Below are 56,255 nucleotides of genomic sequence, written 5' to 3'. Positions count from 1 at the left end.
GTCGGTCAGCCACACTTCCTCGGCCTCGGTGATGAGATAGCCGATGGTGAGCACAAGCCCATTGTCGCGGATCACCACGCCGCTGCCCTCGCGGCGCGTGCCAAGCGCATTGGCGGTGAAAGCGTCGTCCGGCACCGTGGCGCGCACGGCAACGACGGAGCGCGAAATTTTCTCGATGGTCATCGATCCATCCTGCATTGCGGGTCTTTGCTTATAAGTATGGCCGAAGGAGCGCCGTGCAAGGGCGGATTTCCCCCTCGCCCAGGCTGGCACAAGCGCTAGTTCAACGAAGATTGAACTTTTTTCTTTGACGCGCGCGGAACCGCACCTAAGTCTAGCGGCATCGGTGGCTGGACTTCCCGCCGCTCACGCAACACAGGGCCCCAACATGGACCAATACACCCCGCCGAAAGTCTGGACCTGGAACAAGCCGAATGGCGGCGAGTTCGCTTCGATCAACCGGCCGATCGCGGGCCCGACGCATGAGAAGGAACTGCCGGTCGGCAAACACCCGCTTCAGCTCTACTCGCTGGCAACGCCCAATGGCCAGAAGGTGACGATCATGCTGGAGGAGCTTCTGGCGCTCGGCCACAAGGGCGCCGAATACGATGCCTGGCTGATCAAGATTGGCGACGGCGAGCAGTTCGGCAGCGGATTCGTCAAGGTCAATCCAAATTCGAAAATCCCGGCGCTGATGGACCATAGCGAGCCGAAGCCGGTGCGCGTGTTCGAATCCGGCTCGATCCTCACCTATCTTGCCGAGAAATTCGGCGAATTCCTGCCGACCGAGCGCGCGGCGCGCGCAGAGACCTTCTCGTGGCTGTTCTGGCAGATGGGCTCCGCGCCCTATCTCGGCGGCGGCTTCGGCCATTTCTACGCCTATGCGCCGCACCAGATCGAATATGCGATCGACCGCTTCGCCATGGAGACCAAGCGGCAGATGGACGTGCTCGACCGCAGGCTGGCCGAGAGCGAATATCTCGCCGGCCCCGACTACACCATCGCCGACATTGCGGTTTGGCCCTGGTATGGCGGGCTCGCCAAGGGCCGCAGCTATACCAACTCGGCGGAGTTCCTCTCGGTGCATGAATACAAGAACGTGCAGCGCTGGGCCGACGCGATCGACGCGCGGCCGGCGGTAAGCCGCGGGCGCATGGTCAACCGTATGTCCGGCGATCCCGTCTTCCAGCTGCGCGAGCGCCACGACGCCAGCGACTTCGAGACCAAGACGCAGGATAAGCTGCAGGCGGCGGAGTGAGGTAATCTCCCCCCCTCGCGCGGGAGATTGGCTGTCGCCAGCGCCCCGCTATCTCCCATATGTATACGTCACGGTCGCCTGGCCGAGCGCAGAGCTTTTGGCGGCGACCGAGATCATCTCCGGCAAGGGGTTGGCCGGTATGCGCAATGTCTTTTCACCCAGCGCATAGAGCGTGAAGACATAATGATGGTCGCCGCTGCCGGGCGGCGGGCACGGGCCGAAATAGCCTGCGCGGCCGACGCCGCCTTTGCCCTGCACCGAGCCCTTGGGCATGCGACTGCCACTTTGCGCGCCGGCGCCCTCCCGCAGTGCCTTGGCGCTCGCCGGGATGTTCCAGGCCAGCCAGTGCCAGAAACCCTTGCCGCCATTGGCATCGGTGTCGAACATGGTCAGCGCGTAGCTTTTCGTTCCGGCCGGCGGATCCTTCCAGGCAAGCGCGATCGAGACGCTCTGTCCGCCACAGCCGGGCTTGTCGCCGAGATATTTCGCATCCCATTTGCCGTTCGACACGGAGGGGCTGGAGATCTCGAAGGCGGACGCCTGGGTGGCGAAGGCGACAAGGGCGAGCATGGTGAAGCCGAGGCGCAAGGTCATTTGATCCTCCCTGAACAACACAGCGTAGCCGAAAAGCGGCCCGAAAAAGGGCAAGCTAGCGCGGCCGCCTGCCTGGACAATGAAAAAGCCCCGCCGGTGGAGGCCGTCGGGGCTCTTTCGTTCGGACCATGGGGGTGGGACCCCACGACCGGGTCGATCCAGGGGGTGTTGGATCGGCCGCGACACTAGCCGAGGGATCGGCCGCGCGGACAATCACGCCTGCGCACTCCCAATCACGCCTGCGCGAGTGGACGGTGATGGCCGGCTGCTGATCTCCTTTTAAGGAAGATCAGCCCCGCAGCAGCTTTGCCAGTCTCGGCACGCCTTCGTTCACCGCGCGGTCGTCGGCAAGCGTGAACGACATGCGCAGCGTGTTGCGGCCTGTGCCGTCGGCGTAGAAGGCATTGCCCGGCACGAAGGCGACGCGCGCCTCCTTAACCGAACGCGCCAGGAGCTCGGTGGCGTCAGTGCCTTCCGGCAGCGTCAGCCAGACGAACATGCCGCCGTCCGGGCGGCTCCAGGAAATGCCGTCGGGCATGTCGGCTTCGAGCGCGGAAAGCAGCGCATCGCGGCGCTTGCGGTAGGCATCGATCAGCTTGTCCACCTGGGCGTCGAAGATGGTTTCGGCGACGCGGTGCATGACCATCTGGTTGATCGAGGGGCTGTGCAGGTCGGAGGCCTGCTTCATCAGCACCAGCTTTTCCACCACATGGCGCGGCGCGCAAACCCAGCCGACGCGCATGCCGGGCGACAGTATCTTCGAGAAGGAGCCGCAATAGAGCGTGCGCGCATGATCGATGCCGCCGGCGCGGGCGCAGTCGAGCGCCAGGATCGGCGGCTCGCCCTCCCCGTCGTAACGCAGCGCGCGATAGGCGGCATCCTCGATGACGGCGATGTCGAGCTCGCCGGCGAGGTCGAGCACCGTCTCGCGCTGCTTGGTATCCAGCGTATTGCCGGTCGGGTTGGCGAAATCCGGCACCAGATAGGCGAACTTCACCTTGCCGCCATTTGCCGCCGCTGCCGCGCGATAGGCTTCCGGCGTCATGTTGCCGCCGGCGGTGTTCAGCCGGTCGTAGCGCGGCTCATAGGCGTTGAAGGCCTGCAGCGCACCGAGATAGGTCGGCCATGTCACAAGCGCGGTATCGCCGGGGGACAAAAAGAGCTTGCCGAGATAGTCGAGCGCCTGCTGCGAGCCGGAGGAGATGAAGATGTTGCCTTCGTCGCATTGAACGCCGAGCTTGCCCATATAGGCGGCCAGCCATTTGCGCAGCGGCAGGAAACCCTCGCTGACCTGGTATTGCAGCGCGGCGCCCGCCTCGGCGCCGCCGAGCACGGCCTGGTAGGCATCGCCGATCGCTTCGGCGGGAAACAGCGACGGATCGGGAATGCCCCCGGCGAAGGAGATGATGTCCGGCTGGTCGAGCAGTTTCAGGAGCTCGCGGATTTCCGAAGCCTTCATGCGCGAGGAGCGCGAGGCCAGAAGGTTCAACAGGGTCAAGGCGCACCTCCCGCAGTGCTTCTATTTAGGTCAGCTTGGTTGACCTATTATCAGGCCTGGCCTTTCGCGTGAATACACAAAACGGTCATGGCGCATCGTCCAGGCAACATTTGGCCCACAGATTTTCGCAAAAGCTAATGAAAAGCCATTGCACGCTCGGCGAGGCCAGCGCACGATTATGACCAGAAACTGGAAGTTGATAGAAAATCAATCCGGACCAAATGGGGGAACGCGTATGACGCTCGAGGTCATCGGGGCCGGCTTTGGCCGCACCGGCACGTGGTCGACTTTCGCCGCGCTGAACAGGCTCGGCTTTCCGAGCTACCACATGCAGGAAGTCATCATCAACAAGGCCAATAAGGGCCATCTCGCCTTCTGGCGCAAAGTGGCGAACAGCGAGCCAGGCACCCAGCATGACTGGAACCGGGTCTTCGCCAATTATCGGGCGACCGTCGACAATCCGGGCTGCTGCGTGTGGCGCGAGTTGATGGTCGCCTATCCGGACGCCAAGGTGCTTTTGACGCTGCACCCGCGCGGCGCCGAAGCCTGGTATGACAGCACCATCGACACGATCTACTTCACCGAGAATGTCTGGCAGTTCAGGGTGCTGGAATGGCTGACGCCATTCGGCCGCAAGTTCGGCGACATGTCGCGCAAGCTGGTCTGGGGCCGGACGCTGAAGGGCGTGATGAACGACCGCGACAAGGCGGTGGCGCGCTACAATTCCTATATCGAAGAGGTGAAGGCGGCAGTGCCGCCGGAAAAGCTCTTGGTGTTCAAGGTCAGCGACGGCTGGGCGCCGCTCTGCGATTTCCTCGGCGTCGATTTGCCCAACGAGCCCTTCCCCAATCTCAACGACCGCGCCAGCATCAAGAAGATCATCAACGGGATGATCATGGGGTCCTATCTGATGCTTGCCGGCGTCGCGGTGCTGATCGCGCTTGCGGCTGGCGGCTTTTGGTGGTGGCTTGGGTAGCGGACGGTACCCATCAACCCACCACGACCGCCGATGCCGCGTCTTCGGCGCCGCGCGATTAGAACGGCAGGCGGATTTCGTCGGGCTCGGCCCGCTCGGGCCAGCCGATGTCCTTCTGGATCTCCGCCGGCAGTTCGTAGAGCTCGCGCGTCGTCCTCCGGCGCTTGCTGGCCTGCGCGAAGGCGGCACGGATCCTGTTAAGACTTTTGATCATGAGAGCCTCCATACATCGATCAGCGGCGGAAAACCGGCGCCGCCTCTTCCCGGCGTCGCTTTTGCGATGCGTCTGTAACCAGTCGATAGCGCGCGAACGGTGAAATGCTTCACGAAGCCGGAGCGGCTTGAAACATATGCATGCAAATTAGTTTGTGGGATCGGCCACGCAGCCTGAGTGAAAATTGGGAGCTTGCGTGGCCTGCAATGTCAGACGCTTGGGCTTGTCGCCTGATGGGTTGATTCAATGGCCGGAGAGGGAGGCGATAGGTCGAGTTGTAGCTCGGCAATAAATTAACGGCTTCTAATTCACCTGGCTTTCGCACTCACTTTTCCGCTCCGGGCCACTTCCCTGCCCGCGCGATAGACTATGCGGTCCTTCGGCACCGCTACCACCGCTTCGGGAACATGCTCAGCCTTCAGCGCAACGAAATCCGCCTTGGCGCCGGCAGCGATGCCATAGCCTTCGAGCCCTAGCGCCTTGGCGCCGGCATGGCTCACCACGTCGCAAGCGGCCTCCAGCTCCCAATCCTCGTAGAAGCCGGAGCGGTAGCCGATCATGTTGGCGCGGTTAAGCATGTCGCCATCGCCATAGGGCCACCATGAATCGCGGATGTTGTCGGAGCCGGCAAAGACTGTGACGCCAGCCTTGCGCAACGCCGCCAGGGGCGGGAAAGGATGGTCGCCGGGCGCGTTGGTCATGATAGCGATGCCGGCGGCGGCGATCCTCTCGGCGGCCCTGGCCAACGCATCGGGAGAGATGTCGCCCAGCGCATAGGCGTGGCTGATGACGACTTTTCCTTGCATGCTCGATGCCGTGGTCCGGGCGACGATCTCCTCGATCTCGAACAGGCCGAGCGTGCCGCGGTCATGCAGGTGGACGTCGACGCCGGCGCCGCGTTTTTCGGCGAGACCGAAGACGACATCGAGATGGCCCTTCACATCGCGGTCGAAGCTCGCCGGATCGAGCCCGCCGATCAGGTCGCAGCCGAGCCTGAGCGCCTCGTCCAGCAGCTCCGCAGTGCCTGGCGAGGACAGGATGCCGCTTTGCGGGAAGGCGACGAGCTGGATGTCGATCAGGTCGCGGTACTTCTCGCGCACCCCAAGGATCGTCTCCACATGCTTCAGCCCGACCACGGCATCGACCATGACATGGCTGCGCATGGCGAGGCTGCCATTGCCGACGCAGAGCTCGAGCTGGTTTCCCGCCCGCTCCTCCATGGCTGCTGCCTGCTCGAGGTTGCGCATCTGAAAGGCGACCCGCTCGCGCACGTCGAAGCCGTTGGTGCAGGGAATGTGAGGGCGCCAGGCGTCGCCATAAAAGGAGGTATCGAGATGGGTATGGCCCTCGACGAAAGCCGGCAGCACAAGCTGCCCGGCGAGGTCGACGGCACCGGACCTGGCTGCATTGCCGGCCGGAGCGATGGCGCTGAAGCGGCCGTCGGCGACGATGAGGTCACGGAGCGAGCCATCGGCAAGCCTGGCGTTGAGAAAATGAGTCTGATCCACGATGCAATCCGTTGAAAAGGCAAGCGTCAGTCGTCGCCGGTCGAACGGACGAGGTCAATGCGGCAAGGGATAGAAAGTGTTTCGCCTTGCCTTCTCGTTGTGGGGGGCGGCAAGCTCAACCCTCCGCATATACCGTCTTCGCGGAAGTTTCAGCGGGCGGCAGATATGCGATGGTGAAGTCTGCGGTATGAGGCCGCCGTGGTCGACGCGGACGCCCAAGCACATCCCCAACAATGCGCCCCCAACGGCCGCGTCGACCATGAACGGAAATGGCAATGGCGACCTTGTCCAGGTCGCCGTTTCGACCGGCCCGCCTAAGTCAGCCTTGGATGCCGGCGTATTCGGCGACCAGCGGCTCATATTCCTCGAAGGACGGCAACGCTTCGTAGCTATGCACGGCCGACGTCGCCGCCCAAGGCAATTTCTCAGATGTCCAGGTCTCGATGAACGGGGCAAACCAGGCATGGTCGTCGAGCATTGTCGGGCGCAGGTTGACGAACCAGTCGATCCCCTCCGGCCGCGTGAACATCCAGGTCATGCAGTAGCCGCAGAAATAATGTTTTGAAGCGCCGTGCAGACCGCCGACCACCGGCTCGCCCTTCGTCACCTCGAAAGCTTCCGAGGGGATCGCCGCGCTCAGCGAATAGGCGCTGGACGACATCGACTGGCAACCGGTGCAATGACAGGCCATTGTAAGCAAGGGTTTTACGGAGATCTTCAGCCGCACGCGGCCGCAGCGGCAGCCTCCTTCAGCGGGTAGAGAAAGCGGCGGCAAGACGGGCTCCTTGGGTTGGATCGAGACTTTACCGACAAATATCGGCGGTGACAAAGGGGCGCGAAGGAACGCGGCCTTTCAGTTATTGCCCTCCAACCAGCTCCGCCGTGGTCGTCATCCGCGCGCCCTGCCCCGCGAAGGCCTCGTTGTGGCGGGCGATGATGTCGGGCGCCTTCTCCTCCAGTGAATCCAGCGTCGAATGTGCGTCGGAAACGACGGTGACGCCCAGACCTTCGGCGAAGGCTCCCTTTACAGTGGCGGCGACGCAGAAGTCGGTCTGGGCGCCGATGAGCACGACGTCCTTCGCGCCATGCCCCGCCACCCATTCGATGAGTTCGGAATTAGAGAAGGCGTTGCCGACATTCTTGCCGAAGGTCGGCTCGTCGTCGGCCTGACCGAGCAGCGGCCAGACCGGCCAGCCGGAGGCGCCCGGCGCCAGCGGATCGCCGGGCGGTCCGTTATGGCGGATGAAGGCCACCTTGCGGCCCGTGCGCCGCGCCCAAGCAATCAGCCTGCGGGCGCGTTCTGCGATGGTGTCGGCGTCGTGGATGGGCGGATCGAAACGGCCATCGAACATGCCCATCTGCAGGTCGATGACAATCAGCGGCGCGGCGGCGGAGGGGGCGGTGTCTGGCATGGCGCAAAGATAGCGTGGGTGGGGGACGGGTCAAGAAGGAGGCAGGAGCCAGCAAGCAACAACTCGCGCGAACCATCTACAATTTTCGGTTGTATTCAGGATTAATCACAACTAAGGTGGTTGAGAGATCGGGGGATGACAATGGATGAACAATACACCGTGTTCCTGATCGGAGGAGGCACGGGAGGTGACGAGCAGGCGGTTTTCACGCCGCACGATGTGGGGACCCGATGCAGGCTCACCTGCAGCTATCGCAATAAAGTGATCGTTGCTGAAGAAGACGACTACTTCGAAGCCCTATGCCAAATCCGCAATCAGCTCGAAGTGGAAGGACTACTACCCTTTTGTTATGGCGCGAGCGCCAATATTTTCCCTGAAGGCACCGTGACAGAGATGAGTCGAGGATTGGTGGTCTGCAAAGTAAAAGCGGGCGAGCCTCCCAAGAAGAGCGACTTAGTCAATATATTTGACGATGGCTATGATGTGATGCCCGTGTTCGTCTCGATGCAGCAGAAGTTTTGGGATTCGTGGCTCGCCTCCCTGCCCCGATCGCAAGACCCGGAGATAGTGAATTCGATGGACGGTGCGGCCCACTCCCTCTGGCAATCTCTAACACTTGGTTTTGCCAAGATATTGAAATCGCTTTTTCCACGGTCAGAGGGAAGATAAGGCGCCTGGCTTTTACGACATCAGCGGCATCGGACCCTTCAGCGCTTCCGCCAACCTGCTGCAGCCCAAGGCGCGCGGGCGCATCAATGGGTTGTTCGTCGGCATCTTCTGCATCGGCGGCGCGATCGACTCGCTGCTGGCCGGCATTGCCTGTGCCTGGGGCGGCTGGAACGCGGTGTGTACGGTCGGAGCGCTGTTCGGGGTGGTGGCGCTAGCGGTGGATTGGACCGAGTAGCACGATCTTCCCTTCTCCGCTTGTGGGGGAAGCTACCCAATCCCTCCTGTCACCGTATAGGCCCCGCCGACGCGCCCATCCGGCGACCTCACAATGGCCGTGACGATCGAACCATAGGAACCGCGCCAGACGCTATGGAAGCCTTGATGGGTCGTGGCCGGTACGATCACGCGACCGGTGAATCGGTTACCGTTGCCTTGCATGGAAACCGGCTCGCCGTTGACGTGGACTTTCACTACCGCCGCGTCGCCGACCTCCAGTGCAATCGCGATCTCATCGGTGGCGCCGGAGCGCGCCGTCTCAGCCGTGAGCGCCAGCGTGAGCGGGGCATCGCCGACACGACTTGCCGCGCCCCTGCCGTCGAACACATCATCGGCCAGCGGCGGCGTGCGCGGCGGAATGGTGCGGCGCTTCGTGGCGCGCTCGTAGTCGCCGGCGATCCTCAACAACACTACGTCATCATAAGCCTTGCCGGCGAAGGTGAGGCCGACGGGCATGCCGATATCGGCCATGGCGCCCATCGGCACCGTCACCGTCGGGATGCCGAGATGCCGCCAGACCAGATTGCCGTTGGCGACCCAGGTGCCGTTGCGCCAGGCAAGCCGGGCGGAAGCCTCGTTGATGTCGGCATCGGCCGGGCCGACATCGGCGACCGCCGGCAGCACCACGGCGTCGAGGCGGTTGGCATCGAGCCAGTCCTCGAAGTCGATGCGGCGCGTTGCTTCCAGGCCCTTCAGGCCTTTCTCGATGGTTGGGATGTCTTCCAATCGCGCCACCCCGCGCTTCGCTCGCTCGACATACTGCGCCAGATCGAAATCGGCATCGCCGTAGCGATCGCGCAACGTGCCCGGCGGTTGCGGGAAGATTTTTGCGCCGTCGACCGAAGCGAGATCGGGGATGGCCGAATCGGCGTTGGCGCGCAGGAAATCGTCCCAGGACCAGATGGACAGGTCCCAGATCTCGCGTTCGGCGAATTCCGGCGGCACAAGGCCGCGGTCGACCATCGACAGCGCGCCCCGACGGTCGCGTTCGTAGTTGGAGACGACAGGGAAATCGACCTCGACCACCTCGGCGCCGAGTGCTTCAAGGTCGCGCGCCGCCTGCCGCCACAACTCCAACACCGAGGCGCGCGTCTCGATCGGGCGCTCCGCGCCTTCGTCCTTGCCGATATACATTTTCGGCACGCCGAGCCGCTTGCCCTTGAGCGCGCCTTGCAGCGGAAGCGCGGCATATCTCGCCGGCCGCAGCGCCGAGGCTTTCGGGATTTGCACCCAGGGCTGCACGCGCCAGAAGTCGCCGCGCGTCTCGTTATCGTCAGCGACGATCACATCGAGCAGCTCCAGCATGTCGGGAATGGTCCGCGTATGCGGCACGACCACATCCATGGTCGGCACCAAAGGCCAGTTGCCGCGCACCGAGATGACGCCGCGCGAAGGCGTGTAGGCAACCAACGCGTTGTTGGATGCGGGCGCGCGGCCGGACGACCAGGTTTCCTCGCCCAGACCGAAAGCCGCGAAGCTGGCTGCGGTCGCCGTGCCGGAGCCGTTGGACGAGCCGGAGGCGAAAGCGGCGGTAAGGAAATCCTTGTTGTACGGGCTTTCGGCGCGGCCATAGACGCCGCGCTGCATGCCGCCATTGGCCATGGGCGGCATGTTGGTGAGGCCGATCAGCACCGCGCCGGCCGCGCGCAGCCGGGCGATGGTGAAAGCGTCCTCGTTCGCCATGAGATGCTCGAAGGTCGGCGAGCCGGCCGCCACCGTCAGCCCCTCGGCCTTGTAGCTGTCCTTGGCGGTGTAGGGGATGCCGTCGAGCGGTCCTAGCGTCTTGCCCTCGCGGCGGCGCCGGTCGGACGCTTCCGCCTCTTCGAACATCTTCGGGTTGAGGACCGGCACGGCGTTGAGCGCGATGCCGTGGCGATCGTAATGGGCGATGCGCCGCAGATACGCAGCGACCAGCTCGACGCTGGTGACGGTGCCGTCTTCCAGCGCGCGGCGCAGGTCAGCGATCGAGGCTTCGACGAGGTGGAGCATGATGGCGAGCGAATTCCCTTGTAGAAGTTGCGTTCCGTCACACCCCCCTCTGCCCTGCCGGGCATCTCCCCCGCAAGGGAGGAGATTGGCTGGCGCGACGGCTTTCGCCAATCGCTGACGCTGCAGAGAGGGCGCCGTCGCAGGAACTGCCGATCGCCCCCCTTGCGTGGGAGATGGCCGGCAGGGCAGAGGGGGTGCTATCCCGCCGGCCCGTCAGGTAATCCAAAGGCTCTATTCATTTTCCCGACGAATGCCCGCCTCCCGCCGTCGTGCTCTACGCTCAACCCACCAATCATTCTGCCAATTCTCATAGCCGAGAAGTGAGCCCTCCATCCGTTCGAGGGCTTCGTTCCAGCCGGTCTTGGCGGAGACTTTCGATGCCAGCAGATATGCGTCTATTCGCCATTCCTCGCCGGGGAGTGCGAAGAAGGCGCGCCGCCATCTTTCGAACTTCGGGAAGCGAGCGCGCTCGGCCTCGGTGAAGGGCGTGTCGATTATGCGGCGCACCAACCGACCCGAGCGGACGAACGGGTCGAAGCGGACCAGCATTTCCGCCAACCACTCCACCGGATAGGTGTCTTGGAACACCGCCAGAGGCTTGCGACCTTCAAGCATCAGCGGCAGCTCGAAATTCGTGTGAACGAGATACGGTGTCTGGCGGATTGGATGCCAGGACTGGACGCGATTGAACCTCGGGTCAAGCTCGCGAGGTGGGATGCATATCGCGCTCAGCCTTTGAATATCTCCCGGGCCCAATTCCCATGAGCCTGATAGCCGTGTGCTGCTGCAATCCAGAACCGCGCCCAGCTCTTTCAGGTCCAAGACGCAGATTCGAGCCTCAGCGACAGCCGAACCTGTCGCAGGATCGATCTGCTGCAGGACAAAATAAGTGGATTCGGCAGTGTTGCTCATGCGGCGACGATGGCTGCTCGGACAATCCTTGTACAGGTCTTCTTCGGATAGTCTGGCGGGACAGCATCCCTCTGCCCTGCCGTCCTTCGCAGCAGCTGCGCTGCAGCTTCGGCGGGTGAATCGGGCATCTCCCGCACAAGGGAGGAGATTGGCTGTCACGCGGCCCCGCCTCAGCTATTCCGGCGCCCCGATAAACAGCACCGTGCTATCCCCGCCGGCCGCAGGCCAGTCGCGGATGGTGCGGTCGATGCCGCCGGTCAATAGCGTGCCGTCGGCGGCGAAGGCGACCGAATACATGGGACCAGTGCCGGGGTCGAATTCGGCGATCTCGGCGCCGGTGTCCATGTTCCATATCCTGGCTGTGCCACCAGCGACACGGAGCCGAGACGCTTGCCATCGGCCGACAAGGCGAGCGCGTAGACCGTGCCGGAATGGCCGTCGAAGCGGCGGACCTCCTTGAAGGTGTCGAGATCCCAGAGCTTGATTGTGTAGTCGCCGCTGCCGGTCACCGCGTGATGGCCATCGGCCAGGAAGACCGCGCCATAGGCGCCGCGGTCGTGGCCGTGCCAGCTGCGCAGCTGCTTGCCCGAAACGATATCCCAGAGCTTCAGCTCGCCGTCGATACTGCCGGTGAGCGCCCTGGTGCCGTCGGGCGAGATGGCGACGGAGCTCACCGACCAGTCGTGGCCCGGCAGCACGTGCAGCACCGTCCCCTTCCCCAGGTCCCAAACCACGACGGAGCCGGTGTCGTGACCGCTGACGGCGCGCTTGCCGTCCGGGCTGATCTTCAGTTGCCTGACGCCGCCGTTCGCCCCTGAGGAGAAGACGCGCAGCACGGTGCCGTCGGATAGCTGGCGCAGCACGATTTCGCCGTCGTCGCCGGCGGTGAGCGCGTCCTGCCGTCGGGCATGAAAAGCGCGGTGCGCGCCATATCTTTGTGCTGGCCAAGATCGCGGATCAGCCGCTTGCCGTCGATGTCCCAGAGCTTGATCATGCGGTCGGTACTGGCGCTCAAGATCTGGTGGCCGTCGGCCGACACCGCCAGCCAGACGACGGCGTCGCGGTGGCCTTCCAGCGCGGTCGGCCGGGCCGGAGGCGCCGGCGGAGGCGGCGCCTCCGTCTGCGGCGGCGTTGCGGGCGCGAGTGCCGTCTGCTCGGTTGGCTGGACGGGCTCTGCCGGTTGGGCAGGCCGCGGCGGCGCGGACTCGGCCGGTGGAGCGGCTGTCTGCGCCGGCTGAACGGGAGCCGCAACCGGCTCGGGCAACGGGGGCTTTGCGGCCTCTTCCTGTGCGGATGCAGGCGCGGCTGGCTCGACGCTCGCCTCAGGCGTGTTTGGCTTTGTGCTCGCCTCCGGCGTGGTTGGCTGTGCGCTCGCCTCCGGTTCGGGCGGTCGAGGCGCCGGATCTGCCGGTGCGGTGGCGACTCCCTTAGCCTCTTCGCCGCCCAGTTCCTGAGTCCGCCACGGACCGAACTGGTCGGCGACGATCACGATCAGGGCCAGAAGCGGCAAGGCGAGTGCTGCGCGGCGCAACCGCGGATGGCCGGCCGGCGCGACCTCGGCGTCGCGACCGAACAAAGGGGCGGCCGGATCGTGCCTGGCGGCGCCCGGCAGCAGGCCGGCGAGGAAAAGCAGCCCGGCAAGGATCGACAGCAAGCCGGCCGCGCCGAGGACTTCCAGGCGCGTCGTCGCCTCCAGCCCACCGCCCAGCGCCGGATAGAGCTTGGCGAAAGAGGCAATGCCGACGATCAGCATCGCCAGCGCCAGCAGCCTGTCGGTCGATCTCTTCATCAGTTTCCCCCGCGCCTCGCGGCCCCAAGTCCTTACAATCCGATGGCGACAGGCGGCCCGGCATCTTAGCGGAGCCCGCGGCCAGCCTAAGTGCAGGACTTCACACTTCGCCAGCCGATATCTCGGCATCCAGCTCCAACCGGCGCGGCGCCCACTATTGGGCGATGTTGTATCAGTAGAACGCTATCCCCAGGAATAGAAAAGCTCGCTCCACGCCGGTCATTGACAGAAATTGCTTATGTGAGATTATCCGCCGGGATTTTCAGGGGAGAGCATCTTATGAAGAAGACTTACGAGAAGCCTGTTTTGGTCCGCAAGGGCAAGCTTTCGGCGGTGGTGGCCGGTCCGTCGGTCATCGTCAACGGCAGCACCACCTAATGATGTAATTTCAGCGCCGTAGCAGGAACGCTAACGGTGAAGAGCTTGCCCGGGCGTTTGCTTGACGGCAGACGTGCGTATGAGATCGTGCGGCGAAACTTCGGGAGAGCTTGGATGAAGAGAACCTATGTGAAGCCGACCCTGGTCAAGAAGGACAGGCTTTCGGCAATCACCGGGAACGGCGCAGCTTCCGTCGTATTCTGAGCCAAAAGGCGCATTGCAGACCTTCAGGCGGCGCGCGTTAGCCTTGCTTGAGATATCGCAGGAATTGCCGCGCGTTGGCCGGCATATGTCAAAGCGCCACGATCAGATCGTCGAGCACAGCCTGCCAGTGGTGTCTGGTGGAGATACGCACACGCGTCACCGCCTCCAGCATGGGCGCGTATTGAACGGGCGCCAGCGCCGACAGCACGATTTCGTCGCGCGCGACCGCCTCCTCCCCCAACCAGCTTTCCACCAGCGCGGTCTCTCCTTCCGAGGCCAGCCAGGCCGCCGTGAGCATCACCGAGTGGAAGCCGAAGGGCGTGGCGCGACCGAACTCGGCCGGATGGCCGCTGCTGGTATAGGCGATGTAGGCGCCGGACACGTTGCCGTTGGCATAGCCCTCGCTGTTGGCGGTGTGGTCGCGCGCCATGGCGTTCAGATTGCGCCAGTCTAGCCCGGCGTGGCCGGAGGGCACTTTGCACAGGCCGCGCGGGGTTATGTCGTCGAAGCCGATGGCCTTGAGCGCCGCGTCGGGCGCGAGCGCGCCGCGCGCCAACAGGCCGAGATCGACCGGATAGGCCGACAGCTTGAGCCTTCGGTCGAGCCCCGAGCCCGCAATGACGATTTCATCGGCATCGACGCCGAGCGGGAAGCGGAAGGCGGCGTCGGCAGGCAGCGCCCGGTTCTCGAGCAACTGACCTTTGCCCATGACCGACAGCGTGACGCCCGTCGCGACCGGCGTCCTGCCATTCAACGTCCGCCCCGGCGCTAGGCCGACCGGCTTCGGCAACGCCTCGCCGATGAGGCCGACCATGGCGCCCGGCGCATCCCGCAGGCACACCGTCTGGTCCCGGTTGGCACTGCTGGCGCGCCAGCCCGGCGGCACCGAGACCGAGAAACGATAGACACCTGGCCGCTGGATCGCCGCGCTGCGGCGCTTCGACGACATCGGGAAATTCGCGAAACCGGCAGCGTTGCTGCGCGCCGAAGCAAGGAAAGTGCCGCGTTCGTTGTAGAGCCGCACGACGATGCCCGCCATCGGCCGGTCGGCTTGACCATAGGTGCCGTCGCCGTCGACATCCATGTAGACGAAGGACGAGAAGTTGAGCTTGCCGGATGTCGCCGCCCACGCGGCGCGCGGCGCATAGTCGCCCGCCGGATTGGGGTTGCCGCGCGCTCTGCGGCGCTTGCGGCGCCAGCGCAGCGCGATCGCGATGAGGGCGATCGCACCGGCAAAGACGAGGGCGGAGATGAGGGCGACGAGGGCGGTGTCAGCCATGGCGGCCAGGCGACGGCTGCAGACCGGTGTTCAAGACCATCAGGTCACCCCCCCTCTGATTCTTGGCAGACTAGAGCACGATGCCGAAAAGTGTGAAGCGGTTTTCCGACGACATCATGCTCTATCTCTTTGATATGGAGACGGATTCAGACTTCAGGTCGATTCGACCTGAAGTTATCCGGCTCTAGCGTTGGGCGCTGATGCTGCAAGGTATGTCCGCAGGAAATTCGTCTTGAATAGTAATCCCGGCGGGACGGCGCGGGCCTTCCTTTCTTGCCGGAGAAGGTCAGGTCGCCAATTCCACCCAGACCGGCGCGTGATCGCTGGGGTTTTCTCCTCCCCGCACCTCACGGTCGATGCCCGCCGCTTTCAGTTTTCGAGCGAGCTTCTTCGACAACAGGATGTGGTCGAGCCGCAAGCCGGCGTCGCGCGGCCAGCGGTTCCGGCGATAGTCCCAGAAAGTGTAGAGCCGCTGCTCCTTGGGAAAAACCCTGCGCAACGCGTCCGTCCAGCCCTGGTCGATCAGCGCGGCGAAGACGGCGCGGCTTTCAGGCTGCACCAGCGCGTTATTGTCATAGGACCGGGTCTCATAGATGTCGCGCGGCTCGGGCACGATGTTGAAATCGCCGGCGAGCGCTACCGGCAGGCCGGTGTCGAGGAGCTCACCCGCATGCGCCGCGAAGCGCTCGTGCCAGGCGAGCTTGTAGGCGAATTTCGGGCCGGGCTGCGGATTGCCGTTTGGCGCATAGAGGCAAGCGATGACGACGCCGTCGACCGCCGCCTCGATGTAGCGGGCCTGGCGGTCGGCATCATCGCCGGGCAGCGCATCGCGCGTCAGCACAGGCTCGGCGCCGCGTGCGAGGATCGCGACGCCATTCCAGGTCGGCTCCCCCTTCCACACCGCGCCATAGCCGGCCTTGGCGAGCCGGGTCAGCGGGAATTGCGTGTCGCGGGATTTCAGCTCCTGCAGGCAGACGACATCGGGCTTTGCCTTGGCGAGCCAGGCGAGCAGGTTTTCCAGCCGGCTGTTGATGTTGTTGATGTTGAAGGTGGCGAGTTTCATCAGCTCATCAGAACAAGAAGCCCAGATGTGTCGCAAGAGGGCAGCACGATCTGCTTCGGCACCCATCCCTTCAGCGTCGGCGCCGAGAGTTATGACTGAGCCATCCGTGCCTTCACAGTCTCCGCCACCGTCTTTAGATGATCGCCCGTCGAAAAGCCCGAGATCGCCTTGCGTGGCTTCAGATCGTGGTCGCCGTCCTCGAGCCAGATCACCTCGATGGCAGGAGAAAGGCCGTAGGTCGCGACTTCCTCCTTCGTGCCGAACTCGTCGCGCGTGCCCTGGAAGATCAGCGTCGGCGTCTTCAGGTCGGCGAGATGCTTTGTGCGCAACTGCTCCGGCTTACCCGGCGGATGGAAGGGATAGCCGAGACAGACCAGCCCGCCGATTTCGCCCTTGGCGAACATCTCGTCGGCGACCATGGAGGCGACGCGGCCGCCCATCGACTTGCCGCCGATGATCAGTCTGCCGGTCACGGCCTTGGCGCGCAGATCCGCGATCGCCTTGACGTATTCCGGGTTCACCGTCTCGGCGCGCGGCGGCGGCTTGCGATGGCCGTAGCGGCGCGCCGCCATGTAGTGGAACTCGAAGCGTGCGACGCGGAAGCCGGCCGCTGCGAGCGCCTTGGCGGTGGCGGCCATCGACGCGGAATCCATCGGTGCGCCGGCGCCGTGCGCGAGCAGGATGGTGACGGGGGCGGAGTCCGGGCCGTCGAAGAGGAAACTGGTCATGGGGAGGTCTCGCTTGCGAGGCCGAGTTCCGTCACACCCCTCGCTGGCCTGCCGGGCATCTCCCCTCAAGGAGGGAGATCAGCCGTTGCGTCGGATTTCGCCAACCGCCAGCGTGGGACGATAAGTACGGCGCCTGAACTGCCAATCTCACCCCTTGCGGGGGAGATGGCCGGCAGGCCAGAGGGGGGTGCTCAAGCGCGAACATCTCGCTCACCTGCCATATGCAGATCCACGAACTGTATCCCCTTCTGCGCAGTCCGCGCCCATTCGGATACCGCATCCAGCTCCAGATAGCGCACCCACAGCCGGCGAGCTTCGGCGAGATTGCCGCCGTCGAACTCCAGCCGCGCGAGGTTGAACACCGGATCGGCGTAAGTCTTGTCGAGCACGATCGCCTTCTGCAGATGCCGGCGCGCCGAAGCGACCTTGCCTTCGTCGCTCATCAGGCCGGCGAGATTGAACCAGGCCTCGACGAAGCCGGGGTCGAGCTTTATCGCGCGGGCATAATCATGCGCGGCTTCGGCAACCCGGCTGGCGCCGCGCAGGCAGTTGGCGCGGTTGAAGGCGGCAATCGCATCCTTGGGATCGATCGCCAGACAGCGCTGGTAGAGCGCAGCCGCGTCGTCGTGACGCCCTTCCTCTTCCGCGGCTTCCGCCTCGGCGAACAATTCCTCCAGCGTGTCGTCTTCCGGTGAGCCGAGATCGAACAGCAGCTGACCATCGAGCTCGCTCCTGCCTTCGTCGAGATAGATCGCATCCGGGCGGCCATGCTGCGAGCCTAGATTGAGCGACTTGGCGGTGAGCGATGCGACCGGGCCGGAGCGATGCACCGAGCGCGCGATCGCGCCCCAGGTGGCGCCGCTGGCAATCAGCCCGGCATACTTCCTCGCCAAGATCAGATCGCGGAAGGAATATGGTTCGCCGTCATGCTCGAAGGCATCGAACAGCGACAGCATGTCGAGATCATCACCCGCCAGCCGCGATTGGTCGATTAGCGACTGCCTGGAGAGCGACGAAGCGTCGGGCGCCTTCATCAACCCAAGCAGGCGCAGGAAACCGCTCTCGCTGATCAGCGCGCGGCCTAATTCGCGCTCGGCCTTCGCGCGGCGCTCGATTTCGGCATCGCCGGATTTCGCCGCCTTGGAGAGAAGCGTGCGACCGAACAGGACGTGAGTGGTGCGGCGGGTGACGCCGCGCCGCAACTCCGCATGGCGGCGCTCGACCTCGCGGGCAGCGAGGCGCAGCGGAAAGGCGGCCAGCGCGCCGATGACGCCGAAGACGGCGCCGGGAACGATCACTGGCCCTGCATTTCCCGTCACTTCTTGCTCTTGCCGACAGCCTTCAACAGGTTCGCCTTCAGCGGATTTTCAGCCGCGCGGCCGGCAGCCGCCTTCTTGGCTGGCTTGGCTGGCGCTTCCTCGGCCTTGCTCTTCGACTTGGCTGGCGGCTTCGTCTGCTGCGACAGACTCGCCTTCAGCGCATCCATCAGGTTGATGACGTTGCCACGCTCCGGCGCGGCCGCGATGATCGGCTTGTGGCCCTTCAGCTTCTCGCGGATCATCGCCATCAGCGCCACTTCATAGCGGTCCTCGTAGTTCTTCGGATCGAAGTGCGTTTCCTTCTGCTTGATCAACGCCAGCGCAAGCTCCAGCATTTCCGGATCCGGCTTGCCGGCCGGAATGTTGCCGAAATATTCAGCCGTGCCGCGCACTTCGTTGGGATTCCTCAAGGTGCAGACGAACATGCCGTTCTCGCGCGGGCCGATCGTCACCACGCGCTCGCGGCTGGAGAGTACCAGGCGGGCGATCGCCAGCTTGCCGGACTTGCGCATGGCTTCGCGCAGCACCGCGAAGGTTTCCTCCGCCATGGCGCCGTCGGGCGCGAGATAATAGGGCGAATCCTGGTAGATGACGTCGACCTCGCTCTCGTCGACGAAGGCCTCGATGTTCATCGTGTGGTTGGATTCGATCCTGACCGCGTCGAGGTCGGCGTCATCGATGATGATGTACTGCTTGTCCTCATATTCGTAGCCGCGCACCAGGTCCGAGCGCTCGACAAGGCCAAGCTCGGGGTCGACCGGCTTCATGTTGATGCGGTTGTGGGTCTTCTTGTGCAGCTGATTGAACGAAATGCGCTCGCTCGCGCTGGTGGCCGGGTAAAGCCGGACCGGACAGCTGACGAGGCTGAGTTTGAGGTAACCTTTCCAACTTGCCCTGGGCGCCATGATGAACTCCTACGCGGCCATGCACTGACACTATGTTGGAGCATGGTCTTGTCCAAAAACCGGTTCCCACTTTTGGGGACCATGCTCTTTGCAGCGCTTCGTCCTGAGGACGATCAGCGCCGTGGAAATCCTACACCGCCCCCTGATGATAGTGCCGAATTCCTAGCGAAATGTTTTTCGGGGCGGTTGGCGCGGAGAATAATTCAAATTGTAAGAAGCGTCGATGGAGACGGAACCGAAACGCTGGCAGGACAGAGGGGGTGTGACGGAATGGCAAACGCCTGCGGTTTACCTCCCCTCAACCACCGGCAAATCCCTTGCCGCCTCATCGATCTCCGCCCAGGGATCGCCTGACGTCTCCAGCAGCCCCGGCAGCGAGGCGTAATTCAGGTCCTCCGGCGCGTCGATTGTCTCCAGGTCGGTCCAGCTCACCGGCGTCGAGGCCGGCAGATTGGTGCGGGCGCGCAGCGAATAGGGCGCGGCTGAAGTGTGGCCGCGCGCGTTGCGGTGGAAGTCGATGAAGATGCGCTTCTTGCGGTTTTCCTTGCCCATCGTCGTGGTGAAGGTGTCGGGCGCGCTTGCCGCCAGCAAAGTCGAAATCGCGCTCGATGCCTGATGCAGTTTCTTCCAGTTCTGCTTTCGGGTCACCGGCACGGTGATGTGGATGCCTTTGCCACCCGAGGTTTTGGCGAATGGCACCAGGCCCAGGCTCTCCAGCCCGCCCTTGATGTTGACGGCGGCCTCAACCACCTCGCGCCAGGAAATCCCCTCGCCCGGGTCGAGGTCGAAGACGATCTGGTCGGGCTTGTCGAGTTTTGTGCGGTGCGTGCCCCAGGTGTGGAACTCGACGACGCCGAATTGCGCCAGCGCCAGATAGCCCTTGGCGTCCTCGACCGAGAGATAGGTTTTCGTCTCGCCCTCGGAATTGGTGCTCTCGAACACCGCCACGGAAGGCGGCATGCCGGTGAAGGCGTGGCGCTGGAAGAAGCAGTCCTGCGGCTTGCCGGTCGGGCAGCGCACCAGCGACACCGGCCGGCCGATGATATGCGGCAGCATGAAATCGCCGACCAGCGCGTAATAGACGGCGATGTCGAGTTTTGTTGGCCCGGTCTTGCCGAACAGCCGCCGCTCCGGATTGGTGACCCAAATGGTGGCGAGATCGGCTTCGGCGATCAGCCGCTTGCGCTTGACCGCCACCGGCGTGGTCAGCCCGCCGACATCGCGCAACCCGCGAAAGACGCCGTGGCGGATCGCATTGTCGCCGGTGCGGTTCGAATAATGGATGCGGGCCGACAGCAGCGGCTTCACCCAGTGCATTTCGCGCATGACCTCGCGCGGCACGCCTTCAGGCGGGCTGGCACCGGCGGTCAGCCGCTCCAGCCGGGCCAGCAGGTCCGTCGCCATATCGCGATCGAAGCCGGTGCCGACCTTGCCGCGATAGTGCAGTTCGCCGTTCTCGAACTCGGCCATGCCGAGCGCCGCCAGCCCCTCCGCCCGGTCGGAGACGGTGTAGCCGGCGATGACGAAATCATCCGTCTTTTGCGCCTTCACCTTGGTCCAGCTCTTGGTTCGACCGCTTTGGTAGATGGCGTCGGCGCGTTTGGAAACGACGCCTTCGAGTCCCAGTTCCGTCGCCTGTTCATAGAGCCCGCGCCCGTCACCCTCGACATGGTCGCTATACTGGATGGCGGCGTTGGCGGCCTGGCCGGCGAGCAGTTCGGCAAGCAGCGCTTTGCGCCTTTGCAGCGGCGCCTTGCGCAGGTCCCAGCCGTCGAGATGCAGCAGGTCGAAGGCGTAGAAATGCAGTTTTGAGCCGGCACCTTCGGCCAGCGCATCCTGCAGCAGCCCGAAGCGCGAGATGCCCTTGTCGTCAAGCACCACGATCTCGCCGTCGAAGAACGCTTGGGCAACCGGCAGTCGCAAAAAAGCCTGCGGAAGATCGCCATAACGCTTGGTCCAATCGATGCCGCCGCGGGTGATCAGCCGCACCTCGCCATCCACCACACGCGCCATGGTGCGGTAGCCGTCGAACTTGATCTCGTGCAGCCAGAGTTGGCCGGTGCGCTCCGCGGGATCATCGCTGCCTGGCGGCTTCGACACCTGCGTGGCGAGCTGCGGCTCGATACGGCTCGGCGGGTTAGCCTTGACGGCGCCGGGCAGCGCGCCGGGCTTCAGCGAACCCCGCTTTGGCGGCAGGCGTTCCGTCTTCTTCGGCGCCGCCGCCAGTTCTTCGATGCGGCGGCCGGACTTCACGCTCTCCGGCCGTGCCTCGAGGATGTCGAGCCTGGTGTCGGAAGCGAGGTCGCGCTCCTTGAACAAGAGCCAGTTCTTCTTGTTCTCATCCTCGCCGGGCTTCGGCTTCAGCCGGGTCAGCATCCAGCCGCCATTGAGTTTTTGCCCGGCCAGCCGGAACTTGAAGGCGCCGGTCCTGAGGCTTTTCTCGACATCCTCCATCGGCGCCCAGGTGCCGGTGTCCCACACGATCATCGGCCCGCCGCCATATTCGCCCTCGGGGATGACGCCCTCGAAATCGATATATTCGATCGGATGGTCCTCGGTCTCGACGGCGAGACGCTTGTCGGCGGGGTTGAGCGAGGGCCCGCGCGGGACGGCCCAGCTCTTCAGGACGCCGCCGACTTCGAGGCGCAGATCATAGTGGTCGGCGGTGGCGTGGTGCTTGTGCACGACGAAGCGGTTGGAACCGTCGGCGGAAAGGCTGCCGGCCGGTTCGGGGGTGCGGGAGAATTCGCGCTTGGCGCGGTAGGATTTGAGGTTGGCAGGCATGGACTAAGTGCCGAGGCGCAGACGGGACAATGGCAAACGCCTCGTTCCTTCGCGCCCCCCTCTGTCCTGCCGGACATCTCCCCCTCTAGGGGGGAGATTAGCAGACCGCGCGCCCGCGCTCCCCTTACAGCGTCGGCGATTGGCGAAAGCCGGCGTGACAGCCAATCTCCTCCCTTGAGGGGGAGATGTCCGGCAGGACAGAGGGGGGTGCTGTCCCGCCAGCATTTCAGATTTTCCTAAGGCGCAGCGATGCGGAAGAACGAAAATTACCCTCAATCGTCAACCGCCGGCGTCAGTTCCAACTCCGCCGGCGTGAGTCCTTGCCTGAGCTGGCTCAGCCGGAACTCGTCGACCCAGTAGGCCTCGCCGTCGACGAGCACGCGGGCGCTGTAGGAGCCGCCGGAAAAGCGCTGCGCGGTGACATAGACTTTGTGGCGCTCGAGCGCGGTCTTCACCGCGGCGCGGCGGGACTTTTCTCTGGCGACGGGACTGGCCATGGCCTCACTCGAACACGCTGCCGCTAAAGATGCGGCTGCCCGTAAGCATGGCGGAGAGCGGAATGTGAGTCAATTTGCCAGGCCCGCTTTGCCCCTTCACCGCGCCCGTAGCCGCCGCCAGCGCTGCATGAATTCCTGCGCGACCTTGAACAGACGCGGGTTGTCGCGCACGAAGGCGACGCCCCGGCCGCGGTATTTGATGGCCTCGCTCGCCGCCACGCCTTTCAGCGTGATGCCGTAGCAAAGTTCGGACAGCACCGACTTCACCGCGCCCATATGTTCCTTGTAGCTCTGGTTGCCGACCGACAGGTCGAAATAGTCGAAGCCCTGCCCTCGGCCCCATTTGATCAGCTCGCCCATGATGCAAAGTCCCGGCGAGACATTGGGCACGGCGCCTTGGTCGATCGCAACCAGCAGCGCGTGTAGGGTGCCCAGATGGACCGCCAGATATTGGACCGCGACTATCATATCGCCGGCGCGCAGCCCGAAGATCCGCACCGAACCGTCCGTCAGGCCGCGATGCGCGGCCTTGCGGTAGAAATCGATGACAGGCGGCTGCGCCAGCAGATCGAAGCGGCCGAGCTCGCGAAAGCGGCTGAGCCGCATGTCGACCAGCTTGCCGAAGATGGAGTCGACAAGGGCCGGCGTGTCGGCTTCCACCAGCGTCAGGCCGCCATTGCGTTCGAGCCGGCGCAGATCCTTGTTGAGCGCCTTGACGAAGGACGGGCGGCAGATGCGCTTGACGACGGTTTCGGCGTCGCCATCCATGGCGATGCCGTAATGCGAGTGGATGGAGTCGCGCGCCGGCGACAGCAGCGCCAAGGGATTGGCGACGCCGCCGACCTCTTTCGGGATGCCGACGATGTGGATGCGGTCGGCCGGCGGCAGCACGGACAGCACCGCCGCCCATGCGGCCTCGGCGGATTGCCTGGTCCACGGCGTCGCGTCGGCGAGCAAGGGGGCGGAATAGTCGCACACGCCGCAGCTCAGCCATTCGATCACCCAATGGTGGAAGGCGCGGCGCCGCATCAACGGTACAAGCATCCTCGGCTCGCCCGTGCCTGCATCCCTCACTTCGACGATCGCAAGGTCGGCTTTTTGCGGCAGGAGCCCTTCGACGATCCCCTCGGCCCAGGCGAAGTGCTGATGGCCGGTGCACACGCCCGTCGCCTCGACACGCAGCCAGAGCGGCTTGGCCGTTTCGAGGCTGGTGTGCAGCTCAGCCACGTAAGCGGTGCTGGCGGCGGCAGCGTGCGGCGCGGTCTCGCTGTCAACCAAGCCCGTCGTCATTGCGGTCATCGGCATTGCCTGGCTTGCCACATCATTCTCCTATCGTCGCTGCACGGCAAGCGTCGCCGCGCGGCGCCAGGCGCCGACCACCGTGGGGCGCTGCTTGCTCGGATGCTTGAGGTTCCACATGCGGTTGGCCGCGAAATACCACGAGGCCACGAGCACAAAGGTCTCGGACACCGCGGCGCCGGCCAGCGACCATGTCGGCGGCGCGACGGCCAACAGGATGCCGATCGTCGCGAGCCCGACAATCGCGCCGGCCATGGTGATGAAGGCGACGATGCGGAAATCGCCGACGATCTCGAGGACCACGCGCGGCATGACATAGGCCATGATCGGCACGAAGTTGGCGATGGCGAAAATTCCGATCAGGCCGACCGAGGCATGCTGCAGGGCCTGGGACTCGATCATCGGCAAGATGAACAGGATACCGCAGCCATAGGCCAGACTGCCGATACCCATGACGAGCGCCCAGATCTTGGCCTGCGCCCATAGGCGGTCGAACTCCTTGTTGCGCACCAGCTTTGCAAGTTCCGGCTGCGCCATGTTCGAGAAGGCAAGGCTGGAAATGCGTAGCGGCGCAAACAGCACCAGCACTGCCGCCAATGGCGCGTAGGCGGCGGGCCCGGCGATGCCCGCGACCAGCAGCGCCAGAGATTGGCCCTGGATGTTGGTGGTGGTGGCACTGAACCCCGACCAGCAGAGCTGCGGCCATAGCTTTGCATAGCGCTGCCAGGTCGGCGCGCGGAAGGAGATGCGCAGCCTGCGCCGCGCCAGTCTCACCAGCACGGCGATGCCGACGATATTGGCCGCGGCAAGCGCGTAGAAGGTGGCCTGAAGCGCATCCGTCAAAAACCAGATCGCCGCCCCCGCGAGCACTATGCCCGCGATCGTGAACAGGGCGTCGCTGATGGAGACGACAAGTTGCATGCGGCGCGCAAAGAATGCCGTGCGCATATGGCTGCGCAGCGACCAGGCGCAGACGAAGCAGGCGGCGCCGATGCCGTTCGGGTCGCCCAGGACGCGCATCAGCAATCCCGTGCCCAGCCCCATCAGCAGCGCCACCACCAGCGCCGCCGATCCGAAGGTCACGTCATGGGCGTTGACGCCGGCGCTGTTGGTGCTCTTGCTCATCCATATGGTGGCGGGAACGGCGGTGAGGGAGCGGATGTACGACAAGCCGACGCCGCCCATCACCATGGCCAGGGCGAAGAGGCCGTAGCCTTCCGCCGACAGAAGATGCAGCAGCGCGATGTTGAGGGCAAAATGGAAGCCGCTCTGCATCGCCTCTCCGCCGATCATCAGCATGAGGCGCCGCACCAGATGGGCCGGGAAGGTGAACTTCACGGGCTCGTCTCCGCCTCGCGGGCAATGTGCGCCAGCCCCTGTCGCGGCGTTGCCGCCTTCAGCTTGTCGGCCACGATCGCCACGATCGCAGCGGCGGCGATGTGTTCGCTGAACACCGCGTCGTAGCGTGCCCGGCCGGCGGCGGCGAAGCCGCGCCAGAGGTCCGGCCGCAGGATGATCTCTGCGAGCTTGCCGGCAAGGGCGGCGGCATTGCCGGGCGGCACATGCCAGCCGGTCTCGCCGTCCGCCACCACTTCCACCAGCCCGCCGATCGCCGACACCAGAGGCGGTCGGCCCCAACCCATTGCCTCGATGGCGACGCGACCAAGCGATTCCGGGCGGCGCGACGGCACCGCCACGATATCTGCCCAGCGATAGTGGTCGGCAGGGTCGGCAACGAATGGCAGCACCTCGACATGCCTGGTCAGACCCATGCGCCCGACCAGTTCGGCCAATGCCTGCTCGCGCTCTGAGCTTTCGAAGGCGCCGCCCACCAGGCGGACCTCTACACGGTCGCGCAACGCAGCGGGGAGCGAGGCGACCGCTTCGAGCAGTACCTCCTGCCCCTTGATGCGATTGATGCGGCCAAGCAGCAGGACCTTGAGCGGCCGGTTGCCGTCATAAGTCGTCGGCAGGGCGGCCACCGGCCCGGCGACGCCGTTATAGACGACATGCGTGCACCGTCCCTTGGCATCGACGGCCGGCGGGTCGCCGAACGTGGCGCGCGTGGCGCGCGAGTTGAAGATCAGGTCGGCCTTGCTCCAGCGCATCAAGGCGACAAGCACCTTGCGCAGGATGCCCTCGGGAATCTCGTGGATGTGCAGCAGAGCCTTGCGCGGCAAAAGCCGCGCCGCCAGCGCATAGTCGGCGATGATCGAAGTGTTGATATAGGTTAGGTCGCTGCCCCGCATGCGCCGCCAGGCGCGCCAGAGCGCCGCCGGCAGCCGCGCAATCTCGACGGTGGCGAGCCTGAGCATCGCCTGGCGCCTGAGCACCCAGAGCGGTTCGAACACGATACGGCTGGCATGCGGCTTGAGGATATTTACAATCGGCCCATCGCGCGGCAGCACGACCTCGATCTCGGCGGCCGGAAACGCGGCGCGCAGCGCAGCCACGCTCTCCGCGAAGCTGCGGTCCGAACCATAGAGCTCATAACCCTGATGAACGCAGGCAATGCGCATCACTATCTTTCTACCTTGCACCCCGAGTCCGCTCAGCACCGGACCCTTCAAGCGCGGAAGAAACTTCATGCCAAATCCGCACGCCGCTCTACCCGGCGATGGCCACTGCAGGCCCGGGAGCAAGGATTATGCCGGGTTCCTGAGCGCCCTGCTGCGACCCTGAACCCCGGCCGTGCCCCGTATCGGTACAGATACGCCGCGAAAGTTGACCGATAATGAAGCAAGCCATGCTTTCTGAAGAGAAATTTTACACCTTCATGCGAGTATTCGCCCTGGGGGTACCTGGCACGCAAGTTGCTGGGCGTGTCATTGACGTAACAACAACCATGACCGGACCCCGGGGATTCCTTTATTTTGAAACCGGAACGACTTTCCAAGCTGATCGAAAAGCCTTCGATCCTGATCCTAGGGACACGCGGCATTCCGGCTTCTCATGGCGGCTTCGAGACCTTTGCCGAGCGGCTGGCGCTTTTCCTGGCCGGACGCGGCTGGAAGGTCGGCGTCTATTGCCAAAAAGAGGTCGAGCGCGTCGGCCAAAGGGTGACGAGCGAGACCTGGCGCGGCATCGAGCTCATCACCATCGAGGTCGCCTCCAAGGGTCCGCGCGCGACGCTGGAATTCGACTGGCAATGCGTGCTCGACGCCGCCAGGCGGCCGGGCGTGTGCCTGGTGCTCGGCTATAACGGCGCGGTTTTCCTGACCTGGCTCAGGCTCATGCGGCGCAAGATCATCACCAATATGGACGGCATCGAGTGGAGGCGGCCGAAATGGGGCCCGGCGGCGCGCAGCTGGTTCTGGCTCAACGAATGGATCGGCGCCTGGCTCTCGCACCGGCTTGTGGCCGACCACCCGGCGATCGCCGATCATCTGGCGACGAGGCGGCCGCGCAGCGCCATCGCCACCATTGCTTATGGCGCGGACCCGGTGACCTCGGCTCCGGAAGAACCCATTCGCGCGCTTGGGCTCGAGCCCGGCAAATATCTGGTCTCGATCGCGCGGATCGAACCCGACAACAACATCCTGCCGATCATCGAAGCTTTCCGCCGCCGCGACCGCGGCGAGATGAAGCTGGTCGTGCTGGGTACGCTCAACGACGAGATCCCCTATCACCGCGCGGTGCGCGAAGCGGCAGGTTCGGTGGTAATGATGCCGGGCGCGATCTATGACCAGGCGACGGTGAAGGCGCTGCGCTACCATGCGCGCGCCTATATGCACGGCCACACCGTGGGCGGCACCAACCCCTCGCTGGTCGAGGCGCTTGCCGCCGGCAACATGGTGATTGCGCATGACAATCGCTACAATCGCTGGGTCGCCGGCGATGCGGCAATATATTTCAACGACACGGACAGCCTGAGCCAACGGATCGACGAGGCGCTGGCCGACGACGCGCTGGTGGCGCGCTGCAGCAAGGCGGCGCGGGCACGCGCCCGCGAGGCTTTCCGCTGGGAAGACGTTCTCACCGCCTATGAGAAGGAAGCGCTGCGGCAGCTCGGTGTTGCCACCGCCGTACCGGCGAAAGCCGACCGCGCCAAGCACGCATGACCGGCTGGTCGCGCCGCCGGATCCTCGGCGCGGCGCTGGTCGCGGCAACAGCACCACTGGCGACTGCGATTCCGCCACTCTCATCTTCCGCGCGAGCCGCCGGCGCATGGCCTTTCAGGCGCGGCGTCAACACCTGGCCGTGGTTTGCCTTAACGCGGGAATTTCCCGCGCCCCGCACCGACTATGACTGGCGGCCCTTCCAGCCGCAGCGGCCGGTGCCGGCGCCGGCCGACCTTGCCCGGCTGCGCGCCAGCGGGCTCGATTTCATCCGCCTGCCTGTCGATCCGGGCCCGTTCCTGGCCGCCGACGCGGGCCAGCGCGCCGAGCTGATGGCGATGCTGAGTGCGGCGGTCGAGGCGGCGCTCGCAGCCGATCTCGCCGTCATCGTCAACGTGCAGGCCAATGGCGCCACGCATTTTTGGAATCCCGACCGCATGTATTCCAGCACTGCCGCGCCGGAATTCGCGCGCTACCAGGTCTTCGTCGGCGAGGTTGCCGGCATGCTGGCGGACATGGCGCCGGCCAAAATCGCGCTGGAGCCGGTCAACGAGCCGCCGCAGGACTGTGCCTCCGAGGCATGGCCCAAGGTGCAGGCGGCGCTGCTGACCGCAGCGCGCGGCTCGGCGAAAAACCTGCCGCTGCTCGTCACCGGTGGCTGCGGCTCGATGGTGCGGGGCTTGACGGCGCTGGATCCGGCACCGCTGGCGGCCTTCGAGCCGATCCTGTTCACTTTCCACTTTTATGAGCCTTATCTGTTCAGCCACCAAGGCGCGCCATGGATGCGCGAGCCGGTCTACCGCGCGCTGAACAACGTGCCATGGCCGGCCTCCGCCGGAACGCTGGAAGGGACCCTGGCCTCGGTCAGGGCAAGGATGGCGCAGGACACGAAATGGTCCGACGAGGCCAAGAAAGCCGCCTACGAAGAGACGGAAAAGGTGCTCAAAGTCTATTTCGATGCGCAGCCCGACCGCCGCTTCATCGATGGCTATCTCAAGCAGGTGAGCGACTGGGGAGAAGCCCATGACATCGCGCGCGAGCGCATCATCATGGGCGAGTTCGGCGCGTTGCGCACCGATGCCCGCTACACCGCCGCTCCCAATCCCGACCGCGCGCGCTACGTCGCCGATGTCCGGCAGAGCGCTGAGGCCTTCGGCTTTGCCTGGGCATTCTGGAACCTGTTCGACGGCATGGGCATGATGGACGACATCACGCGCGCGCTCGACCCGGCGATTGTCGAAGCGCTGGGACTGAGGATGCCGCACGCTTAAGTTGTTGAATCACCAAACCGCACTGAGCGTTTGGTTTATGCGGGTCGAGCGAAGTCCGCATTCCTTCGGAACGCCGAGCGTGCCTTGGATACGCGCTAGGGGTGCGCCCAAAGCTCGGGCGCTACGCCCGCGTCCTTTGACGCACCGACGCCGGCCGATAAAGCGCCAGCGCGATGACCACGAATTTGGTCATCAGCGTCGTCTTGGAGGCGATGCTTTCGGAGGTGTTGATCAGGATGAGCCAGCCCAGCATCGGCAGCCAGATGCCGGCATGGCAGCGGCGCGCGATCTCGTGCATGAACAACGCGAAGCCGAAGAAGATCAGGAGCGTGAAAAAGGCCCCCTGGTAGAGCGTCAGACGCAGGACCGGGTTTTCGATACCCTGCTCCAGGCCGCTGATGCGGCGCATGCTGTCGAGCAGATCGACATCGGGCCCGACGATCAGGTCGCGCAGTTCAAGATGCCTGAAGAGATCGAACATCTCGACGCGGGCATTGGCGCTGCCGCTGTCGGAGACGAAACGTTCGAGCAGCGCGTCGAAGAAGCCGTAATAACCGGCCAGCGCGATGGCCAGCGGCAGGAGCGCGGCGAGCATGATCAACAGCGCGGCGCCCAAGAGGTTGACGCGCCCGGTCCTGAGCTGCGCCAGGCCCTGGATCAGCAGATAGACGCCGCCGAGCAGGATCGTCAGCACCATGCCCGAGCGGCCGCCGAAGGCGACCAGCGCGCAGAACTGCAGGCCGACAAGCGCCAGCCTGAGCGGCGTCGACAGGGAACGCGAACCCGACAGAAGCGACAGCACATAGATAGAGGTGACCGTTGCATTGGAGAGCGGGTGCCCCTGCAGCGCCGTCGAGCGCAGGTCGTTGACGAACACCGCGCCGTCGAACCTGTAGGGGAACACCAGATGCTTGGTGCCGAACTCGAACAGCGCCAGCAGCGCATTCGCCGTCATGACGGCATGGATGACGAGCTGCAGCCAGGCAAAGGTCTTCTCGTCATCCTCGCTGAGCAGCAGCACTAGCAGCGCCGGGGCGACGAACGTGTCGATCATGCCGGCCATGCCGGGGCGCTGCCTGAGGATGACGACAAAGAGAAGCACCGTTGCGATCACCGCCATCAGCATCGTTGCCGGCCGCTTGTTGGTGACGTGGACCACATAGCCGACCGGATTGCCGAAGGTGCAGGATCGCCAGATGAAGATGAGCACGAAAAGATAGGTAGACGGGTGGATTTTGCTCAGCGCGCTGCCTTGCAGGCCGTCGTAATTATAGCCGGCCAGCCACAGCATGCCCCCGGAGACGGAAAACAGAAGCAGCACCGCCAAGGTGATGCCGATCCGGGTCAGCGCATCGACGGAGACGATGCGCCGGCCGGCCATGCCGTAACCCGAAGCGGGAACAGGCCGGGCAGGACCGGCCGGGATCGAGGCCATGTCAGGCCGCCTCGTCGACCAGCATGGCGCCCGTCGGCAGCCGCCCCATGACCGAGACGGCTTCGGAGGTTGAGGCGACGTCGCGCAGCGGCGTTGCGTTCAGCCTGGCCACGAGCAGGATCTCGTCGGCCATGGCGACCAGCGGCAGAACGTTGAGGTCGTCGGCCAGCGCGCCGCCGTCGACGACGACGAGCTCGAAATTGTGATTGGCCTCGGCCAGCATGCGGTGGGCGAAATAGAGCGCCTGGGCTTCCTGGAACACCGCCGTCGGCCGGCCTCGGCCGACAAGCGCCACCGAACTGCCGGGGGCATAACGGCTGACGGCTTCGAGCGGATATTCGCCACGCAGCACGTCGAGTACGCCGGGCTGCGGGTCTTTCTGGCCCTTGCCGGCATTGATGTCGATGAACAGCACGCGCCGGCCCCTGGCCGCCGCGGCGTTGGCGAGCTGCCATGCAACCCTCGACCGCTGCGCCTTGTCCTCAGGCGGCGACGCCACCAGGATCGAGGGCACCAGCGGCCAATCTGGCGGGCGCCTGGTGGCGGCGGCGATGCGTTGCAGCGCCAGTCCGGCAACGGCGTCGGTCTTTTGGGCGGCCGCGCCGGAGCGGCGGCGTCCCCTGCCCGGCAGCACGCCAAGCACCGGCGCTTCGATGGCCGACTGCATCTGGTTGGAGGAAAGCACGGTCGGCGAAAGATATTCGGCGATCAGCGCCATGCCGATGCCCAGCGCCAGTCCGCCGAAGATAGCGCCGAAGACAAGCAACCCCTTCGGCGGCCAGCTCTTCTTCAGCGCCGGCATGGCCTGCGAGATGATGCGGGCATTGGTGCTGTTGACGTTGGTCTGCTCGCGCGTTTCCTGGGCGCGCTGCAGGTAATTGGCATAGACGGTGCGCACGGCATCGAGATCGCGCTGCAGCTCGCGCAGCTTGACCGACGCCTGGTCGGTGTCGAGGGACTTGCCCTTCAGCGACACCATCTTGGCCTCCAGTTCCTTCTGGTTGGCCAGGGCGCGCTCATAATCTGTCTCGGCGGCGGCGACGAGGCGGCCGAGCTCACGAGAAATCAGCTTGCGCAGGTCGCTCAATTGCTGCTGCGCCGAGATCATCGAAGGATGGCGCGGCCCGAGCGCGGTGCCGAACTGCGACATCTGATCGACGAGCGTCGCCTCCTGCGCCCTGAGGCTGGCGATGACCGGCGAGCGCATCGCCTCGGAGGTCGCGTCCGGCGCGCTGCCCTGCCGGCGCAGTTGATCGACCTGCGCCTTGAGCTGCGCCGTTCGGGTCTGGGCGGCGGTCAGCTGCGTGTTGAGGTCGGTCAGTTCCTGGTCGCTCACCAGGTTGCCGGCGGCCATCACCATGTTGTGCTCGGCCTTGTAGGTCTCGACGGCGTTGGCAGCCTGCTCGACGCGCTTGCGCTGGTCTTCCAGCCGGGCGCTGATCGCATCGGAGGCGTCGGCGGCGGCTTTCGAACGCGCCGCCGCCTGATCGTCGAGATAGGCCTGAGCGATGGCGTTGGCGAGCTTCGCCGCGAGGTCGGCGCTCTTGGCGGTGACGATGATGTTGAGGACCAGCACCTTGTCGTCGCGCTTCACGGCAAGGCGGCGGCGCAACGCGTCGAGCGTCTCAGCCGTCCTGTCGCCGTCGTCGGAGCCGAAGACCGTGCCCAGCCAGCGGTCGAGCACGCCCTGCCCGTTGAATTCCGGGTTGTGGGTCAGATCGGTCGCCGCGATGGCGCGCAGAAGGACGCTGTTCGATTGCGCCACGCTCACCTGGCTTTCGACCTGGGTGATGCCGCCGTCCGGCGAAATGCGGCTCGGATTGACGTCGTTGGTGACGACCTGGAGATCCTGCGGATCGATGATGATCTGTGCCGTCGAGGAGTAGAGCGCCGGCGTCAGCATCGTATAGACAAGCGTCACCGCGGTGAGCAGCGCGACGGTGAGAAGGATCAGGAAACGGCGGCGCAACAGGATGCGGCCGAGATCGCCGAGCTCGACGGTGGCTTGCGCGGGCGCGGGCGCGTAATAGGCGGGCGCCGGCGCAATCGCCTCCGGAGCGTTCTGCTGAGGCACCATGAGCAGGGGTGGTTGCAAAGGTCGCTCCGACAACGCTCCATCGGCCGGCAAAGATGACAATGCGGCGTTGGCCTAGCTATTCCCGGCAACGATTAAAACACTGTTAATTATGTTCTTAAATTGATGCGGCCGCGGCACGAAGTTTGCACCGACAGAGTGCAAGTTAAGTGCAACCAAATCAGGAGACATCGTGCGCATGCGGCGGGACCTTGACCTGGCGGACCGGCTCGCCAGCCCCGGACGTGAGTCGCTCCGGTGTCGGCCATGCGCCTGACCCTGCGCCTCAACGGCGATCGCGTGCGCGCTTTTCATGTGGCGCTAGCTGAACGTCTGTCGCGGCTGCCCGGCGTGGAGCTTGCCGTGGACTCCCGTCCGGCGCCCGGCGGTGTGCCGCGCAGTGCCGAAGCACTGTTCCAGCTTGAGACGCTTATCCACCGGCTGCCCGCCGATGGGACGGCAAAGCGTGTGCCACTTTCGACACTGGCCAGCCATGCGAGACCATCCGGGCCGGCCGATCTCACGATCGATCTCGTCGGCGACGTCGAGCCGCAGGGCCGACGGGTCTGGCGCCTGGCCTATGACGGCGTCTGCGGCGAGGAGGCCCTGCTGGCGCTGATCCTTGCCGGCCGCACGCCGCGCGTCCGTCTGGAACAGAACGGCGCGACAGTTTCCGAAGGACGGCTCGGCACCGAATATCACGGCATAGCGCTGGCTTCCTTCCAGGACATGCTGGCGCGCACGGCCAGCCTGATCGTCGCGGCGGTCAACGGCGCGGCGCGCTCCCCGCTTCCGGTGCTGCCCGAACCGTTGTCGGAGGCGCCGGCGCCGGCCTTGCCGTCGGCCACGAAGATCGGGGTGCGTGCGGCCAAGGCAACAGCGCGCCGGATCGTGCAGCAGATCTATCATCTTTGCTACAACGCCCCGCACTGGCGGGTCGGCTGGCGCAAGACTGGAGGCCGGGACCTCTACGAGCTGCGCGCCCATCCGCAATCGGGCTGGCGCGACTTGCCCGACGACGGCAGCCGCTTCTACGCCGACCCGTTCCCCGTGCTTTACCGCGGCCAGGTGACATTGTTCGTCGAGGACTACATCCACCGCACCGGCAAGGCGATCCTGTCGGCGGTGGCCTTTGGTCCGTCCGGACCAGTCGGCACTCCGAAGCCGGTGCTGGAGCTGCCTTACCACCTCTCCTACCCCTTCGTGTTCGAGCGCGACGGCGAGATCTGGATGGTGCCGGAGAGTTCGGCCAACCGGACCGTCGACCTCTACCGCGCCACCGCTTTCCCGGGCGGTTGGGTCAAGGAAGCGACGCTGCTGTCGGACATCATCGCCAGCGACGCCACGCTCACCGAGCATAGCGGGCGCTGGTGGATGTTCGCCACCGTGCGCGACGGCGGCGGCGCCTTCTCGGACCAGCTGCATCTGTGGTCGGCGCCGGATTTCCGCGGGCCGTGGACACCGCATCCGAAGAACCCGTTGCTGATCGACATCGCCTCGGCGCGACCGGCGGGCCGCATGGTCGGACGCAACGGCCAGCTCCTGCGCCCGGTGCAGGACTGCCGCAGGAGCTATGGCGCCGCGCTCGGCATCGCGCGCGTCACGCAGCTCGACGAGAGCGGCTTCGAGCAGGTCGTCGAAACGATCCTCAACCCCAGTGCCGGCTGGGCCGGCCGCAAGTTGCACACGCTTAACGAGGCGGGCGGACTGGAATTCATCGACGGTTCGGCAATGGCGCCGCGCTGGAAACGCACACAGATACAGGACCCCATGCCTACGGCCGGTGGAGAAAAGACATGAGCATCGCAGAAGATCGCGAAACGCCTGCCGTGACCGCCGTTCGGACCGAGGTCGAAGTGGCGATCGTCGGCGCGGGACTCGCCGGAACCGTGCTGGCTCTGTCGCTCGCCAGAGCGGGCCGCAAGGTCGCATTGGTCGATCCGCATCGCATCCACCATGACGAATTCCGGGCCGAGAAAACCCGCGCGGAGCAGATGGGATTGTTCGAGAAGCTCGGGCTCGGCCCGGTTTTCAGGTCGCTCGTCACGCCGATGACGGATCTCCATATTTTCCGCTTCGGCCAGTTGTTCGAGCGCAAGCAGGCCTGGGAATACGCCTTTTCCTACACGCCGCTGGTCAACGGCCTGCGCGCCGCGCTGCCGCCGGAAGTGCCGCTGACGGTAGGCAAGGTCGCCGAAGTCTCGACGGGACCGGACCGGCAGCGCCTGGTGCTCACCGACGGCTCAGTGATCGAAGCCCGGCTCTTGGTGGTAGCCACCGGTTACAGCGAGGCGGTGCGGCGCGCCATCGGCGCCGAGCGCATCGAGGAATCGAAGGCGCATTCGCTGACGATGGGGTTCGACCTGGCGATCTCGCCACAGGAATTCGGCCTGCAGTCCCTCACCTTCTACGGGAGGCAGATCGCCGACCGCATTGCCTTCCTTACCATCTTCAGGATCGGCGAGCGGATGCGGGCCAACATGTTCGTCTACCGGACCGTCGCCGATCCGTGGGTGCGGGCGTTCCGCGAAAACCCGCAAAAGATGCTGCTGGAACTGATGCCGGAGATAGCCGCGCGATGTGGCAACTTCGCCGTCGCCAGTGAGGTGGAAGTGAGGCAGGTCAGCCTGACGACGACGCGGGGGCACCGCCGCGACGGCGTCGTCTTCATCGGCGATGCGTTCGCCACGACCTGTCCAGCGCAAGGCGACGGCATCCACCGCGTGCTTACCGATGTCGATTGCCTCAGCTCGACGCATATCCCCGCCTGGCTCGAAACGCCCGGCATGGCGGCCGACAAGATCTGCGCCTTCTACGACGATCCGGTCAAGATCGCTGCCGACGAAAGAGCCATGCGGGCCAGCATCTATGCCAGGCGGATCACCACCGAGACCGGGCTGGAATGGCGCCTGCGCCGCCTGCGCAACAACACTGCGCGGCACCTGATGATCTTCGCCCGCCGGTTTCGGGAAGCGGGAAAACCGAGCGACGCCAGGCTTGGCGTAACAGGGGTTGCTTTCGACCGCTCCGACGAGGCAGGTCAGGAATTGCCCGCCGGGCCGCGCTTGGGAACATAATATTGAGCGAGCTTACGAATCCGTAAGTCGCGCTTCATGGCGAAGCTGGCTTAATTTTCACGTGAGCAGTGTCTCCTGCTCGGCGGGACAGCACTCCCGTCGCACGAACGGCCCGCTGCCGCCTCTATCGTTTCGGCAGCGGGCTATCGTCAAACGGCAAGCAATCTTCCGATCGTTTCAGCCGCCCGTGATATCCGCTTGAACGCCCGGCACGCGCGCCGACGGATCGGCGCCTTCCCGCGCACGGTTGGCGCCATCCTGCGCTTCGCCCTATCTTGGGATTGCACAAGGATGGCGACCATGACCCGCATCCGGGCGATGACGAGGAACGACCTTGCCGATGTCTCGCGGCTGCTCGGCCAATCCTGGCGGCGGACCTATGCGCCGATCATGGGCGACGAGACCGTGGCCAGGCTCTCCGATGAAAGGCACGCGCCGGAAAGGCTCGCGGCCGAGCTCGACGACGAGGACAAGATGTCCTTCGTCGCCGAGCGCGCCGACGGCTCGATTGCCGGCTATGCCATGGCGGCAATGGACGCAAAAGGCGATGTGATGCTGCAGCGGCTCCACATCGAGCCGCAGGCGTTCGGCAGCGGTCTTGCGGTCGACCTTCTGCATGCGGTGCTTGCCGCCCATGCTGGTATCCCCAGCATCGCGCTGGAGGTGATAGAAGGCAACGACCGCGCGATCGCCTTCTACCGCAAGCACGGCTTCGAGGTGATCGAACGCCGGGAAGCGGCCCACGGCGTCGGCGGTCACGCCTCGCTGATCATGCGCCGCATGCTGCCGATGGCTTAGAGCTTTGTTTTTGCCGCAATTCCAGGCGGAAAACCGCTCACACTTTTCCTGGAATTGCTCTAGATCAGGCAGCGGCTCGCATGCGCAACGCCTGCATGACGCTTTCCTCAAACAGCCCAGGCACCCTGCCCGCTTCGGCCAGCTGAGCCGCATCCCAGCTTCGGCTCAGGCTGCCGTCGGCGATCAGCACCGCGCGGTTGCAGAGCGCCGGCACGGCCTCCACCACATGGGTCGAGACGAGGGCGGCATGCCGCCCGCTCGCGCAGAGCGCGGTGATCACGCGTTTCACCTCCCAGGCGGCGACCGGGTCGAGGCCGTTCAGCGTCTCGTCGAAGATCAGAAGCGGCGGCCGGCCGAGAAGCGCTGCGACGATCGCGATCTTGGCTCGCGTGCCGAGCGAATATTCGGCGATCGGGCGGTCGATCCAGCGCCCTAGCTGGAGCCGCTCCAGGAGGTCGCCGCTCGGCAGGTCGCCGCTTGTCAGGTCGTTTGGCGCGCAGCCACGGATCGAGGCGACGAGCTCGATGTACTGGCGTCCCGAAAGCGGCGCCGGCAGTTCGTGCGGCTCGATGGCGAGGCCGAAGCCGGCTTTGGCGCGTTCCGGCGCGGCGGCGAGGTCGATGCTGTCGATCGCCACGCTGCCGCCGATCAACGGGATCTGGCCGGTAATCGCCCTGATGAGCGTCGACTTGCCCGAGCCATTGGCACCGAGCAGGCCGACTATATCGCCGCGATGAAGCGAAAGATCGATATCGCGAACGACAATGCGCCCGCGATAGCCGGCGCTGAGCTCTTCAACGGTGAGGACTTCAGCCATTGCGATACCTCTGTCGGGTTCGGTGCCACAAGAAAAACACCAGCGCCGCCAGGCCGATCAGCACGGTACGGCCATATTCGAGCGTCTCGTAGCCGGCATAGGCGAGCGCGCCGGCGAAACTCAGCATTGCGACGAAGGGCGCGTTGAGGAAATAGGCGCCGAACACCGCATAGGCGCCGTTCAGCACCAGCAGCCAAAGGCCGCTCGCGACCGGCACCGACCAGGCCGATGGCTCGGCCGCGAGCGCCGCGCCGGCCGGCAGCAGGAAGAAGACGAGCGACAATTGCAGCGGCAATCGCACCAGGCGCAGCCATACGCGGGTAAAGCCGATGGGCGCCGTGCGCAGCACCGGCGAGCCGAGCGGCTGGCATCGCAGGCTGAGCATGAAAACAAAAATGCCGCCCGCCAGGCCTGCGACAGCCGCCGGCCCAGCCGTTCGGCCGGCCAGGCTGGCCCATGCGCCAAGAATGGCCGCAAGCCCGAGCAGCAGGCTGGCGGCCGCCAGCTTCCAAGACGGCCGTATATTGCCGGCCGGCAGTTTCCAGGCCCAGCTGGAAAGCCAGCTTGGACGCGCCTGGTCGAGGCGGCGCAGCCAGGGCCTTCCGACCGGCGCCGCCTCGCTCGCCGCAGCGACGGCAAGGCGCGGCCGCCGCCGCAGGCGCCAAAAGGCTGCCATGCCGAAGCTCAAGGCAAACAGGATGGCCGCGCCCAAGCCCCAGGCCGGCGCCAACGGCTTTCCGATGACGGCGCAGGCGAAGCCAACCTCCGTGGCGATCATCAGCGTGAGTGGAAGGCCGAGCGCGAAGGCTCCTACCGCCGCCATGCGACGGCGCTCCGCCGAAGCGAGCGGCAGCGCCTTGAGGAAGGGGGCAAAGGCGCGAGAAAGGCAAAGCCGCGACATTGCATTGCCCGCCAGGCATCCCAGCGCGGCGAAAGCGACTGGCAGTCCAAGCATCCAAAGAAGCTGGTCGTGCCGCAGTTTCGGACCCGCGGCATGCAGGGCGACGACGATATCCGCAACCGCATAGGCCAGAAGTCCACCGCCGCCGAGCGCAATCCAGGCGCGATCGCGGCGCCGCGTTGCGCGCAGACCGGCGACCAGCTCGCGCCAGAGCAATATCAGGACAAGCCTGTCGTGCCGCATTGGCCGTCACCACAGTGGAATCGCCGCCGGCAAGAATGGCGACGATTGCGCCGTCAATAGGGCCAGCGCTGGACGCATTCACGCCCGGCCCTATAATTTAGCCGGATCGAAAATTCGGCGGAGCAAGACGCATGAGTCTCGGCAGACAGAAACTCGGCAGCCAAGGGCTCGAAGTCTCTGCCATCGGCCTCGGCTGCATGGGCATGAGCCAGGCCTATGGTCAGGCCGACGAGGCGGAGTCGATCGCGACGATCCACCGGGCGATCGAGCTCGGCTGCACTTTTCTGGACACGGCCGAGATCTACGGCCCCTTCGTCAATGAGGAGCTGCTTGGACGCGCGCTGAAAGGGCGGCGAGATCAGGTGACGATCGCGACGAAATTCGGCTTCCGCATCGTCGACGGCAAACAGGCCGGCCTCGACAGCCGGCCCGAGCATATACGCGAGGTGGTCGACGCTTCGCTCTCGCGGCTCGCCACGGACCGCATCGACCTCCTTTACCAGCACCGCGTCGACCCCGCCGTGCCGATGGAGGATGTCGCGGGCGCGGTCGGCGAACTGGTGGCCGAAGGCAAGGTGCGCTTCTTCGGCCTGTCGGAAGCGGGCATTGCCAACATCCGCCGCGCGCATGCCGTGCATCCCGTCTCGGCGCTGCAGAGCGAATATTCGCTTTGGGAGCGCAACCTCGAGCCCGAGATCATCCCGGCGCTGAAGGAGCTCGGCATCGGCCTGGTGCCGTTCGCGCCGCTCGGCCGCGGCTTCCTCGCCGGCGACGTCAAGCGCGCGGAAGACTATCCGGAGGGCGACTTTCGGCGCGGCGATCCGCGCTACCAGGGCGAGAATTTCGACCTGAATGTAGCGGCAGCGGCCACGGTGCGCGACATCGCCGACGCCAAAGGCGTCAAGCCCGGCCAGATCGCGATCGCCTGGCTGCTCGCCAAGGGCCCGGATTTCGGCATCGACATCGTGCCGATCCCCGGCACCAAACGCCGAACCTATCTGGAGGAGAATGTCGCGGCAGCCGACATCACGCTCGACGCCACCGAGATGCTGGGGCTCGACATGGCGCTGACGCCCGATAAGGTGTCGGGACCGCGATACAATGAACGGACGATGTCGTTGGTGGACCGGTAAAAGCTGGCTGGGCTAATCTCTCCTCGGTATTGGGCAACGGCCCTACTTCTTCTTGCAGTCCGCCATCGCCTCCATTGCCTTCCTCGCTTCGCCCTCGCTGGCATATTTCTTCTTGCCGAGATCGACGACAAGCGTGCCGTCGGGCTTCTTGGGCACGATCTCGCATTGCTTCGACACGGCGTCCCTGGCGACCCAGTATTGCTCGGCTGCCATGACAGGCAGGCTCATGATGCCGGTGGCGAGGATTGCGACGGGGATGGTGCGAACCATTGCGGATCTCCATGGCTCTGGGTTGGAACGCAACGCGAAACAAGCGGGCGCCGATTGGGCGAGGCCCGACACGGTGCCTTTTGGAGAACGCCCTGTCCGCCGCTGTGTTCCGGCGGCTCAGGCGCGCGAATGCGGATCGATGCTGTAAGGATGCACCGGATAATCCGGTCCGATCGCCTCGCTGACGCGCCCCATCCAGGCATCGACCGCGGGATAGTCGGCGAGCGAGAAACCGCAGTCTTCGGCGCGGTGGCTGTAGGCGTAGACGGCGATGTCGGCGATGCTGAGCGCATTGCCGACCAGGAATTGCGTGTCGGCCAGGCTACGCTCCAGCGCACCCAGCGCGCGCACGCCCGCCTCGCGCTTGCCGGGAGCCAGCGCCTTGTTGCACTCCAGGCGGCCGGTCAGCGTCCAGTAGCGCAACGAGCCGATGACGGGCTCGACATGGTACTGCTCGAAGAACAGCCACTGCATCACCTTGGCGCGGGCAAAGCGGTCCGACGGAAGGTAGGGCGTGCCCTCGGCTAGATAGGTCAGGATCGCGTTCGACTCGGCGATCGCCTCGCCGTTTTCCAGTCCGAGCACGGGCACCGCGCCCGCCGGGTTGAGCTTCAGGAAGGCCTCCGTGTGGCTCTCGCCCTCGAAGATCGAGACGATACTGGTTTCGTAGGCGATGCCCAGCAGGCCGAGCAGGACGCGAATTTTCCAGGCATTTTGCGAAGGGAGATAGTCATAGAGCGTGAGCATGGCGGTCCTCCATTGGTGGGACTGCTTCGCATAGAGAACGAAGGAGCACCACCCGATTCAGGCACTGCTGCCAAGAGGGATATCAGCGGCGTTGATGCCTCACCGCCTTGCAATATCCTTCGCCACCGCCTGCGCCTCTATGCCGATCTCGCGCAGCAGGCCGGTGACCGGATTGTAGAAGCCGAGAAGATAGATGCCGAGCTGCGTCGCGCGGGCGTTCACGCCGCTCTTGTCCGGCCTGAGCTCAGCCGGCAGGAAGGCGTCGTAGCCCGGACGGTAGCCGGTTGCGAAAATCGCCGCGTCGAACTTCTTCTCCACCCCGTCGGCGAATTTCACGCCGTCCCGGGTGAAGCCCGCAACGTCCGGCGCAATGCTGATCCGACCCTGCTTGATCGCCGCCACCGTGCCGACATCGATCACCGGGATGCGGCCGGCATCGATCCCTTGCAGGATGCCCTGCTTCGGCCGGACGATCCCGTATCGCTCCAGCCGCCCCAGCGCCAGATCGAGGATCTTGGGAAACATCCAGTCGTTCAGCGCCCGCGGCATCGGCCGGCTGGCGATGCCCACCATCTGGATCGGCAGGCCGAACAGCTGGCGCGGCACGATGTGGACGCCCTTGCGCACCGAGATGGTCGGGTGGGCGCCGCTCTCGGCAAGATCGAGCGCGATCTCCGCGCCCGTGTTGCCCATGCCGACGACCAGCACGTTTTTGCCGACATAGGGTGCTGCCTCTGTGTAGGCGGCGCTGTGCAGCACCTTGCCCCCGAAAGCTTCGACTCCGGAGAAGCTCGGCATGACCGGTTGGGCGTTGTTGCCGGTGGCGACGACAATTTTGCGGGCATTGAAGAGCCCGGCATCGGTCTGGACCAGCAGGCTCTCGCCTTCGCGGCGGACCGATTTAACCGTGACGCCGAAGCGCGTCCTGAGTCCGAAACGCTCGGCATAAGCCTCGAGATAGGCCACGACCTTCTCGCGTGGCACATAACGCGGATAGCTCCTCGGAAACCGCACGAAGGGCAGCGACGAGAGGGATTTCACCGTGTGCAGGTGCAGCCGCCGGTAATGCCGGCGCCAGGACGGCGCAACCTCATCGGCCCTTTCAAGAATGATGAAATCCTGCCCAGCCTTTTTGAGGCAGGCGGCAACGGCGAGCCCGGCAGGGCCGGCGCCGACGATGACGACATTGGTATCCAAAGGCCTCTCCTCCCGCCCAAGCGGCAAAAGCTAAGACGGGAGGTGTGCGGCGACAAGTAGGGAGAAGCACCTAGAGGTGGCGCTCTACTCCACGGCCGGCGCCTCGGGCTCGTCCTCGGGAGGTTCTAGGATTTCGATCAGTTTCGCCACGCGGGCGCCGGGCATGGCGTGGCCTTCATTGACGAGCGCCTCGTCGGCGCCGATCCAGGCGAAGGCCTCGCGCAATTCCTCGAGGCTGGCGCCGGTGAGCGCGATATCGGCGATGACGGCCTCGTCGACCGGTCCAAGCACGGAAATGATCTCATTGCGGGTCATCTTGTCCTCCCCCATGGGTCGAGACGATTGCCCAAGGAAACGATCGACCGGTGGGGCGGGTTCCGAAAATCCGCGGGCCGGCTTCTTCCAAAGGAGGCCCAATGCTATGGCTCGCCTATGAAGCCAGCCCTTCTCTTTGCCGCCCTGCTCCTGTCCACGCCGGCACTTGCCGATTGGAAGCCCATCGAGAAGATCGAGACTTATGCCGTCTCAGGCGAAAGCGCTGAGCAGCTCTACCTCTCGATCGGCGAGAATGGACCGAAGGTCGGCACGGATTCGGCCGGCAACGCCCGGCGGGTCATCGCGCACACTTTTTTCAAGCTGACCTGGCAGCGCGACTACCAGCCCCAAGGCGATGCCTGTGTGCTGAAGACGGCGCGGCCGAAGCTGATCATCACCTACACGGTGCCCAAGCCGGCGGGAAAACTTGGCTCAGCATTGCAGGCGCGCTGGGACACATTCGCCGCCGGGCTGATCGCGCATGAGAAGGTGCACGGCGCCGGCATCGTCGACATGGTGGACAAGATCGTCGCCTTCAGCACCGGCCTCACGGCCGAGAACGATCCCGGCTGCAAGAAGATCCGGGCGGAGCTGACGGCCCATCTCGACCAGCTCTCCAAGGCGCAGCGCCAGGGCAGTCGCGACTTCGACAAGGTGGAATTCGGACAGGACGGCAACATGCTGAAGCTGATCGCGGCGTTTCTGGGCGGAGGCTGAGAACGAAGGCATGAGCGGCAGCGACCGCCCTGCTCTTGCGCTATGGCGGAAGTAATGCGCGTCCTGGACGGATAGCGGCCAAATCCCGTCGGCGATGTAAATCGGCGGGAGTCGGCTTTTCCCGGACACGCTGAAATCTATTACATTAACGAGTTCTAATATTCACCGGCAGTCATTTGAAAGATGGGTCGGCGGTCCTTCGGCAACTGGCTGGATCCACTTCGCTTCAGCGCAGCCTTCGCTCAACTGTCTTCAACCACGAAAGTAAGCAAGGCGCGCCGCCGCTTTACAGGCGGATGTGGTAGCGCTACCGTTTCACAGTCGCGTGACCCGGGGGGAGCTGGGGCAATGTCGCCGACGCCAGTGGTGGGTGCTTGCCGGCATCCGTTTCAGCCACACCTTGATTGGAACGGCTCCCCGCGAGATTCGCAGGGACCATCGGGAGGAGTTCGATGGCGTCTGTCGCGATTGGCGATGTCTACAAATCGTTCGGGGCCGCCCAGATCCTGCATGGCGTCAGCATCGACATAGACGACGGTGAGTTCGTCACGCTGGTGGGACCCTCTGGCTGCGGAAAATCGACGCTTCTCAGAATGATTGCAGGCCTGGAAAAAATCTCGCGGGGACACATCTCGATCGGCAGCCGTATCGTCAATGACGTTGCGCCGAAGGAGCGCGACGTCGCCATGGTTTTCCAGAACTACGCGCTCTACCCGCATATGACGGTTGCCGAGAACATGGCGTTCTCGCTCATGCTCAAGGGTGTCCCGAAGGCTGAAAGCGATGCCGGGGTGAAGCAGGCGGCCGAAATCCTCGGGCTGGTGCCGCTTCTGTCGCGCTATCCCCGCCAGCTTTCGGGCGGCCAGCGCCAGCGCGTCGCGATGGGCCGGGCAATCGTGCGCAATCCGCAGGTGTTCCTGTTCGACGAGCCGCTCAGCAATCTCGACGCCAAGCTGAGGGTCCAGATGCGGGCCGAAATCAAGGAACTGCACCAGCGGCTGAAGACCACCACGGTCTATGTCACCCACGACCAGATCGAGGCCATGACCATGGCGGACAAGATCGTGGTCATGCATGACGGCCTCGTCGAGCAGATCGGACCGCCGCTCGAGCTCTACGACCGGCCGAACAACCTGTTCGTGGCAAGCTTTATCGGCTCGCCCGCCATGAACCTGCTCAAGGGCGCATTCGCCAATGATGGCCCACCGTCGTTCAGGGGCGCGGGAGGCATTTCCGTGCCTTTGCGGAAGCCTCCCTCCATCGGCAACGGCGAAGCCATGGTGCTCGGAGTACGACCCGAGCATCTGCGGCTGGCCGACGACGGCATTCCGGTCAAGGTGGCGGTGATCGAGCCGACCGGGTCGGAAGTGCAGATCATCGGCCGGACGGCCGGCGGGGAGGACATCGTCGCCAATTTCCGCGAGCGCCATTCCTTCGCGCCGGGAGAAACCATTCGGCTGTCGGTCGACCCTGGCCCGATCCACCTGTTCCACGGCGAAACCGGCAAGCGAATCGAGACGGCGCGATGAAAACCAGGCAACGACAGAGCAACAGGAGGAAACAAGAATGAAGTTCACCAGACGCGATGTAATCCGCACGACCGCAGCCGCGGCGGCCGGAGCCCTGGGCAGCCGCTTCGTCGGCTCGAGCGCTTTCGCCCAGGAAGGCCTGACATACAAGCCCGAGGAAGGTGCCAAGCTCAGGCTGCTGCGCTGGTCGCCCTTCGTGCAGGGCGACGAGGATCAGTGGCTGAAGAATACCAAGCGGTTCACCGAGGCGACGGGCGTGGAGGTGCGCGTCGACAAGGAAAGCTGGGAAGACATCCGTCCCAAAGCGGCGGTCGCCGCCAATGTCGGCTCCGGCCCCGACCTGATGTTCGTCTGGTTCGACGACCCGCACCAGTATCCCGACAAGCTGCTCGATGTGACGGAACTGGGTGATTATCTCGGCAAGAAGTATGGCGGCTGGCATGACGGCCCGAAACAATATGCGACGCGCGAGGGCAAGTTCATCGGCTTGCCGCTGGCCACCATCGGCAACGCCATCGTCTACCGCGAAAGCTGGGTCAAGGAGGCAGGCTTCTCCGAATTCCCCAAGGACACGGCCGGTTTCCTGGAACTTTGCAAGGCGTTGAAGGCGAAAGGCCATCCCGCCGGCTTCACCCATGGCCACGGCGTTGGCGACGGCAACAATTACGCACATTGGCTGCTGTGGAGCCACGGCGGCCAGATGGTCGACGAAGCCGGCAAGGTGACGATCAACAGTCCGCAGACGCTCAAGGCGATCCAGTATGCGCAGGAGCTCTACAAGACCTTCATCCCCGGCACCGAAAGCTGGCTCGACGTCAACAACAACCGCGCATTCCTGGCCGGGGAAGTGAGCGTGATCGCCAACGGCATCTCTGTCTACAACACAGCAAAGGTCAACAAGGACAAGGACCCGAAGCTGGCCGAGATCGCCAAGGACATCCGCACCACCAACATGCCGATCGGTCCGGTCGGGAAATCGGTCGAGCTTTTCCAGGTGACTACGGCTGTCATCTTCAACTACACGCCCTATCCCAATGCCGCCAAAGCCTATCTGCAGTTCATGTTCGAGGACCCGCAAATGTCCGACTGGATCACTTCGTCGGCGGGCTATTGCTGCCAGACGCTGAAAGCCTTCGACAGCAACCCGGTTTGGAAGGCCGACCCCAACAATGCGGCCTACGCGAAAGCCTCGGCGACGCTGCGCCCCAACGGCTATGCCGGGCCACTCGGCTACGCATCCGCCGCGACAATGGCTGATTACGTGCTGGTGGACATGTTCGCCAAGGCGGTGACGGGCCAGGCGACGCCGCAGGAAGCGATGGAAGAGGCCGAAAAACGCGCCAACCGCTACTACCGCGTCTGATCCTGGCATAGTTGAAGCAGGATGACCGCGCTTTGCGGGCTTACGCGAGCCAAGCGCGGTCAGCCACAGTTCCACCCGCATAACAAGGAGCCCGCGCCATGACCGTGCCGTCTGTTGCCGTCCAGTCGCGCCCGTCGATCCTGTCGCGGCTCGCCGAGAGCAGGAACGCTCTCGGCTTCGGCTTCATGCTGCCGGCGGCGGCGCTGCTCCTGGTCTTTCTCACCTATCCGCTCGGGCTCGGCGTCTGGCTCGGCTTCACCGACACACGCATCGGCCGACCGGGCATCTTTATCGGCGTCGAAAACTACGAATATCTGTGGAGCGACAGCGTCTTCTGGCTCTCGGTGTTCAACACGCTGCTCTACACGGTCAGCGCTTCGATCCTAAAATTCGTGCTCGGCCTCTGGCTGGCTCTCATCCTCAACGAGAAGCTGCCCTTCAAGTCGTTCTTCCGCGCCATCGTGCTGCTGCCCTGGGTCGTACCGACGGTGCTGTCGGCCATCGCCTTCTGGTGGATCTACGACTCGCAGTTTTCGATCCTGTCCTGGGCGTTGCAGCAGATGGGCCTGATCGACCACCGCATCAATTTTCTCGGTGATCCGACCAATGCGCGCGCCTCGGTCATCGCGGCCAATGTGTGGCGCGGCATTCCCTTCGTCGCCATCACGCTGCTTGCCGGACTGCAGACCATTCCGCAATCGCTCTACGAGGCCGCTACGCTCGATGGCGCCAGCCGCTGGCAGCTGTTCCGCTATGTGACCCTGCCGTTGCTGACGCCGATCATAGCCATTACGATGACGTTTTCGGTGCTGTTCACCTTCACCGATTTCCAACTGATCTATGTGCTGACCCGCGGCGGACCGGTTAACGCCACGCATCTGATGGCGACATTGTCCTTCCAGCGCGGTATTGCGGGGGGCCAACTGGGCGAAGGCGCGGCAATCGCGGTCGCCATGATTCCTTTCCTGCTGGCTGCGATCCTGTTCAGCTATTTCGGGCTGCAACGGCGCAGATGGCAGCAAGGCGGCGGAGACTAACATGGCCGCGATCAAGGAAGTCGAGCGCCTGGAGACCGACGAAGGCGGCATGGGCTACCTGCAAAGCCTTCCGCGGCGGGTGGTGACGGTCTATCTGCCGCTGCTGGTGTTTCTGGTCGTCCTCCTGTTTCCGTTCTACTGGATGACGATCACGGCGGTTAAGCCCAATCTCGAGATGACCGACTACGTGAACTACAATCCGTTCTGGGTCGTGCATCCGACGCTGGAGCACATTCGCTATTTGCTCTTCGAGACTTCCTATCCAGGTTGGCTGCTCAACACGATCATCATTTCGACCGCCGCAACCTTCCTGTCGCTGGCGGCTGCCGTGCTTGCCGCCTATGCGATCGAGCGTCTGAGGTTTTCGGGCGCGCGGCAGGTTGGCCTCGCCGTCTTCCTCGCCTATCTCGTGCCGCCCTCTATCCTGTTCATTCCGCTGTCGGTGATGGTGTTCAACCTCGGTCTTTACGACACGCCGTTTGCGCTGATCCTGACCTATCCGACCTTCCTCATCCCGTTCTGCACCTGGCTTCTGATGGGCTACTTCCGCTCGATCCCCTTCGAGTTGGAGGAATGCGCGCTCATCGATGGCGCGAGCCGCTGGCAGATCCTCACCAAGATCGTGCTGCCGCTGTCGGTGCCCGGCCTGATCTCGGCCGGCATCTTCGCCTTCACCTTGTCCTGGAATGAGTTCATCTATGCGCTGACCTTCATCCAATCTTCGGAGAAGAAGACGGTGCCTGTCGGCGTGCTCACCGAACTCGTTCGCTCCGATGTCTATGAATGGGGCGCGCTCATGGCCGGCGCGCTGATCGGCTCGCTGCCGGTGGTGGTGCTCTATTCCTTCTTCGTCGAGCACTATGTTTCATCGATGACGGGCGCGGTGAAGGAATAGAAGCGCACCAGTGCCTTCCCTAAGGCATGTATCGAGAGCGAGAGCGGTTTCGGGGCAAAGATATGCGTAAGATCAAAAACCTAAAGCGTGTGATGAATCTGAAAGATCGCGACGTGCTTTAGAAACTGATTTCCACCGCATCCGCGCTCCGTTTCGCCTCGCCGTGGAACACCGCCTCGATGTTGTTGCCGTCAGGGTCGAGCAGGAAACAGGCGTAGTAGCCGGGATGGTAACGGCGCTCGCCCGGCGCGCCATTGTCCTTGCCGCCGGCGGCAAGCCCGGCGTGGTAGAAGGCATCGACCATGGCGCGGTCCTTGGCCTGGAAGGCGAGATGGTGACGGCCGGTGAGCACGCCTTGGGCGGAACGGCTGTCTGGGCTCGAGACGAACAGCTCATCGGCCCAGAAATGGTCCTCAGCGCCGCCGCCGATCGGGATGCCCAGCACTTCGAACAGGCTGCTGTAGAAGCGCCGGCTGGCCTCGATGTCGCGCACCACCAGGTGAAGGTGATCGATAAGCCGGCCGCGATAGAGTTCCATGGGATGCTCCTGGTTGAGAGGGTAAATCTAGATGGGGCGGGTAGGCGGTCAATGACGGGTACTGCCGGCTGCTGACACTTCGGCCACAAGCGGGACAGCGCCCGGGACAACAAAATCGGTCCCTCAAAAAAAATCCGGATAAAAAATGCAACCAGATTGTAGGATCGGCTCGCGCCCCGGCGTCCTTCGGACGCAAACGGCCCGGTGGACTGGAAAAACCGTGCCGCATCAAACAGGATGCCTTACGGCATGGGAGCAGAACCATGAACCATTCCTATCGTTGGGTCATCGTCGCGGCCGGCGCGCTGATGACCTGCGTGGCGCTCGGCGCCATGTTTTCGCTGGCGATCTTCCTGGAGCCGATGTCGCTCGACACGAATTGGTCGCGCACTGGCATTTCCAGCGCCATGACCTTGAATTTCCTGGTGATGGGCCTCGGCGGCTTCGCCTGGGGCGCCATCTATGACCGGGTCGGCGCCAGGCCCGTGGTGCTTGCCGGCGCCGTGCTGCTTGGCCTGTCGCTGGTGGTGGCGAGCCGGGCCACCTCGCTCATCGTCTTCCAACTCAGCTACGGCATCATCGTCGGGCTGGCGGCCAGCGCCTTCTTCGCACCGATGATCGCGCTCACCACCGCCTGGTTCGACACCAACCGCAGCCTTGCCGTCTCATTGGTGTCGGCCGGCATGGGCGTCGCGCCGATGACGATCTCGCCTTTCGCCCGCTGGCTGATCACCGCCTATGACTGGCGCACCGCCATGTTCGATATCGGCGTCATGGCCTGGGTTCTGCTGCTGCCCGCCGTGCTGCTGGTGCGCCAGCCGCCGGTGGCGGTGGCGGCGAGCGGCGGCACGCCGGCGCCCGTCACCGACGGTCCCGGCATGAGCGTCGGCCAAGCGCTGCGCTCGCCGCAATTCATCGTGCTCGGCCTCACCTTCTTTGCCTGCTGCGCGGCGCATTCGGGCCCGATCTTCCACATGGTGAGCTATGCCATGTCCTGCGGCGTCGCGCCGATGGCAGCCGTGTCGATCTACAGCGTCGAGGGGCTAGCCGGCCTTGGCGGGCGCGTGCTCTACGGCGTGCTCGGCGACAGGCTTGGCGTGAAGCCGGTGCTGGTCACCGGGCTCGCCATCCAGGGGCTGGTGATCGCCGCTTATCTCACCGTCGGCCAGCTCGAGCAGTTCTACCTTCTGGCCGTCATTTTCGGCGCCACCTATGGCGGCGTGATGCCGCTTTACGCGGTGCTGGCGCGCGAATATTTCGGCCTGCGCATCATCGGCACCATCCTCGGCGCGGCCACGATGCTCTCCAGCCTCGGCATGTCGCTCGGGCCGCTTGCCGGCGGCATGATCTACGACGCCACCGCCAGCTACCACTGGCTGTTCATCGGCTCGGCGCTGATCGGACTGGGCGCAGCCGGCATCGCCATCGCTTTCCCGCCGCAGCCCAGCCGGCAGAAGCTGCAGATGGCTTGAGGAGAAAACCTGGTTCCTCGCTCCGTTAAAGGCGGGCGAGGAAACCAATCCCCTCACCCTGTCCCCGTGCCCGTGCGCACTGCCTCGCGGTCGCTCTCGTCGCGTTTCACTCGCTCGTCGGAGATCAGCACCACCGGGCATGGGCTGCGCCGCAGGACGCCGGTCGTCGTCTCGCCGAAGATCAGTTCCTTGCCCTGGCGCCGCGCCACGCCCATGACGATCAACGCAACGTTGCGGCCGGCCTGGCGAGCGATGGCATCGGCGGCGGCGGCTCTGCTGCGAATCGCCGTCTCGGTCTCGACGCCATAGCGGTCGGCAAGGGCCACGATGTCCTTCAGCACGGCTTCCCTGCGGCGGTGCGAGACGGTGTCGCGCGGCTCGTCGCGACCGACCCTGGCGACATAGAGCATCTTGACAGATGCGCCGGTGACCGCCGCTATTGCCAGCGCCAGTTCGGCGCCGCGGCGGGCGACCGCCGTGCCGTTGACCGGTACCAGTATCTTGCCGGCTTCCGGGCCGAGCCGCGGCATCTGACGGCCTGCGGTCGCAGGCTTCAACACCAGGCAGAGCGGCCCGTCGAAGGCGCCTGCGACCTCGTTCAGCCGCTGCGAGAATGCGCCTTTGGAGGTGACCGCGCGGCCGAGGCCGACGAGCAGCATGCCGTAGCCCTTGCGCGCTTCCTTGGCGACCGCCTCGGTCGAAAGCTCCTCATGCTGGCGGCGGGTGACCGGCGCTTCGCGCACCGGCGTCTCGTCGGATTTCCTGGCCGCCTCGCGGCTTTCCTCCGCACCTTTCTCGATTTCCTCCAGATGCAGGCCTTCGGTCGGCTCGGCATCGATCTCGCCGCTGGAATGCAGCACGGTCGTCGGCTTGCCGGCACCGATCACGCCGGCGAGATAGGCGGCGAAGCGGCCAACGACGCCTTCGTCGACCACAACCAGGAGCCGCTCCAGATTGGCGACGAAGCCCCGTTGGTCGATCTCCTCGCGCTCCAGGCGTTTCTTTTCCTGCTCGCTGATCGGCAGCCGGCGCAGTGCCCAGCGCAATGTCGGGGGCATGGCCAAGGTGGTGATGACCGCCATAGTGACGATCATGGTGAAGAGGTTGTGCGAGAGCACGCCCATCGACAGGCCGATCGAGGCGACGATCACCTCCGTCGAGCCTCGCGCATTCATGCCGCAGCCCACCGCAATGCCCTCGGCGCGGCTCATGCCGGCGACCTCGGCGCCGATGAAGGCGCCGCCGAACTTGCCGATCGAGGCGATCACCACCAGCGCCACTGTGAGCAGCGCGAGCTGAGGATCGGCAAGCACGGTGAGGTCGGCCGACAGGCCGGCGACGCCGAAGAACACCGGCATGAAGAGCGCCGTGATGATGCCACGCAATTGTCCTTCGATGTGACGAGACAGGATCGGCGACTCACCCACCAGTATTCCGGCGACGAAGGCGCCGAGCACGGTGTGGACGCCGATCAGGTCGGTGATCAAAGCCATTACGCCCATGATGGCGAGGATGACGGTGACCACCGCATATTCGGAGCGGAAGGTGTCGTTGGTCCAGCGGATGGCGTCGAAGACGATGCGGCGTCCGAGCGTGAAGGAAAACGCCATGAAGGCGGCAACGCCGGCAATGGTGAAGGCCAGGCTGCCGATCTCGATCCGCCCCTGGGTGGCGATGCCGATGGTGATGGCGATGATCACCCAGCCGATCGTGTCCTCGATGATCGCCGAGGAGACGATGACCTGACCGAGATCCCGGCGCATGAAATTCATGTCGCGCACCACCATGGCGACGATCTTGACCGAGGAAATGGAAAGCGCGGTGCCGAGGAACAGCCCGGCGACGATGCGCTCGCTGCCGGCGGCAAGCAGCGTGTCGGGCATGAACTGGGCGGCGATGAAACCGAGCGCGAAGGGCACGGCCACCCCCGCGGCCGAGATGGAAAAACAGGCGCGGCCGACACGGCGCACGAGCCTGAGATCGGTTTCCATGCCGGTAAGCAAGAGCAGCATCAAGACGCCGAGCTGGGCGATGGCGTTGATCATCGATTTCTGCGTGGCGTCGCCGGCAAAGACCAGCCGCTCGGCCGCCGGCCAGATCCAGCCGAGCAGCGAGGGCCCGAGCAGGATGCCACCGATCAACTGCCCCATCACCGCCGGTTGGCCCAGCGCCTCCAGCACCTCGCCGATGCCGCGGCCCACGATCAGGAGCAGAATCAGCTCGGCGAGGAAAATGCCCTCCGAGGACATGCCGGTCTTTTCGGCGGTGAAGGCGACGGCGGGCATCAAGGCGAGCCCCACAGCACCAAGCGCGATCCAGACCGACAGCGACCGGCGCTGATTGAGCATGTTGGACAATTTATGCACCCCTCGTTCTTCGCCCTCACATAACGGTCTGGCGCAAGGATCGGTTGCACGGGGGCGGCAGCCATTTCCTCGCCCCATGAAATGGGGAGAGGTGGCTCGGCGAAGCCGAGACGGAGAGGGGAGCGCCGGTTCGACCGGCAAAAGCACTTCGAAGAGGAGGACTTCCGCCCTACGAAGCCCCCTCTCCGTCCGCTTCGCGGACACCTCTCCCCCGCTTTGCGGGGGCGAGGAAACGCTTCCTACAATTCTAATCAAATGCTGCCGCCGATCTTTGTTTCTCGGTAAAGCGACTCGACGATGTTGGCCGCCAAGGCGGGGCAACAAGGAGAAGCTGATGAAAAGCGACTTTGCCGCCGCCCACCTGCACCTCGACCGGGCGTGCCATTACCTGCGCGGCGACGATGAAACGAGCCGCGCCGCGCTCGCGGCGCTCGACCTTGTGATCGAGGCCGTGGCGGCGGCCCAGCATGCCCGGCCGATTGCCGATGTGCTGCCCTTTCCGCGGCGCGCGAATGGCGGTCTTCCCCCACTTGCATCCTGATCTATCCGCCTGAAAAGGCGGGAACATTCTGGCCGGCCGCACGTTGGAGAGACAGGGGTGTGGCCGGTCGAATGTTAAGGCGAGGACGGCCGGCCATGGTTGCGGGAGGCGCATGGCAGAATGTCCCAGACGAATGCCGCAAAATCCACAGACGCGGCTGTGGCGAGGTCGACAGAGGCGGCTGCGCCGGCAAGATCCACCGAGAAGGCCGCACCGCCGCGAGCTTCCGACACGCTGGCGCTGAAGCTCAGCTCCGCTGAATTCACCACCACGCTGTCGCATTTCCACCGCGCCGAGATCGCGCGCATGGCCGGCTGGCGCGACCGGCTCGACCGCACCAGCAACTGGGCGATCACCGTGGTGGCGGCGATGCTTTCGGTGTCGCTGTCGACGCCCAGCGCGCATCACGGCGTGCTTTTGTTCGCCATGCTCCTGATCACGCTGTTGTTGTGGATCGAAGCGCGGCGCTACCGTTTTTTCGACGTCTACCGCGCCCGTGTGCGGCAGTTCGAGCGCTATTACTTCGCGCAGATCTTTTCGCCGCAACCGGATTACGCTTCCAACTGGCTCGCGATCCTCGGCGAAGGCCTGCGCTCGCCGCGTTTCCTGATCACGCAGCGCGCGGCGCTGATTCGCCGGCTGCGCCGCAACTACATTTTCATGTACACGATCCTGCTGCTTGCCTGGATCCTCAAGATCACCACGCCGGGCCTGTCGCGTGAAGGCTCTCCCATCGGCTTCGGCGCCTCGCTTGTCGATACGTTCCGGGTGGCGACGCTCGGGCCTATCCCGGGCGTCGTCGTCGTGTGCGGTGTGGCCGCCGGCTATCTCGCGCTGCTCGCAGCCGCTTTCCTGGTCCGCGCCGATGACGGGGAGCTGTCCTTCGGCGACGTGCATGTCTAAGGAATAGGGCAGTAAGGCAGTAGAGCAGGGTAACTCAGACTGCGTCGAAGTCGCGCCTCTCACCCTACTGCCCTACTGCCCTACTGCCCTACTGCCTTACTGCCCTATTCCCTTACTGCCCTATTCCCCTACTGCAGCGACAGCGCCGTCCGAAACTCCCGGGTCGAGTTGCGGCTGGGATAGGGTTCGTCCGGCACCGGGGCGCCGAGATGGGCGCAGAGCGGCGCCCATCCATCGCCGAGCTTGTGCACTAGCAGTCGCTCCGCCGGCACGGTGCTCAGCACCGCCTCGACATTGTCTTGATAGACGGCGATCGCATGGTCGCGGTCCTGCGGGCGGCCGCCGAAGACCTGCTTGGCGACGAGCGCGATGCCCAGCGACTCCTGGTCCGTGCTGCCGACGATCGCCGGCAGGATGGTTTTTTCGAAACTCTCCCACCAGCTTTCGGGCGAACGCCAAGTTAGGATGACGCGCGCCTGCGGATAGGCTTCGATCAGCTCGCGCCAATAGTGCGCCGAGGGCCAGTCGACGCAAGATTTGTATCCCGCGAAGAGCTGGGCCCAGTCGGGCGCCTCGCCCTTGGCCAGCGCCCGCCAGAGCCGCTTCTGCTCCCCATGCGCCATTACCTCCGACATATGGTGGCAAGGACCGAAGCCGAGCATGGTCAGCGCCTCGCGCATCGAATCCGTGCCGGTCCGGCCGAAGCCGGTTCCAATCACCATCAGCGACATTCCCCCTCCTCCACTTCTTCCCGTCTTCAAGCGGTTGCGATCAATCTCCCTGGACCACGAGCCGCAGGCGGTTGCCTTCCGGATCGGCGGTCGAGATAACGCGACCGTCCCTTTTCATCGGTGTGTCGGCCGCTTTGAGCCTGCGCTCCACGGCGTCGAGCTCCTGCACCGAGCCAAGCTCGATGGTGAAATGGTCGAGGCCGGCTGCACCCCGCGGCGGCTCGCGCAGGTCGTCGCGCGCCCAGATGTTGAAGGCCACCATATGGGCGCGGCGCTCCGTGCCGCAGTCGAACATGCCGAAGGTCCGGGACTGGATATGCGGCCGGAAGCCGAGCACGCCGAGATAGAATTTCATCAGCATCTCGGGCGCGCGGGCGCGCAAATGGATGTGGCCGATAAAGGCATCCTGCGCCATCTTCGGCTCGATATTGCCGGAATTGCCGAGGTCGCGCAGCAGGCCCGACACGTCCAGCGGCTCGATCCCCGAATGCGCACTGCCGTCGGTGCCAATCAGCGCCACGCGGCCGTTGGGCGACACTTCGCGGCGCAGCAAGCGCTCCGGCGTGTCGAAGCAGATCTCGATGCCGTTACCGGAGGGATCGGAGACGTAGAGTGATTCCGAAATCAGGTGATCCTGGGCGCTGTACCGTAAGCCGGATGCCTTGAGGCGGGCGGCCGTATGCGCGAGATCGCGGCGGCTCGTGGTATGGATGGCGACATGGAAGAGATCGCGCGACTTCTGCGGCAGCGGTGCCTCCGCGCCGGCATGGAGCACGATCAGCGTCCGGCCGCCCGCGCCAAGCTCCGCCATGTTGGCGTCCTCGCCAAGCAGCGCCAACCCAAGCGCGTCGCGCCAGACATTCAAGGCCGCCGGCACGTCGGTCACCCTGAGATGGACCGGCCCGAGACGGGTCACCGGAGACAGCAATCTTTCATCCATCGTCGTCTGTCCGTTTGCGGGCAATGACATATTAGGTGTGAATGAATTGCCTGTCGCGCTCCAAGTTCGGGTTGACCCCTTGCCGGCGGGCGGCGACTATTGCGACGGCCAGTTTTTCTGGAATTGGTTCAGCAGGAGGAGATCGCATGGACGAGACCGAACAGTGGCGCAACATGGCAAGCGCGCCGCGGGACGGCAGCCGCATCCTGGTGACGGTGCGCTCCTCCGAGCAAGGACCGGCCGAGGTCGACATGGCCTATTGGTCGCGCGCCGACCAGTTCGGCGAGGAAGGCTGGCGGGCATCGGACTCCTCGCCCGGCCGCATCGTCGAATATGCAGAACCGGAGCTCAGATGCTGGATGCCGCTGCCGACCGCAGGGCGCGGGTCTATGCCAAGCCCATGGGAAGGCGACGACGTGCCGCTGGTGGATGGCGAGGGGATTTAAGCGCTCCTCCACGAGGGAAGGCAGAGACTAATCCTCAGAACAAAAACGCGGCCGTTGCCGGATCCGGCCCCGTCCGGCCGTCGGCGGAATCCAGGCCACGGATGGTCTGCATGTCGTCCGAATCCAGCTCGAAGTCGAACACATTGAAATTGCCGGCTATACGTTCCTGATGGATCGACTTCGGGATGACGACCAGCCCTTCCTGCACATGCCAGCGGATGATCACCTGCGCTACAGACTTGCCGTGCTTCCTCGCGAGCTTCTCCAGGGTCGGGCCCGCCAGCAGCCGGCCGCTACCCAGCGGGCTCCAGCTCTCGATATGGATGTCGTGCTCCTTGTGGAACTCGCGCTTGTCGCGCTGCTGGAAGCGCGGGTGGAGTTCGATCTGGTTGACGACCGGCGTCACGCCGGTCTCGCCGATGATGCGCTCCAGATGGTCCTGGTTGAAATTCGAGACACCGACCGACTTGATGCGCCCGGCCTTCTGCAGCTCGACCAGCGCCTTCCAGGCCTCGACATATTTGTTCTGGCTGGGCACCGGCCAGTGGATGAGGAAAAGGTCGATCTGGTCGACGCCGAGCTTTTGCATCGTATCGTCGAAGGCGCGCAATGCCGCATCGCGCTGATGCGCGCCGTTGCGCAGCTTGGAGGTGATGAAGAGTTCCGATCGCGGCACGCCGGCCGAACGGATCGCCTCGCCGACCCCTTCCTCGTTGCGATAACCCTCGGCGGTATCGATGAGGCGATAACCAGCCTCGATGCCCCAGCGAACAACCTTGGCGGTGATCTCCGGATCGACCTGCCACACGCCGAGCCCGATCTGCGGGATGGTCGAGCCGTCGTTGAGTTTGAGCTGTTCAGGCATGGCAGGATCCTTATGGGAGGGAGGG

General features: G+C 64.7%; 55 protein-coding genes (1 of these 55 running past the window's edge). 21 read left to right on the top strand and 34 right to left on the bottom strand.

Annotated features, from left to right (window positions below):
• On the bottom strand, window positions 1-183 hold the 5' portion of the coding sequence (locus LB553_RS20175) for a S1C family serine protease (protein ID WP_224516071.1). Its footprint begins 720 nt before the window's first position; the window shows 183 of its 903 coding nt (coding positions 1-183); the start codon lies at window positions 181-183; its stop codon lies off the left edge, out of view.
• 205 nt (window positions 184-388) lie between these two features.
• Here LB553_RS20175 and yghU point away from each other — a divergent pair, with 205 nt between their 5' ends.
• Window positions 389-1,258, top strand: coding sequence for a glutathione-dependent disulfide-bond oxidoreductase (gene yghU / locus LB553_RS20170; RefSeq protein WP_224516070.1), 870 nt, complete (start codon window positions 389-391; stop codon window positions 1,256-1,258).
• Window positions 1,259-1,306: 48 nt separating this feature from the next.
• Here the strand turns inward: yghU and LB553_RS20165 are convergent, their stop codons facing one another.
• Entirely contained in the window at window positions 1,307-1,852 is a 546-nt protein-coding gene (locus tag LB553_RS20165; protein WP_224516069.1) for a YbhB/YbcL family Raf kinase inhibitor-like protein, read from the bottom strand.
• Window positions 1,853-2,141: 289 nt separating this feature from the next.
• On the bottom strand, window positions 2,142-3,311 hold the full coding sequence (locus tag LB553_RS20160) for a PLP-dependent aminotransferase family protein (protein WP_224516162.1): 1,170 nt from the start codon (window positions 3,309-3,311) through the stop codon (window positions 2,142-2,144).
• A gap of 274 nt (window positions 3,312-3,585) precedes the next feature.
• On the opposite strand from LB553_RS20160, the gene LB553_RS20155 reads away from it, so the two are divergent.
• Window positions 3,586-4,326 carry a sulfotransferase family protein gene (locus LB553_RS20155; protein ID WP_224516068.1) on the top strand — a complete coding sequence of 247 codons (741 nt, stop codon included), beginning with the start codon at window positions 3,586-3,588 and terminating at the stop codon, window positions 4,324-4,326.
• Window positions 4,327-4,384: 58 nt separating this feature from the next.
• On the opposite strand, the gene LB553_RS20150 is transcribed toward LB553_RS20155, so the two are convergent.
• From LB553_RS20150 to LB553_RS20135, 4 genes are all read right to left on the bottom strand, one after another.
• Window positions 4,385-4,540, bottom strand: coding sequence for a hypothetical protein (locus tag LB553_RS20150; protein ID WP_224516067.1), 156 nt, complete (start codon window positions 4,538-4,540; stop codon window positions 4,385-4,387).
• A 308-nt stretch (window positions 4,541-4,848) separates the two neighbouring features.
• On the bottom strand, window positions 4,849-6,051 hold the full coding sequence (locus LB553_RS20145) for an amidohydrolase family protein (protein ID WP_412033365.1): 1,203 nt from the start codon (window positions 6,049-6,051) through the stop codon (window positions 4,849-4,851).
• A gap of 316 nt (window positions 6,052-6,367) precedes the next feature.
• Window positions 6,368-6,823 carry a GFA family protein gene (locus LB553_RS20140; RefSeq protein WP_224516065.1) on the bottom strand — a complete coding sequence of 152 codons (456 nt, stop codon included), beginning with the start codon at window positions 6,821-6,823 and terminating at the stop codon, window positions 6,368-6,370.
• Between the two features lie 82 nt (window positions 6,824-6,905).
• Window positions 6,906-7,460 carry an isochorismatase family protein gene (locus LB553_RS20135; RefSeq protein ID WP_224516064.1) on the bottom strand — a complete coding sequence of 185 codons (555 nt, stop codon included), beginning with the start codon at window positions 7,458-7,460 and terminating at the stop codon, window positions 6,906-6,908.
• Between the two features lie 141 nt (window positions 7,461-7,601).
• On the opposite strand from LB553_RS20135, the gene LB553_RS20130 reads away from it, so the two are divergent.
• On the top strand, window positions 7,602-8,129 hold the full coding sequence (locus LB553_RS20130) for a hypothetical protein (protein ID WP_224516063.1): 528 nt from the start codon (window positions 7,602-7,604) through the stop codon (window positions 8,127-8,129).
• 91 nt (window positions 8,130-8,220) lie between these two features.
• Window positions 8,221-8,364 (top strand): hypothetical protein, encoded by a 144-nt coding sequence (locus LB553_RS20125; RefSeq protein WP_224516062.1) that lies wholly within the window; start codon window positions 8,221-8,223, stop codon window positions 8,362-8,364.
• A gap of 32 nt (window positions 8,365-8,396) precedes the next feature.
• On the opposite strand, the gene LB553_RS20120 is transcribed toward LB553_RS20125, so the two are convergent.
• From LB553_RS20120 to LB553_RS20105, 4 genes are all read right to left on the bottom strand, one after another.
• On the bottom strand, window positions 8,397-10,394 hold the full coding sequence (locus tag LB553_RS20120) for an amidase (protein WP_224516061.1): 1,998 nt from the start codon (window positions 10,392-10,394) through the stop codon (window positions 8,397-8,399).
• Window positions 10,395-10,625: 231 nt separating this feature from the next.
• On the bottom strand, window positions 10,626-11,306 hold the full coding sequence (locus LB553_RS20115; RefSeq protein WP_224516060.1) for a hypothetical protein: 681 nt from the start codon (window positions 11,304-11,306) through the stop codon (window positions 10,626-10,628).
• A gap of 257 nt (window positions 11,307-11,563) precedes the next feature.
• Complete coding sequence (locus LB553_RS20110; protein WP_224516059.1) at window positions 11,564-12,169, bottom strand: WD40 repeat domain-containing protein; 606 nt, start codon at window positions 12,167-12,169, stop codon at window positions 11,564-11,566.
• Window positions 12,094-13,095 carry a hypothetical protein gene (locus LB553_RS20105; RefSeq protein WP_224516058.1) on the bottom strand — a complete coding sequence of 334 codons (1,002 nt, stop codon included), beginning with the start codon at window positions 13,093-13,095 and terminating at the stop codon, window positions 12,094-12,096. Before LB553_RS20105 ends, LB553_RS20110 begins: the two co-directional genes overlap by 76 nt.
• Window positions 13,096-13,374: 279 nt before the next feature.
• On the opposite strand from LB553_RS20105, the gene LB553_RS20100 reads away from it, so the two are divergent.
• Both LB553_RS20100 and LB553_RS20095 read left to right on the top strand, forming a co-directional pair.
• A complete protein-coding gene (locus tag LB553_RS20100) occupies window positions 13,375-13,473 on the top strand; it encodes a putative RiPP precursor (RefSeq protein WP_224516057.1) in 99 nt (32 codons plus the stop codon).
• 114 nt (window positions 13,474-13,587) lie between these two features.
• Window positions 13,588-13,677, top strand: coding sequence for a putative RiPP precursor (locus LB553_RS20095; protein ID WP_224516056.1), 90 nt, complete (start codon window positions 13,588-13,590; stop codon window positions 13,675-13,677).
• An 88-nt stretch (window positions 13,678-13,765) separates the two neighbouring features.
• Here the strand turns inward: LB553_RS20095 and LB553_RS20090 are convergent, their stop codons facing one another.
• The 10 genes from LB553_RS20090 to LB553_RS20045 form a co-directional block, all read right to left on the bottom strand.
• On the bottom strand, window positions 13,766-14,956 hold the full coding sequence (locus tag LB553_RS20090; protein WP_224516055.1) for a hypothetical protein: 1,191 nt from the start codon (window positions 14,954-14,956) through the stop codon (window positions 13,766-13,768).
• Window positions 14,957-15,242: 286 nt separating this feature from the next.
• Complete coding sequence (xth, locus tag LB553_RS20085; RefSeq protein ID WP_224516054.1) at window positions 15,243-16,019, bottom strand: exodeoxyribonuclease III; 777 nt, start codon at window positions 16,017-16,019, stop codon at window positions 15,243-15,245.
• 89 nt (window positions 16,020-16,108) lie between these two features.
• Window positions 16,109-16,747 carry an alpha/beta fold hydrolase gene (locus LB553_RS20080; protein ID WP_224516053.1) on the bottom strand — a complete coding sequence of 213 codons (639 nt, stop codon included), beginning with the start codon at window positions 16,745-16,747 and terminating at the stop codon, window positions 16,109-16,111.
• A 191-nt stretch (window positions 16,748-16,938) separates the two neighbouring features.
• A complete protein-coding gene (locus LB553_RS20075; RefSeq protein ID WP_412033364.1) occupies window positions 16,939-18,045 on the bottom strand; it encodes a tetratricopeptide repeat protein in 1,107 nt (368 codons plus the stop codon).
• A 17-nt stretch (window positions 18,046-18,062) separates the two neighbouring features.
• Window positions 18,063-18,971: a Ku protein gene (locus LB553_RS20070; protein WP_224516051.1), complete on the bottom strand. Its 909-nt coding sequence runs from the start codon at window positions 18,969-18,971 to the stop codon at window positions 18,063-18,065.
• Between the two features lie 288 nt (window positions 18,972-19,259).
• Window positions 19,260-21,755, bottom strand: coding sequence for a DNA ligase D (ligD, locus tag LB553_RS20065; protein ID WP_224516050.1), 2,496 nt, complete (start codon window positions 21,753-21,755; stop codon window positions 19,260-19,262).
• 272 nt (window positions 21,756-22,027) lie between these two features.
• Window positions 22,028-22,252 (bottom strand): hypothetical protein, encoded by a 225-nt coding sequence (locus LB553_RS20060; RefSeq protein WP_140840603.1) that lies wholly within the window; start codon window positions 22,250-22,252, stop codon window positions 22,028-22,030.
• Window positions 22,253-22,348: 96 nt separating this feature from the next.
• Window positions 22,349-23,572 carry a GNAT family N-acetyltransferase gene (locus LB553_RS20055; RefSeq protein ID WP_412033362.1) on the bottom strand — a complete coding sequence of 408 codons (1,224 nt, stop codon included), beginning with the start codon at window positions 23,570-23,572 and terminating at the stop codon, window positions 22,349-22,351.
• A gap of 9 nt (window positions 23,573-23,581) precedes the next feature.
• Entirely contained in the window at window positions 23,582-24,889 is a 1,308-nt protein-coding gene (locus tag LB553_RS20050) for a hypothetical protein (protein ID WP_224516049.1), read from the bottom strand.
• Window positions 24,886-26,139, bottom strand: a complete 1,254-nt coding sequence (locus LB553_RS20045; protein ID WP_224516048.1) for a glycosyltransferase — start codon at window positions 26,137-26,139, stop codon at window positions 24,886-24,888. The genes LB553_RS20050 and LB553_RS20045 overlap by 4 nt, the downstream gene beginning before the upstream one ends.
• 285 nt (window positions 26,140-26,424) lie before the next feature.
• Between LB553_RS20045 and LB553_RS20040 the strand changes: the two genes are divergently transcribed.
• Both LB553_RS20040 and LB553_RS20035 read left to right on the top strand, forming a co-directional pair.
• Window positions 26,425-27,612 carry a DUF1972 domain-containing protein gene (locus LB553_RS20040; protein ID WP_224516047.1) on the top strand — a complete coding sequence of 396 codons (1,188 nt, stop codon included), beginning with the start codon at window positions 26,425-26,427 and terminating at the stop codon, window positions 27,610-27,612.
• Window positions 27,609-28,880: a glycoside hydrolase family 5 protein gene (locus LB553_RS20035; protein WP_224516046.1), complete on the top strand. Its 1,272-nt coding sequence runs from the start codon at window positions 27,609-27,611 to the stop codon at window positions 28,878-28,880. The genes LB553_RS20040 and LB553_RS20035 overlap by 4 nt, the downstream gene beginning before the upstream one ends.
• Before the next feature lie 121 nt (window positions 28,881-29,001).
• Here LB553_RS20035 and LB553_RS20030 read toward each other — a convergent pair whose 3' ends face one another.
• Both LB553_RS20030 and LB553_RS20025 read right to left on the bottom strand, forming a co-directional pair.
• Window positions 29,002-30,315, bottom strand: a complete 1,314-nt coding sequence (locus LB553_RS20030) for a VpsF family polysaccharide biosynthesis protein (RefSeq protein ID WP_224516045.1) — start codon at window positions 30,313-30,315, stop codon at window positions 29,002-29,004.
• A gap of 1 nt (window position 30,316) precedes the next feature.
• On the bottom strand, window positions 30,317-32,410 hold the full coding sequence (locus tag LB553_RS20025) for a GumC family protein (RefSeq protein ID WP_224516044.1): 2,094 nt from the start codon (window positions 32,408-32,410) through the stop codon (window positions 30,317-30,319).
• 246 nt (window positions 32,411-32,656) lie between these two features.
• On the opposite strand from LB553_RS20025, the gene LB553_RS20020 reads away from it, so the two are divergent.
• From LB553_RS20020 to LB553_RS20010, 3 genes are all read left to right on the top strand, one after another.
• Window positions 32,657-34,189 (top strand): formyl transferase, encoded by a 1,533-nt coding sequence (locus LB553_RS20020; RefSeq protein ID WP_224516043.1) that lies wholly within the window; start codon window positions 32,657-32,659, stop codon window positions 34,187-34,189.
• Window positions 34,186-35,466 (top strand): FAD-dependent oxidoreductase, encoded by a 1,281-nt coding sequence (locus LB553_RS20015; protein ID WP_224516042.1) that lies wholly within the window; start codon window positions 34,186-34,188, stop codon window positions 35,464-35,466. The genes LB553_RS20020 and LB553_RS20015 overlap by 4 nt, the downstream gene beginning before the upstream one ends.
• A 300-nt stretch (window positions 35,467-35,766) precedes the next feature.
• Window positions 35,767-36,264, top strand: a complete 498-nt coding sequence (locus tag LB553_RS20010; protein ID WP_224516041.1) for a GNAT family N-acetyltransferase — start codon at window positions 35,767-35,769, stop codon at window positions 36,262-36,264.
• A gap of 64 nt (window positions 36,265-36,328) precedes the next feature.
• Here the strand turns inward: LB553_RS20010 and LB553_RS20005 are convergent, their stop codons facing one another.
• Window positions 36,329-37,081: an ABC transporter ATP-binding protein gene (locus tag LB553_RS20005; RefSeq protein ID WP_224516040.1), complete on the bottom strand. Its 753-nt coding sequence runs from the start codon at window positions 37,079-37,081 to the stop codon at window positions 36,329-36,331.
• A complete protein-coding gene (locus LB553_RS20000; RefSeq protein ID WP_224516039.1) occupies window positions 37,074-38,225 on the bottom strand; it encodes a hypothetical protein in 1,152 nt (383 codons plus the stop codon). The genes LB553_RS20005 and LB553_RS20000 overlap by 8 nt, the downstream gene beginning before the upstream one ends.
• A gap of 131 nt (window positions 38,226-38,356) precedes the next feature.
• On the opposite strand from LB553_RS20000, the gene LB553_RS19995 reads away from it, so the two are divergent.
• Complete coding sequence (locus tag LB553_RS19995) at window positions 38,357-39,358, top strand: aldo/keto reductase (protein WP_224516038.1); 1,002 nt, start codon at window positions 38,357-38,359, stop codon at window positions 39,356-39,358.
• Between the two features lie 42 nt (window positions 39,359-39,400).
• Here LB553_RS19995 and LB553_RS19990 read toward each other — a convergent pair whose 3' ends face one another.
• From LB553_RS19990 to LB553_RS19975, 4 genes are all read right to left on the bottom strand, one after another.
• Complete coding sequence (locus LB553_RS19990) at window positions 39,401-39,628, bottom strand: hypothetical protein (protein WP_224516037.1); 228 nt, start codon at window positions 39,626-39,628, stop codon at window positions 39,401-39,403.
• Window positions 39,629-39,745: 117 nt separating this feature from the next.
• Complete coding sequence (locus LB553_RS19985; protein WP_224516036.1) at window positions 39,746-40,375, bottom strand: glutathione S-transferase family protein; 630 nt, start codon at window positions 40,373-40,375, stop codon at window positions 39,746-39,748.
• 99 nt (window positions 40,376-40,474) lie between these two features.
• Entirely contained in the window at window positions 40,475-41,572 is a 1,098-nt protein-coding gene (locus LB553_RS19980) for a flavin-containing monooxygenase (protein WP_224516035.1), read from the bottom strand.
• A gap of 84 nt (window positions 41,573-41,656) precedes the next feature.
• On the bottom strand, window positions 41,657-41,887 hold the full coding sequence (locus LB553_RS19975; RefSeq protein ID WP_224516034.1) for a hypothetical protein: 231 nt from the start codon (window positions 41,885-41,887) through the stop codon (window positions 41,657-41,659).
• 117 nt (window positions 41,888-42,004) lie between these two features.
• Between LB553_RS19975 and LB553_RS19970 the strand changes: the two genes are divergently transcribed.
• The 5 genes from LB553_RS19970 (at window position 42,005) to LB553_RS19950 (ending at window position 47,428) form a co-directional block, all read left to right on the top strand.
• Complete coding sequence (locus LB553_RS19970) at window positions 42,005-42,604, top strand: DUF922 domain-containing Zn-dependent protease (protein WP_224516033.1); 600 nt, start codon at window positions 42,005-42,007, stop codon at window positions 42,602-42,604.
• A 452-nt stretch (window positions 42,605-43,056) separates the two neighbouring features.
• Window positions 43,057-44,133, top strand: coding sequence for an ABC transporter ATP-binding protein (locus LB553_RS19965; protein ID WP_224516032.1), 1,077 nt, complete (start codon window positions 43,057-43,059; stop codon window positions 44,131-44,133).
• 37 nt (window positions 44,134-44,170) lie between these two features.
• The gene (locus LB553_RS19960; RefSeq protein WP_224516031.1) at window positions 44,171-45,496 is read left to right on the top strand and encodes an ABC transporter substrate-binding protein; all 1,326 of its coding nucleotides are present in this window, start codon (window positions 44,171-44,173) and stop codon (window positions 45,494-45,496) included.
• Window positions 45,497-45,681: 185 nt separating this feature from the next.
• Window positions 45,682-46,533 carry a carbohydrate ABC transporter permease gene (locus tag LB553_RS19955; RefSeq protein ID WP_412033363.1) on the top strand — a complete coding sequence of 284 codons (852 nt, stop codon included), beginning with the start codon at window positions 45,682-45,684 and terminating at the stop codon, window positions 46,531-46,533.
• Between the two features lies 1 nt (window position 46,534).
• The gene (locus tag LB553_RS19950) at window positions 46,535-47,428 is read left to right on the top strand and encodes a carbohydrate ABC transporter permease (protein WP_224516029.1); all 894 of its coding nucleotides are present in this window, start codon (window positions 46,535-46,537) and stop codon (window positions 47,426-47,428) included.
• A gap of 118 nt (window positions 47,429-47,546) precedes the next feature.
• Here the strand turns inward: LB553_RS19950 and LB553_RS19945 are convergent, their stop codons facing one another.
• Window positions 47,547-47,966, bottom strand: a complete 420-nt coding sequence (locus tag LB553_RS19945; RefSeq protein WP_224516028.1) for a VOC family protein — start codon at window positions 47,964-47,966, stop codon at window positions 47,547-47,549.
• A 263-nt stretch (window positions 47,967-48,229) separates the two neighbouring features.
• On the opposite strand from LB553_RS19945, the gene LB553_RS19940 reads away from it, so the two are divergent.
• A complete protein-coding gene (locus tag LB553_RS19940; RefSeq protein WP_224516027.1) occupies window positions 48,230-49,438 on the top strand; it encodes an MFS transporter in 1,209 nt (402 codons plus the stop codon).
• A 53-nt stretch (window positions 49,439-49,491) separates the two neighbouring features.
• Here the strand turns inward: LB553_RS19940 and LB553_RS19935 are convergent, their stop codons facing one another.
• Window positions 49,492-51,786: a cation:proton antiporter gene (locus LB553_RS19935; protein WP_318011514.1), complete on the bottom strand. Its 2,295-nt coding sequence runs from the start codon at window positions 51,784-51,786 to the stop codon at window positions 49,492-49,494.
• Between the two features lie 352 nt (window positions 51,787-52,138).
• Between LB553_RS19935 and LB553_RS19930 the strand changes: the two genes are divergently transcribed.
• On the top strand, window positions 52,139-52,345 hold the full coding sequence (locus LB553_RS19930; RefSeq protein ID WP_140652129.1) for a hypothetical protein: 207 nt from the start codon (window positions 52,139-52,141) through the stop codon (window positions 52,343-52,345).
• Window positions 52,346-52,465: 120 nt separating this feature from the next.
• The gene (locus LB553_RS19925; RefSeq protein ID WP_224516026.1) at window positions 52,466-53,248 is read left to right on the top strand and encodes a DUF2270 domain-containing protein; all 783 of its coding nucleotides are present in this window, start codon (window positions 52,466-52,468) and stop codon (window positions 53,246-53,248) included.
• Between the two features lie 128 nt (window positions 53,249-53,376).
• Here LB553_RS19925 and LB553_RS19920 read toward each other — a convergent pair whose 3' ends face one another.
• The gene (locus tag LB553_RS19920) at window positions 53,377-53,979 is read right to left on the bottom strand and encodes a sulfotransferase family protein (RefSeq protein WP_224516025.1); all 603 of its coding nucleotides are present in this window, start codon (window positions 53,977-53,979) and stop codon (window positions 53,377-53,379) included.
• 40 nt (window positions 53,980-54,019) lie between these two features.
• The gene (locus LB553_RS19915) at window positions 54,020-54,919 is read right to left on the bottom strand and encodes a VOC family protein (protein WP_224516024.1); all 900 of its coding nucleotides are present in this window, start codon (window positions 54,917-54,919) and stop codon (window positions 54,020-54,022) included.
• Window positions 54,920-55,065: 146 nt separating this feature from the next.
• Here LB553_RS19915 and LB553_RS19910 point away from each other — a divergent pair, with 146 nt between their 5' ends.
• Window positions 55,066-55,365, top strand: a complete 300-nt coding sequence (locus LB553_RS19910; RefSeq protein ID WP_140753268.1) for a hypothetical protein — start codon at window positions 55,066-55,068, stop codon at window positions 55,363-55,365.
• Window positions 55,366-55,399: 34 nt separating this feature from the next.
• Here LB553_RS19910 and LB553_RS19905 read toward each other — a convergent pair whose 3' ends face one another.
• Window positions 55,400-56,230 carry an aldo/keto reductase gene (locus LB553_RS19905; protein ID WP_224516023.1) on the bottom strand — a complete coding sequence of 277 codons (831 nt, stop codon included), beginning with the start codon at window positions 56,228-56,230 and terminating at the stop codon, window positions 55,400-55,402.
• Window positions 56,231-56,255 lie beyond the last annotated feature (25 nt).

This window comes from Mesorhizobium sp. CA8, assembly GCF_020164955.1.
Lineage (GTDB): Bacteria > Pseudomonadota > Alphaproteobacteria > Rhizobiales > Rhizobiaceae > Mesorhizobium.
The sequence above is the reverse complement of the archived record's forward strand: the minus strand, read 5'-3'. Positions and strand labels throughout refer to the sequence as shown.

Bases quoted from the DNA above. Each gene is read 5' to 3' on its own strand.
- yghU (WP_224516070.1), top strand. From the start codon at position 389: ATGGACCAATACACCCCGCCGAAAGTCTGGACCTGGAACAAGCCGAAT.
- LB553_RS20165 (WP_224516069.1), bottom strand. From the start codon at position 1,852: ATGACCTTGCGCCTCGGCTTCACCATGCTCGCCCTTGTCGCCTTCGCC.
- LB553_RS20160 (WP_224516162.1), bottom strand. From the start codon at position 3,311: ATGAAGGCTTCGGAAATCCGCGAGCTCCTGAAACTGCTCGACCAGCCG.
- LB553_RS20155 (WP_224516068.1), top strand. From the start codon at position 3,586: ATGACGCTCGAGGTCATCGGGGCCGGCTTTGGCCGCACCGGCACGTGG.
- LB553_RS20150 (WP_224516067.1), bottom strand. From the start codon at position 4,540: ATGATCAAAAGTCTTAACAGGATCCGTGCCGCCTTCGCGCAGGCCAGC.
- LB553_RS20135 (WP_224516064.1), bottom strand. From the start codon at position 7,460: ATGCCAGACACCGCCCCCTCCGCCGCCGCGCCGCTGATTGTCATCGAC.
- LB553_RS20130 (WP_224516063.1), top strand. From the start codon at position 7,602: ATGGATGAACAATACACCGTGTTCCTGATCGGAGGAGGCACGGGAGGT.
- LB553_RS20120 (WP_224516061.1), bottom strand. From the start codon at position 10,394: ATGCTCCACCTCGTCGAAGCCTCGATCGCTGACCTGCGCCGCGCGCTG.
- LB553_RS20115 (WP_224516060.1), bottom strand. From the start codon at position 11,306: ATGAGCAACACTGCCGAATCCACTTATTTTGTCCTGCAGCAGATCGAT.
- LB553_RS20105 (WP_224516058.1), bottom strand. From the start codon at position 13,095: ATGAAGAGATCGACCGACAGGCTGCTGGCGCTGGCGATGCTGATCGTC.
- LB553_RS20100 (WP_224516057.1), top strand. From the start codon at position 13,375: ATGAAGAAGACTTACGAGAAGCCTGTTTTGGTCCGCAAGGGCAAGCTT.
- LB553_RS20095 (WP_224516056.1), top strand. From the start codon at position 13,588: ATGAAGAGAACCTATGTGAAGCCGACCCTGGTCAAGAAGGACAGGCTT.
- LB553_RS20090 (WP_224516055.1), bottom strand. From the start codon at position 14,956: ATGGCTGACACCGCCCTCGTCGCCCTCATCTCCGCCCTCGTCTTTGCC.
- xth (WP_224516054.1), bottom strand. From the start codon at position 16,019: ATGAAACTCGCCACCTTCAACATCAACAACATCAACAGCCGGCTGGAA.
- LB553_RS20080 (WP_224516053.1), bottom strand. From the start codon at position 16,747: ATGACCAGTTTCCTCTTCGACGGCCCGGACTCCGCCCCCGTCACCATC.
- LB553_RS20070 (WP_224516051.1), bottom strand. From the start codon at position 18,971: ATGGCGCCCAGGGCAAGTTGGAAAGGTTACCTCAAACTCAGCCTCGTC.
- ligD (WP_224516050.1), bottom strand. From the start codon at position 21,755: ATGCCTGCCAACCTCAAATCCTACCGCGCCAAGCGCGAATTCTCCCGC.
- LB553_RS20060 (WP_140840603.1), bottom strand. From the start codon at position 22,252: ATGGCCAGTCCCGTCGCCAGAGAAAAGTCCCGCCGCGCCGCGGTGAAG.
- LB553_RS20045 (WP_224516048.1), bottom strand. From the start codon at position 26,139: ATGAAGTTTCTTCCGCGCTTGAAGGGTCCGGTGCTGAGCGGACTCGGG.
- LB553_RS20035 (WP_224516046.1), top strand. From the start codon at position 27,609: ATGACCGGCTGGTCGCGCCGCCGGATCCTCGGCGCGGCGCTGGTCGCG.
- LB553_RS20030 (WP_224516045.1), bottom strand. From the start codon at position 30,315: ATGGCCTCGATCCCGGCCGGTCCTGCCCGGCCTGTTCCCGCTTCGGGT.
- LB553_RS20020 (WP_224516043.1), top strand. From the start codon at position 32,657: ATGCGCCTGACCCTGCGCCTCAACGGCGATCGCGTGCGCGCTTTTCAT.
- LB553_RS20015 (WP_224516042.1), top strand. From the start codon at position 34,186: ATGAGCATCGCAGAAGATCGCGAAACGCCTGCCGTGACCGCCGTTCGG.
- LB553_RS20010 (WP_224516041.1), top strand. From the start codon at position 35,767: ATGACCCGCATCCGGGCGATGACGAGGAACGACCTTGCCGATGTCTCG.
- LB553_RS20005 (WP_224516040.1), bottom strand. From the start codon at position 37,081: ATGGCTGAAGTCCTCACCGTTGAAGAGCTCAGCGCCGGCTATCGCGGG.
- LB553_RS20000 (WP_224516039.1), bottom strand. From the start codon at position 38,225: ATGCGGCACGACAGGCTTGTCCTGATATTGCTCTGGCGCGAGCTGGTC.
- LB553_RS19995 (WP_224516038.1), top strand. From the start codon at position 38,357: ATGAGTCTCGGCAGACAGAAACTCGGCAGCCAAGGGCTCGAAGTCTCT.
- LB553_RS19990 (WP_224516037.1), bottom strand. From the start codon at position 39,628: ATGGTTCGCACCATCCCCGTCGCAATCCTCGCCACCGGCATCATGAGC.
- LB553_RS19985 (WP_224516036.1), bottom strand. From the start codon at position 40,375: ATGCTCACGCTCTATGACTATCTCCCTTCGCAAAATGCCTGGAAAATT.
- LB553_RS19975 (WP_224516034.1), bottom strand. From the start codon at position 41,887: ATGACCCGCAATGAGATCATTTCCGTGCTTGGACCGGTCGACGAGGCC.
- LB553_RS19970 (WP_224516033.1), top strand. From the start codon at position 42,005: ATGAAGCCAGCCCTTCTCTTTGCCGCCCTGCTCCTGTCCACGCCGGCA.
- LB553_RS19965 (WP_224516032.1), top strand. From the start codon at position 43,057: ATGGCGTCTGTCGCGATTGGCGATGTCTACAAATCGTTCGGGGCCGCC.
- LB553_RS19960 (WP_224516031.1), top strand. From the start codon at position 44,171: ATGAAGTTCACCAGACGCGATGTAATCCGCACGACCGCAGCCGCGGCG.
- LB553_RS19955 (WP_412033363.1), top strand. From the start codon at position 45,682: ATGCTGCCGGCGGCGGCGCTGCTCCTGGTCTTTCTCACCTATCCGCTC.
- LB553_RS19950 (WP_224516029.1), top strand. From the start codon at position 46,535: ATGGCCGCGATCAAGGAAGTCGAGCGCCTGGAGACCGACGAAGGCGGC.
- LB553_RS19945 (WP_224516028.1), bottom strand. From the start codon at position 47,966: ATGGAACTCTATCGCGGCCGGCTTATCGATCACCTTCACCTGGTGGTG.
- LB553_RS19940 (WP_224516027.1), top strand. From the start codon at position 48,230: ATGAACCATTCCTATCGTTGGGTCATCGTCGCGGCCGGCGCGCTGATG.
- LB553_RS19935 (WP_318011514.1), bottom strand. From the start codon at position 51,786: ATGCTCAATCAGCGCCGGTCGCTGTCGGTCTGGATCGCGCTTGGTGCT.
- LB553_RS19930 (WP_140652129.1), top strand. From the start codon at position 52,139: ATGAAAAGCGACTTTGCCGCCGCCCACCTGCACCTCGACCGGGCGTGC.
- LB553_RS19925 (WP_224516026.1), top strand. From the start codon at position 52,466: ATGTCCCAGACGAATGCCGCAAAATCCACAGACGCGGCTGTGGCGAGG.
- LB553_RS19920 (WP_224516025.1), bottom strand. From the start codon at position 53,979: ATGTCGCTGATGGTGATTGGAACCGGCTTCGGCCGGACCGGCACGGAT.
- LB553_RS19915 (WP_224516024.1), bottom strand. From the start codon at position 54,919: ATGGATGAAAGATTGCTGTCTCCGGTGACCCGTCTCGGGCCGGTCCAT.
- LB553_RS19910 (WP_140753268.1), top strand. From the start codon at position 55,066: ATGGACGAGACCGAACAGTGGCGCAACATGGCAAGCGCGCCGCGGGAC.
- LB553_RS19905 (WP_224516023.1), bottom strand. From the start codon at position 56,230: ATGCCTGAACAGCTCAAACTCAACGACGGCTCGACCATCCCGCAGATC.